The following is a 57,671-nucleotide window of genomic DNA, read 5'->3' on the forward strand; positions in this document are numbered from 1 at the left end:
CAATCATCGGGGGAATGTCAACTGTGCGAATAGGCGAAGTATGCTTGTTGATATAGTCGTTCAGCCCATCTACCTCTTCGAATCCGTCCCCGATCTCACGGCGCGTCCCTTCTTTCATACTGTCAATACCGCTATCCCATCCTAGCATGACGGACTTTCTACCCGGTACAAATACGAATTTCCGTCCTTGCCAATCCAGCAAGGCCGTTTCGCTCTCGACGCCATACGCAGAGAATATCTTCATTCCCGCTAAATCAAAAGGAACATTATGTTCGGACAGCAGCCTTACGATCCTTTCTTTTTTGCTATCGGCCAACAGCCCTTCCCACTCATCCGCATATAGTCCGTCCAATCTCATCCTTTCACTCCTTTATGTATCACTTCACAAACCTCTTTCTGCCGACAACGCGAATTCAGAGCATCAGGTCCAAACAGCCCCTTCGTCAACGACCAACTTTCAGAAGATCCGCCGCCAGGTTGCCAAAGGTTCTAATATCGTCCAAATAATTGTAGCCCTCCGGATTGCTCAGTTGATTGTACATACGGACGATGACCGCATCATATTCCGGTGCGACGATACATACGCAGCCCGTAACGCCCAATATCAGATAGGACCCATCCGGCAGCCGCTCCCCAAGCTGATTCTGCGGCGTATCATGCTGCAGCCACCAAATAAACCCGTTGCGCGGCTCGTCCCATGGTACAGTATCCGGCGTGTGACGTGTTACCACTCTCTCAAATACACTTGCCGGAATCAGCCCTCTGCCGTCCAAGCTTCCCTTGCGCAAGTGGAGATGTCCCCATCTCGCCAAGTCTCTGGTGCTGACAAACAGATTGCTCTGATCCCCTGCATCGCTGTCATGCGCCCCTGTCCATAAATGCGGATCGCTATAGTAGTTGTAGATCAGCTCCTCGGAATAATCTGTTTCCCATCCTGTCTCCCTCAATCCGTACGGGTCAAATACACGTTCCTTCAGGAACGAGCTTAAAGTCTGTCCGGTTAATCGGACCACCAACAGAGTCAGCATACGGATTCCTGTATTCCGATAAGCCCAGCCGCAGCCCGGCTCAAACTCCCTTATCAGCTGACCATCACGTTCCATTAAACCGTGCGTGTGGGTCAATAGATGACGCAGCTTCACCCCTTCGGCAGTCTCTGAAAATTCGTCCAAATAATGTCCGATCTCATCGTCTACGCTAAGGATGCGCCCATCCTCCATCAACAGACTGATAGCCAGCCCAAGATAGGTTTTGCGAATGGAAGCGACATTGAACCGAGTTTGCGCATCTACAGCGCGGAACGTAGTGTCGGCTCCTTGTCTGCCGGAGTACCCTTCATTCACAACAACATCATTTTGAATCAGATAGACCGCCGCCGCTGTTACGCCAATCTCCTGCTGCACCTGATAGACGTAATCATTTAACACTTGATATGGCTCACTCAAAGCCCCCGCTCCCTCCGGTTGCACCGCATTGCTATTAAACAACGTTCGACAAAAGCCAAGGGTTTCCTTTTTCTTGGAAGAACCGGGATTGTTCTTTTCAAAAACAAAAGAGGCTGCGCATGTCACCAGACGATGCCGCAGCCTTTACACTTATATATATCGCAATCGACACTGTGATCATACACATAAACATTCCGCTTAGAAATATGCGACCAACGCTAAGCAACACCGCGAGTGCATTCGTACATTCAAGCTATTGGCGTTCCATTCGGAACCGGGGTATCCGGCTGCAGCAGCACAACGTCGTCTTCCTCCGGAATGCCGCCCAGCACCAGCACCTCCGACTTGAACCCGGCAATCCGGCGCACGGGAAAGTTCACAACAGCTGCGACCTGGCGGCCAATCAGCCTCTCCGGTTCATACCTCCGAGTAATCTGAGCCGATGACCCCTTGATGCCCAGCGGCCCAAAATCGATGCTCAGCTTAATCGCCGGTTTCCGCGCCTCCGGGAACGGCACTGCCTCAACAATCGTGCCAACCCGAATATCCAGCTTCATGAAATCTTCTATCTCCGCCATAATCGTAACCTCCCATATTCAGGTTAACCGCCGCTCCGACTTATTTTCTGGACAATGAGCCTTGGTGGAATCGGGCTTGAAGCAGCTTTTGCGGACTGAGCCTAATGTTGCCCGACAAGAATAATCCCGTCACTACAAACAGCGTCGCCACCATATCAAAGGCCGTAATCTGCTCATGCAGCAGGACCGCTGCCAGCATGTAGCCGAAGATCGGCGTCATGAACAGCCAGTTGTTCGCCTTCACCGCATCCCGCTTTAGCATGTAGAACCAAAGCAGCATGCTCCCGATGGAAATAACGAACACAAGCCAGATCATCGAACCGATCAAATTAGCATCCAGGTTCAAGAAGAACCGGTCTTTTTCGATAAAATAAGCCAGCGGAACGGATACGACTCCGCCGATCGAAAGCTGCCACGCATTAATGAAGATGCCAGGCAGCTGCAAATCCGCCTTTTTGAAGTATACACTCCCGAGCGCCATCGAAGCCATGCCGACTCCAAGCAGCAGGAAGCCGATCAGCCCTCCCTCCGCGCTCGCAAATGCGGGCCACACTGCAATAAAGAGACCCGCCGCGGCAACACTCATACCTGTCCATTCCTTGATAGAGATTTTGCGCTTCAGCCACATGTAGGACAGAAAAGCAACGAGGAACGGATTAACCGCAACAAATAAATTAAACAAGCCAGCAGGAACATAGCTCAGCGACCACAAGGTTGCACCGATATATATCGTCGTATTAAGCAGCCCCAGTACAATGAGCGGTCCGAATTGCTTACGGGTTGGCAAAGGATATTTGCGGCTAATGCCATAGACAAATATCATCATCAGCGCACCTGCCAGGATGAACCGAATCGACGCCAGCGCAAGCGGTGTCGTAGAATGCAGTCCGAACTTGATCGCAATCGCCGCAGACGACCATAACAATGTAAATAATAATCCCAGTATCGTTTCCATGTCTTGCTCCTTCGCATCCAGATCCAATGATCGCTGCCGCTTCACAGGCAGCGTCTCCTGCATATAAAAAATAACCGTGGCTCTTGCCTCACAGTTATCCAAGAGATTCCCGGCGAACCGGGATCTATATCATTGTATCCCCCTGCAAAAATCGGTTTTGACCGATTGCCGGACACTTTTTACCGAATGTCGCCTGGTTAAATTGAAGCGCATAAGAAAAGCCCGCCTGCCGATTAGGACAAACGAGCATGATTTATTTTTCGGAATTGGCTTGGCGTGACCCGTTCATACTGCTGGAACAATCTTGTCAGCGAGGATTGATGCTCCAGGCCGACCTGCACTGCGATATTCAAGATCGACAGATTCGTATCCCGCAGCAGCTCCTTCGCTTTACTCAGGCGCACTTCCTGAATATAAGCCGAGGGCGTCTTGCCCGTCTCCTTCAGGAACCAGTCGGAATAATACGACCGGTTGTAATGCTCCATCTCGGCAAGCTTCTGCACCGTAAGCGGCTCATCGTAATGCTCATGAATATATTGGATGGACTTTGGCATCTGCTCCTGGACCAAGCAATGCGAGATATACGGGAACAGCTCCTTAAGCGCAGCCCCATGCTCCGGTCCCCGCTCCAGCTCGTTCAGAATGAGATAGCGGATGCCCTTCCACTGATTGTTCACCGGACAAGCGATTCCACGGTCCCCAAGCTCAATGGAGGACAGCATGAAATGCGGAATATCCAGTACCAAAAATTCATTACGGACGACGGAATGATACGTATGCTCGCATGAGGGCGGCACGTATAGCAGCGTCTCCGTGTTCATCATCAAGCTTTTGGGACCGGCCGTAATCTCAAGCTCCCCCTGGAGCGGAATAATCAGCTGCCCGTAGCCATGGCTATGTGTATGTTTGTTAGCGGTATAGGTACGCCGTTCGGCGATAATGTCTCTAAAGGTGTCCATCTCATCTTGCTCCCCTGCTCTTCTCCCTATGATCATAACAAATTATACACCGGCTTGAAACCCGGAATATAGAACCGGAAGCAGGGAGGTTTTGAGGGCAGGTGGACCTGCCGGTCCGCTTGCCCCTATTGAGCTGTCCTCACTAGATCCGCACCGATTCGGCTGACCCCATGCAATCAGTACTTCACGGCCCTTCTCTATAATCGCGACCAGTAAATATGATGATCCTGCCCAATTCCTCTCCATGCCATTAACGTGCCATCAGATGCCGCCGCCAAACCTGGTCCCGTTAAGGTTCCCACATCCGGCACCCTAATCTGGCCGCCGAATTCCGTGTCTCTCAGAATGCTGTAATAGATGCCGCTGTCGCCTTCAATGCCTTTCCAGGCAAGCAGAATGCTGTCTCCATGGCGAGCCGCCGCAATTCCGCCGGAAGTCCCGATGGAATGCGCCACACCGCCAGCTGTCTGATACGAATAATATTCGATGCGGCGTTGCGGACGCCAGATCGGATCCCTCCCGAAATCAAAGACGGACCAGTAGGCGCCGGAATCTCCTTGAATCCCTTTCCAGAACATGTATAGCCGATTGCCCGATCCGACAAGCGCAGGTGAATCTGTCGTTCCGATGCCAGGGATACGCTGCTGCGCCGACCAAGCTCCGGAAGCAGCGTCAAAGGTCGACCAATAGATGCCGCTGTCGTTCTGGATACCCTTCCATGCCATGCACACCCTGCCCGCTGCGCTGGCAATCGACGGCCTGGTGCTGGAGCCGACGCCGCTTATTCGTCTTTGCGCTTCCCAGCCTCCTCCATTGTCACGTGACCAATACAGCCCCTGGTCGTTTCCAACCCCCTTCCAGGCCATAAACAGTCCCGTTCGCGGCACATCGCCGGGTACCGCAATTTCCGCGAGAGCAGGGCTATGCGAGGAGCCAATGCCCGATATTCGCCTTTGCGAAGACCAGTTGCCGGATTGAAGCTCCGACTCATAGATGCCGCTGTCGCCGCTTAATCCTTTCCATACCATGCGAGGGCTTTCGATCCGGCCGGAGAAATTCGAGACACTGGCGACAGCTAGAGCTACCCGGTCACTGGTCCCTCGGTCACCCAGACGCTTCTGGCTAGACCACCCGTACATCAAATTGAGCGCTTCCTGTGATTCCGCATCGATGGCGAATGTAGATGAATCGTACGGATACATCGTGCCGCCAGGCTTGCTGGAGTGTGTAAGGCCCAGTGCATGGCCGATTTCATGGATGGCTACGGATAGTAGGCTTTGCGTCCCATTGATGCCGCGCTCCGACCAAGACTCGGTGGAGTCGAACCACATGCTCCCTTCTTCGGGATAGGCGGCGAAGGCTAGTACGCCGCCTTGCGTTCCCAATCGCGAGTCTACGCTGCCGTCACCGAATCGGATACGAATGTCCGCCGCGCTTCCGGCGGGGACGATCGTAAATCTGAAGTAATTGGAGGCGGCTTGCCACTGATTGAAGGCATTGCCGATCACTTGGGCAGGAGTAAGTGACGCTCCCGGCGCATTGACGAAGCTGCAGCCCGATGTGTCGATGGATACACGGAGCGCACCCTTGCGCCAGCGCCCTCCCTGGGCTCCAAATGCTTGCGGAGTAATACCACCCTGGCCGCTTCGCTCCGGCACGCCGCAATACCGCCTCTTCAGCTTGCCGGCAATCAGGTCTTCAATATCCTTCGCACGGATAGGCTGATCGAGCTTCCAATCGCGCCCTCCCGCTTTTTGAATCGCTTCTCTCAAGGCAGGAGTCAGATCCGAGACGCTGCGTATGTCCCGGTGATCTTCCTTCTGTAAGAAGCCATTTTTGGTCAGCGCCTGCTGCAAGCTTAGCCATTCCTTATTTGTCGGCAATTCGAACCACTCCTTATCGGACGAATCTGCCTACATTTTACTCCCGGGCTGCTGTAGAAGACTGTAGAATCCTGTGCTGCTTTCATATAATTTTTCTAAACCTCATAAAGTGCTATGGCTTCATATGCCTCGCATGGCCTATTCGGGAATGAATGTTTTAAAGCATACTCAGCCTTGAATGCTAGTGGGATATAATACCATCCTATTGGTAGAGGGATTGCATCCAAGTGCTGCCGGACTATCTAAACTAACCATTACCAAAGGAGTGATAGTGTTTGATAAAGAATGATTGCGATTCACAGCTAAGCCCGCAAGATTGGAAAGTCCATCTACGACCCGTTGATCAATCCAACTGGTATGATTGTGCCGGGCTGAAAGTTACCGAAGAACAGCGGAACGTATTCCCCGTTCCAGCTGTCTATTGGCTGGCAGAGTCCGCTTATTGCGGCTTTACGCCACTCTCTCTCTATCACTCGGAGCAGCTTGTCGGCTTGGCGATCTATGCTGTTGATCCGGAGGACGGAATGTATTGGATTATGGCTTATCTGATTGATCATCAGCATCAGCGTAAGGGGTACGGGCTCTTGGGCATGAAGGCGCTGATTCGCTATATCCGCGAAAAGCATGGCTGCGACACCATCGTACTGGGCCACCGCGTTGAGAACAAGCAAGCTGCCAAGCTTTATGATTCGGTAGGATTTGTGGAGGTAAGCCGGGACGAGCATGAAGTGCGCCGGGAGCTGCAACTGGAGAGAGAATAAATCGAGAAAGCGGCTGTAACAAAAGGAAAGCAACGGATAAGTCAGTCCAAACGTAGACTGAATAAGCCTTCAAAACCACGGTTACAGTGGGTTTGAAGGCTTCCGGTCTTGCTTTAGATCTTGTCAAAAGCAGGGGCTGCAAATTCATAAAATGAACTTTGAAGCAGCTCTTATTTTTATGAGGCGGCAGCTATGAGGGACTCCTCTTCACCTGATAATACCCTCGGTAGAATACAGGATGAGCAATGAGTTGATGATGTCGGAGGAAGAGATGATGAGATTGATCCAGCCAATTAGGAATAGGAGCTGCTTCCATTCGCCGGATACCCACAAGGAAGCGATCAATGGCACAAGGGATAGAACGATGAAGGGCAGGCTCATAAAAACCCAAAATCTGCGCTTGGACAGCACAGCATCGCTATTCAGCCAGAAGAAAATGCCTTTGAACGTCAAGCTGATGTCACCCTGACGGTGTATGACGATGATGTGAAGCAGCTCATGCATGATAAACAGAGGAATGATAATCAACAATAGCGGGAAGTCCTCGACATGAGAGAATCCTCCGTTATACCAGACAGGAACGGCAAAGATACCCGCCATAAGCACATAGACAAACTTCATATAATGTCTTCGGAACCAATCATTCCGAATAAAAGGTGACCACTGGGATATATCCGACCTGATTGGCGGAAGCTCTTCGAACCATTCCATCACCTTAACTATGATCCTCAATCCGCAAAATTTTGCCATCCTCAATCTGGAACACAGACTTTCCGGCCAGCTCCATCTGCTCCCCGCTTTTCAGTCCATTCGGCAAATCAACGGCCAGTACCGCATCATAATGAATGTCCACGACGATCTCGCCATTCTCGGAACGATAGCCCGTAATCGTTTGGCAACGGCTGGCAAACAGGGTTGCTGACTTTTCCGCAAGCTCTCTAAATTCGCCGATGCCGTTCGTCGCAAGCTCCAGCTTGCCGCCGGAATAATTATGGAAGACAATATCATCATGCAGAAGCGCCAGCATGCCATCGATATGGAAGGCATTATAAGCCTCAATATATCGCCCGATAATGGATCGACTCGTATCATCACTCATCATTAACGCTCCTTTAACATTGGATATCCTCTATTGTAAAATAAAACCATATCTTACTTGCTAGAATAAAGGCACGGCGTATATTTCGCAACCATTTCCTGCTATTTTAAAGAAAAGACTGTGACCACCGCCAGAAGACAGCCGCTCACAGTCTCTATAATCTAGCTGCGTTTGTTCACCAGGAACAAATCGCCGAATGCTCTCTCGTCCTTATAGCCAATGCCGCTGTTGTATTCCATCCAGCCCTTGCGGCCTTGACCGTCGTTATCATTCACCAGCAGCGAAAACTTCAACTGCAAGCCTTCGGAAGGCTCCTTCACCCCAAGCTCGCTCCATGGTAGTGCGATCTCGTATACCGTCTGCTCCCCGGAGCGGCTAATGCCAGCCTTCATTCCAGGTATATCACCCGGCTTGAAGGGTGGCGGCGCAAGCCAGCGGAAGGTGGACGGCGAGCCGCCTTTACGAAGTGCTGCCCCGAACTCGTGTACGCCTTGCGGCGCGCCAGATTTCTCGTCCATCCGGAAGGAGAACTGCACACTGTCTCCCAAGTAAATGCCGAAGCCCGATTCCTGCTGCACATGCTGGTCATCCTTCATCTCCAGGGCCAAGTATACATAGTCCTCATCCCATGTAACATATCCCAGACCGCTAAGATCATCGGCGCCTCCATACTCCTGCATAAGCACTTGGGATTCGCGGTTCAGCGGGAACGTGTTGCCGCGCTTCCAATCCTCTAGCGAGCCGTCAATGACTAGCGGCTTATTGCTCTTCTCGGCTGCAAATACATGGGTTCTGAATGGAGTCTCCTGAAGCGTAGCGCCAAACAGATTCTCGTAATAGATCGTCGGCGGATCATCCGAATAAAACGGCAGAGTCAGCTCTCTCTGCTCGCCGGACTGCAGTGTCCCCAGGTCGTACACTTCGTCTTGGGTGCCCTTCGCATTCAGATAACGCAGGACAACCTTTCCTTGCAACGGCCTCGGATGCTTGTTGTCGATGGCAAGGCGTGTGTGGATTTGTTGTTCATCCGTATTGTAATAGACTGTTCGCTCAAGGCTTAGCCGGTCCCTCACCTTCATATATAGCGCTATTGGCAATTCAGCCTTGCCGCTATCTTGATCCGTCCACATTAAGACAGGATAAAGCCCCGAAGCCGTATCCTCCGGTATGGTGATGGCTACATCAGTATCTGCACCTGCGGAGTAAACGGTTGGGCCTGACAGCCCCCACCCATCTGGAAGCTTCGCCCGTATGCTGCCCGCAGCTTCCGTAGAAGCTGCTTGTCTCCACAGCGTCAGCTTGGCTTCATCTCCAGCGGACACAGCCAGCTCCGTCTCAGCCGGCAAAAAGATCTGTTGCGGAGAGGAAATAGCATTTCTTAGAAAATAGACAGTAGACTGGACCACCTGCCCCCATACTCTCGGATCTTGATAGCTATGCCCGCCGCCTTCCATGGTGATGAACTGGCGATAGACATGGGCGGCTTCCAGCATGTTGAACAGCACTACGCTCTCCTGATAGGGCACCATCGCATCCTCCGTACCATGAATGATGAGCGTAGATGGATACCCTTCCTGGATCTCGCCTCTGAAGAGCGGACCATAAATATCAATGACGGCGAATAGTCCAGGTTCATCCTCTCTGGCTGCAGCCTCATACCGGCTGGCAAAGGTAACCGCAAGCTGCCCGCCTGCGGAATCGCCGCCCACAGCAGTCAAGCGCGTATCGATGCGGTAAGTCTCCTTATTCTGCTGAAGCCATGACAGGGCATCTCCCAAGTCTTCTATCGCATCGGCGATGGTTCCTTTCATATCTGCCTGAGGGTTGTTACGCAAGCGATAGTTAGCCGATGCCACCACATATCCTCGGCTGGTCCATTCCTTTGCTATCGCCTCCGCATCCCGCTTATCGCCTGAGTTGAAGCCGCCGCCATGAATGAACAGAATTAACGGCCGCGCCTCCGGCTCCGCTTGATCCGGCTCATACAGATCAAGCGCCAATGCTTCTTGCTTGCCAAGCTGGTTCTCTTTGGTCGCATATACCAAATCTCTGTGCATCTTTACTTGATAGATAGGATCCAGCAGCCAGTTTTCCTCATGTTTGGCAATGCCAAGCGTTCCCGATTCCTGCGGCTTCATTGCCCCGTCCCCTCCATCTCCACGATCGCTTCTTTCCAGCCAGCCTAATCCTGCAGCTAAGATAATGACCACCGAAAGCCCTAATACAACCAATAAGACTCTTTTATCCCGCAACGCTCATCACTCCCCAACCTTCTTTATAGAATGCTGACGCTCTTATTATTTCAAAAGCGGAAAAGTGAATGAAGTTGTTAAACTATGCAAGTTATGCCCGTTATTACCTTCTTCTAAAGAGTTGATTTCTACAGCTTCCTCTCAGCTGTTGGCTCTAAAAAGGCTGCTGCCATCACTTGTCGTGATCAGCAGCAGCCCTCAAACTCTTATTATTCCCAGTAAGGTATACCTGTAAATAGAAAGCGTTCCCCGTCTACATAATGCCGAAGCTCCCTCTGAGCCAGCTTATCGATATGGTCCGGCAGCCATTCGGAGGCATCCGGCAGCCCGAGCCAGAAGTTCATAGTCTCCAGCTGCGCGGCAACAAGAAAACCTTCCAGGCTCTCCACATGATGCTCCGGCAGCGGAAATTGTTCGGCATACGCCTCAAGCAAGCTCGCTCTAAGCGCAGGGTGAGTATACGAGAATGTCCATCCGAGATCGAGCAAATAATAGCCGTATCCGCAAGCCCCGAAGTCAATCGGCCGGCACTCTCCCTCACCGAACAGAAGGTTGCTTGGAATCACATCCGCATGAATAAGGCCCCAATGCGCAGGTGTTCGATCGAGTGAATGCATCATCGTAAGCACGCGTTGCCCCGCTACTTCCAGCAGCTCTACGTTCTCTTCCAGAATGCGCCCATCCTTGGACCACGACCGGACTTTGCCAAGAGCTTGTTCAATTCGCGAACCATCAAAGGCTGGTCTGGTGAAGGAATCCGGAGCACTCCATACAGAGGCCTGCCGATGCAATCTGCCCATCATGCGGCCGATCTGCCTTGCCTCTTCCGCCGTAGCAATAAACGGCTTCTGTTCCCCTTCCACCCATCCAAGCAGTGTCCATCTCTTGCCGCCTGTCTCTGTCACATACTCCCCGCTGCTGTTCCTGCGCGGCACAGGCACGACCACATCCGTCTCGCCGGATAACGCCTCCAGCCACGCAAGCTCAGATGAGATCACGCGAGACGCAAGCCATATCGGATCCATGCTCTCGCTTTTGGAAGCATGAAGACGCAGGCTATATCGGCTCTGCTGCACATCCGTCACTTTAAACACCATATGGGCGCTCTGCCCTATAAGTTCCACCGTAACCGGCTGAATGGCATAATGCTTCAAAGCTTCCATTGCCATGGACAAATCTTCTTCGTTCATCGGCACTCCCTCCGTTTTGCAATCCTGTATCTACCATTGTACTGGATTGCGCCACGTCCATCTGGGAAAGTATGGATATATCTATTCTTTGCAGGAAGACTGGCTTAAATTTAACGGCTTTCTCTCAGAAGGGCAGGCAACAGCTCTAACAGCCTCTCGCTTGACACGGCGTCTCCGATGTTCCACTTCCCTTCCTCTACGAGATAAGCGCGCCCTTCTCGAACGGCTGTGAGGCTATTCCATAACGGGCTGCCCCATAACGCTTCCGTCTCTTCTCTTGCCTTTGAATCCGTAGGCAAAATCAAAAAAATACGGTTGCCTGCGTAATCCTTGATTTGAGCTTTGGTAATCTCATGATAAGCCCGGCGCTGGTTACGAAGCATTTGAATGCGTTTGGTCGGCCTGAAGCCATGCGGGTGGTACAGCATCTCGGTCAACCCGATCATTCCCATGACGAATAGGCGGTCACCACGATGGTAGGTGAAGACGGATGCAGTCTCTTCTTGCCGGATAACCGGCTTAAGCGACCCCCACATCTCCTCTGCATGCTGTTCAAAACGGTGCAGCCACATCTCCGCTTCACGGCGTTTGCCGAACCAATGGCCAAGGGTATGCATGCGCTCCTTTAACGATTGATAGCTGTCGAAAGTAACCGTCGGCGCAATCTTTGCGATTTTCTTATACTGCTTTTCATCTGCATTGGCGTAAATGATAAGATCCGGGTCCAGCTTCTCGACCGTATCGAGCTCCAGCGGAGTGCCTATATCCACAATGGTGTGCCGCTCTTCTTCACACCAGGCTTCTTGCAAGCCGTAATTGCAGCCGACAGGCTTGACGCCAAGGGGCAGCAGATCGCCAACGGTCTCCCCATAGAAGACGATGCGCTTGGGGTGTGCGGGAATATGCACCTCATGGCCGGTCCAATCGCGAACGGATATCTTCTTCCTCATCGCTGCGACATATTGCCTTGGCGCTAGCCCCGTCGATTGCCGGAATCGCCGGCTAAAATAATATTCATCCACATATCCCGTCTGGCTGGCGATTTCCCTCAGCGGCGCATTCGTTCGCAGCAGCATCTCCTTGGCCCGCGCCATGCGCAGCTCCGCGATGTAATCGTTCGGCTTCTTGCCCGTCAGCTCCTTGAAGATGGAGGAGTATTGCCAATACGGCACCTCCGACCGGTCCGCCAGCTCTCTAACGGTAAGCGCGTCCGTGTAATGCTCTTCTATATATTGAATAGACGAAGTCACAGCATGAATAGGAGAATCCGTCTCCTCCGATTGATGCTGCTGTTCCAGCAGAAAACCGATCAGCTCTTGAAATAATTGATTTCGCTTGAATTGCTCTATACCGTCCTTGTCAGCTGCACTCTCTGCCAGCTGCTCTGCAATTTGCAGAATTCGAGTGAAAGGAAATGCTCGAAGCGGACCTTGGCCCGGCCATAGAGGACCCGCGTACCGCCCCATGCTTCCGTCTTCCGACTGAATCACGCGAAAGGAGAGCTGGAAGTACTGCAGTCCTAATCTGCCCTTATGTTCAACACTGTACTTCATTCCAGGAAGCACGCAATACGATTGTTTCGCCTGAATAGGGTACAATTCGTCACCAATGATCAGCTGCGCTTCCCCTTTCAGAAATACGAGCAGAAGATAGGTATCCGATATGCTCCGCTCAGTTCTCTCCAGATTTGAGCACCTGTTAAGAGTCCCGTCTATCAACTGGAATAATAACGAACCGATCGGTATTGTTGAATGACTAGCTCTCATGTCCCTCTCACCCGCCGTCAATGATAATCATTATCACTATAACGAAAAAAAAGAAGCTTTTCAACGTTAGTCGAAAGCTTCTTTGCTTTATTTCTAGTAAAATGCGAGGTCTATTACGACTTCGCCATCAGCTTCGGCAGTTCCCCCACCAGCCATTCACGCGAAGTGGCGTCGCTTGACGCTTTGTTAATTGGCAATTCATAGACATAACCGTTCTTCACCGCCGGAAGCCCGCTCCAAAGCGCGCTATCCAGCAATGCTTTCGTATCCGCCTGCGCTTCCTCCGACTCCGGCGTCAACACGAATATGCGGTCCCCTGCAAATTCGGCAAGCTTCTCCATCGAAATTTCGACGAATCCGACGCCCTCGCTCATAGCGCTGCTTATTGGTTCAGTCATTTTGAAGCCGCCTTCGCTGTAGAGCAGCTGCGGCAATCCGGCGGCTAACATAACAAATAGCCGATTGCCTGGATAGAACGTAATGACCGAAGCCGTCTCCTCTCCTCCTACGCCGATCTCGTGAAGAGACTTCCACATACCCGTCTCCTGCTGCTTGTAGTTATCCAGCCATTCTTGCGCTTCCTTCTCTTTGCCCAGCAGCTTGCCAAGCGTAGTCAGACGCTCAGGCAGCGGAGCGAACGAATCGAAGGTCACTGTCGGAGCAACCTTGGACAGCTGCTCGTATTGCGCTTCGTCGCTGTTGGCAAAGATGATGAGATCGGTATTCAGCTCCAATGCTTTCTCTACGTTAATCGGGAATCCCACATCTTCTGCATTCGCCATTCTATCCTCGAAAGAAGAGCCTTTAATGCTCTGTCCCAAAATGCCAACAGGCATAACATCAAGCGCCAGCAAATCTCCGGTTGTCTCCGAATGGAAGATGATGCGCTCCGGATTGCTAGGCACCTCGACGTCATGTCCGGTCCAATCCTTGAACATGCGAACTTTAGAAGCCTCTTCTGTACCCACGACTTTTTCCCCGTCAGTCGTAACTGGCGTTGCAGAAGGCTTATTCACCGAGTTTGTATTCGCTGTGTTGCCGCATGCGCTTAATGCAAGCGCCGCGAGAGCCGCCATCATCATGAGCTTCCATGGCTGCAAGCGGCGGTTATCCTGCTGATTCATATCAAATCCCCTTTTCCCTTATTCATAGTAATGATAATCATTATCACTATGCCAGTATAGGCGGGGATGCTTGTTTCAACAATGGACATTTTGAAAAGGCCTATTTGGTTTTGGATAAATGAATTTTAAATATGCGCAGTCCTTTCCGGTAGTATACATCCATATGAAGGGTTCCCCCGGGAAGAGCTGCAGCGCAGGTTAGTTTGATGGTTACTAAAAATTATACTTGTTACTCTAAAGAGTCACGCTAACGGCGAACCGGATGCTCGTTCGATAGAACGAAGGTCCGGTTTTTTGTTGCCCAAACCACCCCATGCATTGTACGCAAGCTATCAATTACATAGCCAATTTTGTATTGGATTGGTTGATTTATCACTGGTACAGTAGTAGCAATATGCAACATATCTTAGTGGAATAGTATGAATTTTGCGAAAGGAGTGGATCTAACGTTGCATGAAGGTACTCCCATTTTGTCGTTTGAAGGCGTCACTGTAGCATTCAAAAGTCCCGGTCACTCCGCAGATCGTCCCGTCTTGAGCCGGCTGAAGCTGACCGTGGATGAGGGAGAATTTATATGCCTGCTCGGCCCCAGCGGCTGCGGGAAGACGACTCTTCTTAATTGCGTAGCCGGATTCCAGCCTTATGAAGGCAACATCTATTACAACGGTGCCCGGATCGAGAAGCCCGGCAAGGAGCGCGGCGTTGTGTTCCAGGAATATGCCCTGTTTCCCTGGTTTACTGTAGAACAGAATGTGGAGTTCGGCCTGCGAGTGAACGGCGTCCAAGCTTCGGAGCGCAAGGAACGCGCCCGCCATTATATTGAGATGGTCGGACTGGCCGGCTTCGAGAAGCATTATCCCGGCAAGCTGTCCGGCGGTATGAAGCAGCGGGCGGGGCTTGCAAGAGTGCTTGCCAATGAGCCTGGCATATTGCTTATGGATGAGCCTTTCGCCGCGCTTGACGAGCAGACGCGCGAGAAGCTGCAAGCCGAGCTGCTTGGCCTGTGGGAGCAACAGCGCAAAACCTGCCTGTTCGTCACCCATAGCATTCAAGAGGCCGTCTACCTCGCCGACCGGGTCATTGTCCTGCAGCCGAATCCTGCCCGCATCGCGCTCGATCTTCGCATCGATCTGCCAAGATTGCGCAATCGCCATGACGAGAGGCTGCTTCAGTTCCAGTCCCGCATTAGTGATGCTTTGCGAGAAGGAGAGCGCCCGTATGGAGAACACCTATCCGTCATTACCGCATAAGGGTGTACGGCCTTCCTTAAGAAAACGGCTGCTGCCGATTGGAAGGAGAGCTTGGACACGGCTGCTCATCAAGCTGTCTGGGCTGGCTGTGCTGCTGCTTGCTTGGGGGCTCATTACCGGACTAGGCTATGTCGCTCCTTCCCAACTCCCCAGCCCGATTGCTACGCTTCAGACGATGTCGCACATGCTGGGGGACGGCTCGCTCGTCGTTCATGCGCTGTCCAGCCTGAAGCGCGTATTCCTCGGCTTCGCCGTTGCCTTCGCCATTGCGCTCCCGCTGGGGCTTATGCTTGGCTCCTCCCGTCTTTTGCGGGATGCGATCAATCCCATTGTCGAGCTGCTGCGGCCCATTCCGCCGCTTGCCTTCATCTCTCTTGCCATCCTGTGGCTTGGCATCGATGAATGGTCGAAAATATCCATTATTATATACGGCGCCTTCTTCCCCCTACTGCTCAATATTACGGGCGGGATCAGTCAGGTCGACCCCGTGCATATCCGCGCTGCGCAATCGCTAGGTGCCGGCAAGCTGCATATCTTCTGGCATGTTACGCTGCGCGCCGCCATCCCGAATATGATGATCGGTATCCGCTCGGGAATGGGCATGGCTTTTATATGCTTGGTTGGCTCCGAGCTGATTGCGGCGAACGAAGGGCTGGGCTTCCTTATCCAGGAAGGGCGTTACATGTTCAAAACCGATCAGGTGCTGGTCGGCATGATTACCATCGGCATTATCGGCTATTTCATTAACTTGCTGCTGACCACGCTGGAGAAGCTTCTGCTGCGTTGGAAATAAACTACTTTGGAGGCTATTGCTATGTTTAAGAAACGTCAATCGAACTTATCCTTTCTTATCCTGCTATTCGTTGCATTTACGGTACTGCTCGCCGCATGCGGAAGCAGCACCAAGCCGGCTCCATCGGCATCGACGCAGCCGTCCGTATCTCCTTCTCCTTCGGCTCCTGCCGCTACTACTGAGCCGTCCGAGCCGCCTGCGCCAGCTCTGGAAACGACCAGTCTCTCAATCGGCACGGCGCGCGATACGCAATTGTCTCCGCTCATTGTAATCGCAAGCGAAGAAGGTTACTTCAAGGAGGAAGGCCTGGAGGTCAAAATCGAGTTGTTCGCTGCCGGTCCCGATGTTACTGCCGCATTAGGCTCGAAGAGCATCCAGCTCGGATCTTCCGGCGACATTCCGCCGATTATTGCCAAGGCTTCCGGCCTGCCGATCGAGATTATCGCCCAGCAGGCAGACATATCCGGCGTGCAGACGTTGGTCGTCAATCCGGATAAAATCAAAACGCCCGCTGACTTGAACGGCAAGAAAGTTGCCTATGTCCCAGGTACAGTATCCGAAGCCTTCTTCCTCCGTATCGTGGAGAAATATGGCGTTGACGCCACATCGATCGAGCCGTTCAAGATCGGTCCGACCGAGCTGGTGCCCGCCTTCCAGGCAGGCAATATCGATGCCTTCGTCATCTGGCAGCCTGTAGCTCTGAATGGCGTCAAGAGCGGCGGCGTTGCGCTCCTGACCGGCAAGGAATCTCATGTGCCAGGCGAGGAAGGACCTCAGCAGCTGATCCACTCGTATTCCGTCCTGATCGGCCATAGCGACTTTGCAGACAAACACCCCGAGACAGTCAAAGCCGTGCTGCGCGCGCTGAACAAGTCTGTCGGCTTTATTCAATCGAATCCAGATGAGGCAGCTGCACATATCGCAAAAACACTGGGGCAGGATGCTGCCGATATTAAAACCTTGATTGCGCTGAATCACTATGCGCTTGATCTGACACCTGAGCTGACCGGTGCGCTGGAGACCATCTCAAAGTTCCTGCTGGATAACGAGAAAATTAAGGAAGTGCCGGACTTCAACACGTTTATCGATACCTCCTATTTGAAGGCTGTTGATCCCGGACTTGTTACAATCCCGTAATCGACTGCAAACTGGACATCATCATATGAGATGAACAAAAAAACCGTTCCTTTCGTAAATGGCGAGTCACACTGCCATCTGCGAAGGAACGGTTTCTCTTTGTTCAGTTATTTATTCCGGATTGACGACCTCTGGCGATACGCCTGCAAAGGTGTAGAAGCTGGCATCAAACGGCGTCGGTCCGCCTGTCGTCACGAATCTGGCCGCACCTTCGCCGGTGTATAGATTGCGAGTACCGTGGAAGATACCCTGCGGCACATAAAGCAGATCGCCCGCCTCGAACGGATGCCATTCCCCATTCAAGTGGATTTCGCCCTTACCCTCCACGCCGATGAACAGCTCACTGGAATGCGGATGCTGGTGAACGGCAAAGCTTTGGCCCGGCTCCTGGATGCCGCAATGCAGCGACAGCCTGGCGCTGCCGGTGCCCGGCCAGAACAGGAAGTTCATATTGGCCGGATTGGTGATGGTTTGCGACGGATCGTTGCCTGTGAATCCTTTCAGTTGAGTCTCGTCGTTATACAGATGATTGAACAGCCTTGGCTTCGATGCCGCCAGCGACCCTGCTGGCAACTCCGTCTGCCAAATGTACAGCGTGATCTCCTCCCCTTGATCCGCCTTCACCTCATAATCGGTACCAGACGGCGCATACAAGGCGGAAGACGCCTCTAAAGAGCTTGTTGCCTCGCCTACGCGCGCGCTGCCTTTGCCCCTCCATATAACGCCCACGACTTCCTGGGCTTTCCCCTTCTCGCAGCTGCTCCAGGTGCCGCCCGGCTTAATGCGGACGACCAGCCCCTTGACCAGCGCCGCACCCTTCTCTTCATTCACTGGAATCGCGACCAGCAATTCGCCCCGATCCTCCCAATTCAATTCCGACCACCTAATGACTGCGCCGGATGTTAACGGTTTTGCTGCTGTTGTCATCATTATTCCTCCTTCAAAATGGATAGTTTGGGCAAGCAAGCAAAGATTCTCTGGCTTGCCGCACTGTCTTGTGTCCTCCCATAAAGCTTAAGCCAACACGCGATAAGGACTTCCCGCCGTACGTCCGAAGGCATCAGGAAGCTCCCGCCGAAGAGGGATTCGCTCTCCGATTTCCTCGCCGAACTGCCCTCTGTCGTATACCACATGCCCCCTGACAATTGTCACTAACGCTTCTCCTTCCAGCTCCAATCCTTCATAAGCCGACCAGCCGCTTCCTGACAGCACGCGCTCAGTGGTCACCGTCCACTTCTTCTCGTCGTCCACAATCAGGAGATCGGCATCCAGTCCCGCTTCAATGCTGCCTTTCTGATGATCGAGGCCAAAGCGGAGAGCAGGTCCTGCCGCAAGCAGTCTTGCTGCCGTTAGCAGCCGCTCTTCTCTGGTCAAAGCGGGAAGATTCCGCTTCAGTCCAGTCAACAAAGCGGGCAGAAGCTCTTGAACGCCGGGCAGACCCGGCGGCGCATCGTGGAAGGCGAAGCTCTTTTCCGCTATCGAATGCGGCGCATGGTCGCTGCCAACCGACGTCAGCGTACCGTGAGCGATGGACTGCCATAACCTTTCCCGATCTCTCGGCTCCCTGATGGCGGGACTCAGCTTTGCCCTTGTCCCTAGCGGTTCAGCGCTTGCGTGATCGAACCATAATTGATGCGCGGTCGTCTCGTACGTGACGGGGTAGCCTGCCGCTGCTGCCGCGTCCAGCAAATCCGCTTCTTCAGCCGACGATACATGCAGCACGTGGACGGAAGTGCTATGCTTGCGGACAAGCCGAAGCGTCCGCGCGACAGCAGCAATGGCACCTATACGCGGATATGCCGCCTCGTAATTCGTCAAGCCGGACGGCTCGTAGCGAGTCTGGCGGAACAGCCGCAGCACAAAGTCATCCTCTGCATGCAGCGTCAGCAGAATGCCTTTGTCTGCAGCCAGCCGGAATATATAATCCAGCTCCACCTCGTCGTCAATAATGTGCTTCGCTGTGTGATGCCCGGTCAGAAACAGCTTTATGCTTGCCGCTTCCCCGCGGGACAGCGCCTGCAGCGCTCCCGCCTTGCCTGGTGCGACTCCAATGTGGAAGCCGTAGTCGACATACGACTGGCCGTGCACAAGGGCCGCCTTCTGCCGCAGCCTGTCCACCGTATCGGTATACGGGTTCGTATTGGGCATATCCAGCACCGTAGTCACACCTCCCGCTGCCGCCGCCTTTGAAGCCGAATGCCAATTCTCCTTATGCTCATAGCCCGGCGTTCGGAAGTGCACATGCGAATCGATAAGTCCCGGCAGCACGTATCTCTCTTCCACATCGATCGTGCGGTTCGCTGCTGCCTCTTCATCCTGCTTCAGCAGCTTCGCGATTTTCCCGTCCCGGACAGCGATTCCGCCATGAAGGATGCGGTCGCGATAGACGATGCGGGCATTCGTTACGATCAGATCATACACGGTCCCGCTCATGAGATTAGCTCCCTTCCGATAATTTCCCGGGCGAGCCGGTTCACCGGCCCCATGAGCGAGACGGCTCTGGCATCGCGCAGCAGGCGCTCGATTTTTTTCCCGCGCACATAACCGGAGCCTCCAATAATCTGCTGGGCTTCGCGGACGATTCTTTCGCTGGACTCGGAAGCGAAGATTTTGGACTGGTAGGCAATCTGGCTAAGCCGGTCGCCCCCTTCCTTCGCCGCAACCTTCTCCACCAGCGCGCGGACCGCTTCGAGCTGCATATGCAGGTCAGACAGGGCCGATTGCAGCAGAGGATTGGCTTGCTGGCCTCTCGCGAGCACTTGCTCCAGCGCCAGAGCATAAGCCGCTTCACTAATGCCAAGCGACACCGAACCCAGCGTCAGCCCGCACTCGCGAATGCCGTTAATGACTCTTGGCGCTCCTCCCAGCGGTCCAATCAACTGCTCGCTTGCTACCTCGCAATGATGCAAATGGATGAAGCCGGTGGAGGAGCCTCTCATGCCGGACAAATTCGTATCCGCATCGGCGGAAATCCCCTGCGTCGTCTCGATCAGGAAAAACGATTGTCCCGAATTGCCGTACAGCGACCCAGAGTCTCCTGTTCCCGTCTGAACCAGCACCAGGTACAGATCCGCAAGTCCGGCCCCGGTCGTAAATGATTTGACGCCTCCGATGATCCAGCTGCCGTCCCCTTTCCGCTCCGCTATTGTCGCAATATTCTGTTTATTTGCTCCAGCACCAGTCTCTGACCAAGCCGATGCAGCTAGCCATTGCCCATTCGCAAGCTTAGGCAAGTAGTCCGTTCGCTGCTTCACGCTGCCCCATTCCAGTATTCGGGATACGACGGAGAAATGCTGGAATACGATAATGGCGATCGACGGATCAATGGATGCAATAGAAGCGATGAGTCTGCCAGCAAATAGAGAGTCTTGGCCGAGCCCTCCATACTCCTCCGGAACGAGGCTGCCCAGAAATCCGGATGCCTTCAGCGCATCAAGCGATTCTTGCTGCGTATGGCCAGTCTCGTCAGCCAAAGCGGCGTAGCGTTCCAGCTCTTCCAGCAATGATTCTATGCGTACACCTTGCGTTGCAACTCCCATTCGTACGTTGCTCCTTTCTTAAACGGTAGCGCTCCAAGCAGGCGCACGTTTTTTTCAGAAATGCTGCTATATAGCAAATAATCCGTCAGCTTGCCACCCGTCGTAGCGGTCGAGATATAAGTGCTTCCGCCTTTCGTGCTTACTCTTAGCCGATAGCCTGCCGCACTCGCGCTTCCAATCAGCCGCTGCACAACCGTGCCCTCAATAGCGGCAGCCGCTCCAATGCAAGCCGCTCCGGTAAGCGCAATCGTCGGATGCCAGGTCGGGATGGAGATCGCCCTGAACGAGATCGTGTCCGGTTCATAGCTGGCGATAGCCGCCACCTTCGGAAAGACGCCATCCGGATTCCAGCCCAGCAGCTGCGCCGCTGATCTGCGAATCGCATTAAGACGATCCAGCGTATCGCCTCCCGTCTCGAACAGCTCCCCCTCCGACTGAATGCCAAGATCCGCAGCTTGTACGAACACATAAGGATTGCCGGAGGATACAATCGATGCCTCATAATCACCGAACGGTGTAGCGAGCCGGTTCGTCAGAGCGCCGGATGGCAGCAGGCTGGCGAGCGACGTGCCGTCATCCGCGATGAAGTGCGCCGTGCAGTTCATGCCGGAGCGTACCGCATGATCAACCTCACAGACCAGGGAATCGCCGACGTTCTCTACAAAGACGCGAACCCTCAGCCCCGGGCTGGCGCTTGGCAGCCAGCCCCACTTCATCGCGACTTGAATGGCAGCCAGAATGGAATGCCCGCAGCTGCCGGAATAATCGAATGAGACGGGATTGCCCGGCACAAGCTGGAAAAACAGATAGTTCAAATCGTACATAGGATGCTTGGACGGCCGGATTACCACAAATTTGGAGATGAATCCGTATGGCCGCTCCTCATGGTCCAGATCGTCATGAATGTCCTTAAGAATCGGAATAATGGCATCAGGCGAAGCAGGCAACTCTATTCCATCAATAACGATGGATGAAGACACGCTTCCCTCGGCATGAGCCAGATACGTCTGCATGTGAATCACCCCTCAAACTGATATTGTTTGGAAGCACCGATATGAACGTGATATTGATTAATCCATAGCTGAAAGATAACGAGCGACCATAGTGTAAGCGCTATCTTGCCGTCGGGCTGAGTTGCCTGCTTGCGCAGCAGCTTCTCTACCGCTGCTGGGCTGAATAAGTTCTGTCTCCGAAGAGTATCCCTATCGAGTACGCGCTCCACTGCTTCATAGAGCGGGAGCCCTTTGCGCATCATGGCGTCTATCGGAAGCGTAAAGGGCTGCTTCTTGCGGTTCAGAATCGCATCAGGCAGCTGACCTTCCGCGGCACGGTACAGGAGCCTTTTCACTTTCCCTTCCCCGATCCGCCAATCAACGGGCAGCTTGCCCGCCAGGTTCAGTATGCGCGGCTGGCAATAAGGGACCCTGACTTCTACGGAATGCGCCATGCTGAGATGATCGACGCGTCTTAAATGATAGGAAGGCAGCCGGTACTCCCGCTCGAACTCCAGAATGGCGTCCAGCCGCCCTTTCCGGTGGTTCGCCGCGCGCAGGCTGTCGGCAATCTGATCGCCGATTGAGCCGTTATCTTGAATAAAGGCGCGATAATCGTCGCTATACAGTTCCTTGCGCAGCTCTGGGGAGGCGACACCCAGCGCGTCCACATAAGGCTTGATCCAATTATCCCCCGCCACGGACGCTTCCAGGAACCGGTCGTAGCCCGCGAACATTTCGTCCGCTCCGTCGCCGGATATCGTTACCTTGAAGCCTGCTTCATGAATCGCTTCGAATAAGGCGTAGCTGCTGAGCGTAATGGGATCAGCATTGGGCTGTCCCAGACGCTCTGCCACAAGCGGCAGCAGCTTCTCGAAGTCACGCGGATCGACGAGCACCTCATGATGCGTCGTGCCGTAACGCCTCGATACTTCTCTGGCATAGATCTTCTCGTCCAGCGGCCAATCACCCACGTAGGAAAGGTTGAAGGAATGAATGCCCGCTTGCCTCTTGCTCGCCAGCGCGGTCACCAGGCTGGAATCCAGCCCTCCGCTATTAATGGTGGAGACGGGCACATCAGCAAGCAGCAGCGCTGCAACCTCACGGTCAAGCTGCCCGCGCAGCGATTGAGAAGCGCCTGACGGTTCCCCACCGAGCGGGTCTGATTCCAGCAGCGTCTTCCACCGTCGAAGAGCTGGACGCTCACCCAATCGTGCTTGCAGCAACGAAGAAGGAGGAAGCGCATAAACTCCGTCGAACAGCGTCCGCTCGCCGAACACCACCTTCGTCGTCAAGTAGAAGTCAACGCCCGGCAGCCACAGGCTAGAAGGCACACTGCCGAAGGCCAGCAAGGAAGGCAGCTCTGAGGAGAAGTAGAGGGTCTCATTCCGTTCATCCCAGTAATAGTACAAGGATTTGATCCCAGCCGGATCCGTCGCCAAGGTCAGCGTTACCCGTTCCCGCAAATCAATGACCGCAATGGCGAACATCCCATCCAGATACCGGACAAAATCCTGTCCATACTCTGCATACAGCGCAGGCAGGATGGAGCCGTCGCAATGATCCTCGAAGGTATAGCCCTTCGCCTCCAGCTTGCCTCTTAGCTCGCGATGGTTGTAAATCTCTCCATTGAGTACAATCCGTATGGAATCGCCAAGGCTGTAAGGCTGCTGGCCGCCATCGAGTCCGACAATCGCAAGCCGGTTGTTGCCAATCGCCCAGTTTCTCTCCGCCAATACCGACTGCTGATCCGGTCCGCCTGCCAGCTGCAAATCGGAGACTGCCTTCAATCGACCGGGATCAACGTAATCATTACCGATATACCCGAATATTCGGCACATCATTTACCACTCCCTATCAGCTATATTTATCCCAGCCAATTGATTCAGGCTTCATCCCTCCTTCCGACATAAAGTTTCACATAATGTTAAAAATTAGGCGTTGTTTCTGGAAGGTTTTACAATTAGACTGTACTCTCCCCCCTCCTATACCGTCCAATATAACTTATCAAATCAATCGCATTAACCGAAGGCTATCGTTCCGACATTAATTGACATGAAACGACGGATCGTCCGCCTTGTACGTAACCGACGAAGCCTCTCCCTCGAACAAGCGGACAACGATAAATTGCGGCTGCTCCGCCAAGCGGAAAGCATGCGGCCTGCGAGCAGGCACAACCACCACATCGCCAGCCACTGCCGTCAGCTCAAAATATCCTGTCCCGTCTTCTCTCTTAATCGTAAAAACGCCCCCGCCGCCAAGTACAATCCGCACTTCATCGTCCAGATGATAGTGCAGCGAGCCGAACTTCTGAAGCATGTCTGGCGTCTGGTCCGACAGGATGACAATGTCCCATTGCTTATAGCCTCTTCTCTTCGCGAAGTCGGCAATCCGATGCTCATAAATGCGCAGCAGCTCCGCCTTCTCCTCCTCCGTCAGCAGCAGCCGATCGTCATAGGCGAAAGGGGTGTGATTCCCCTCCCATCGTTCATAGTAGACTCCCTGCTCCTCCAAAAATATACCGATGGCAGAACCCTCAACGGGCTCTGCCGTACCACGAATACGTAATTTAGCCATCTAATTCCTCCTATTCCAATTTGAATTGTCACTTATCATAAATGGGATTCATTGATCCTGTCAATGAAAAATATAACCGATAGGCTGGGGGCAATAGGTTCATAATTGGCAGGCTATGAAACCCATTATGAATTTGGTATTGGAAGTTTTTATTGCCCGAACGTATGATACTAATTAACCCGGAGAAGTTGGTTTTATTTGGGATTAATCTGGATGTGGAGCGTGTGAGAAATGAGTAAAAATGTGCTGTTCATTAGCGGAAGCCCTCGTGCCGGAGCCAATACCAAAGCTGTCATCAATGTTGTATACCGCTTGCTAAGAGATAAGCAGGGCAACTCCCAGCTGCTGGACCTTCACCGTCATGTACTTCCCCTGTTCAATGGCGATCCCGCCCAGCAGGAGCTGGATACCGTCGTGCAGCTAAAGAAGCTTGCGCAGGAAGCCGACGCCTTCTTCATCGTGACGCCGGAATACCACAACGGCATCAGCGGCGCGCTGAAGAACGCGCTGGACTTCCTGAATGGCGACCACTTCCGCGGCAAGCCGGTAGCCATCGCAGCTGCAGCCGGCGGCGGCAAAGGCGGCATCAACGCGCTGAACAATCTGCGTCTCGTGCTGCGCGGCCTCCAGGCGAATGTGCTGTCCTCTCAATATGTCGCTGATCCCGGACAGATCGACCAGCACGGCATCTTCATCGACGAAGCCGGCGTCCAGGCGCTTCAGTCGCTAGTGCAAGAGCTCGCATCCGAACTGAAGACGGAAGCGAGCGTATGACGGCTGCCCGGCGCCGCATGAAGGAGCGTGCGGTCCTTGAGAACGCTGCTTGATTCCCTGCAATGGACCTTCTTTCTGCTGACGGGCGGGCTGGTCGCACCGATCGTTGTCGCGGCGGCATTCCAGCTCTCGGATGCGGATACGATCAGCCTGCTGCAGCGAACGCTGGTCGTCATCGGGATATCCTCTCTGCTGCAAGTGACGCTTGGGCATAAGCTTCCGATCCTGGAAGGCCCCGCCGGCGTATGGTGGGGCGTCTTCATCCTGCTTGCGGCGAATCTGGCGCCCGGCTCATCCGGCACCGAGCTGTTGCGCCAGATGGAGATGGGCTTGCTGGTTGGCGGGACCATCATTCTGCTTCTGAGCGCCTTTCACCTGATTCGTTATTTAAAGCAGCTGTTCACCCCAGTCGTAACCGGCACTTACTTGCTGCTGCTTATCTTCCAATTCAGCTCTCCTATCGTGAAGGGCATTCTTGGGGTGGGCTATAAGGATGCCTACATTCATGCCAGCATCGCAGCGCCGGCGATTGCAACTCTTCTGCTTACCTTCCTGTGCGGCAGAGGCAAGACCGCCTGGCTTCGCAACTATTCGGCACTGATCGGAATCGCGGCCGGATACGGCCTCTTCCTGCTCTTCGGTCATATTCCATCCTTGCCCAAGCTGCCGGATACGGCTGTGCTCTTCCCCCGGTTGTTCGCATGGGGAACGCCTCTCTTCGACCCGGGCATTGCGCTTACGACGCTGGTCATTACTCTACCGCTGCTGATCAACATGATTGCCGCTATCGTCGTCATGGAGAAGACGATCGGAATTGCGCCTGCGGACCGCTACCGGAGATCGGGTATTGTAATGGGCGTCAATCAGCTGCTGTCCGGCTCTTTCTCTGCTGTCGGCTGCGTATCCAACTCCCATTCCGCCGGATTTGTAGCCTCTACGCGCATGACGAAGCGGCTGCCGTTCATCATCGGCTGCCTGCTGCTAATCGTTTCCGGCTTTTTCCCGTATCTCACCGCCGTACTTGCGTCCGTGCCTGTACCGGTTGCCTTTGCCGTCATCTTTACGTCCTTTGCACATTTGCTCTCGGCAGGGCTGAAGGAGCTGGGCTCGGTGCTGCATGACGAGAAGAAGCTGACGATTACAGCCATTTCCTTGTTCGCCGGAGTTGGCAGCATGTTCATTCCCGCAGCCAGCCTTGCAGGACTGCCAGATGTGCTCAAGCCGATTCTGAACAATGGACTGGTAGTCGGCGTACTGGTGTCGATTGTACTGGAGCAGACCTGGCAGTGGAAGGATTCTCTCTCCTCCGGCTCCGGATTCGGACGTTGGAGACGCAATCCATCCTCTATTGAAAGGAGCACCGGCCATGCCGTTAACGATCAAAGTGTACTCTGATTATGTCTGTCCCTTCTGCTTGCTGGCCGATGGCCAGCTGAGGGCGGCGGCAGCGGAGCGAGATGTAACCATCGAGCATCTGCCCTTCGAGCTGAGGCCTTATCCGACGCCGACTCTCCGCCCTGAGGACGGGTATATGCAAAGGAGCTGGAGCGAGAAGGTCTACCCTATCGCAGAACAGCTAGGCGTTCCTATCCGCATGCCAGAGATCTCCCCGCAGCCGTATACGCATCTGGCCTTTGAAGGCTATCAATTCGCCAAGCAAGCAGGCATCGGCGAAGCCTATCATTCACGCGTGTACAAGGCCTTCTTCCAGGATGGCCTTCATATCGGAGATATCGATGTGCTGACCCGGCTGGCCGAGGAGCTGGGTCTGGACGGCCCGTCATACCGTGAGGCGCTGGAGAATGGCACCTATCGGGAGACGCACCGGCAAGCGCTGCATCATGCGCTGTACGAAGCCGATATTACGGCTGCGCCAACCTATGTAATCGGCAATACGGCGTACAAGTGGCTTCTATATAAAGAGCAGTTTCTGGAAGCCATTGATGCCGAATTCAAGAAGCAGCGACTGGAGCGGCTGGAGCAATGGAGCATGGGCATAAGCTGCACCATTGACGGCTGTTCCTAATCTGTCCGAGAGGAGCTACTATTCATGGCTTTGAAACTGCAAGTGTATTCCGATTTTGTATGCCCTTATTGCATCCTTGCCGAAGGCGAGCTGGAGGCGGCCGCCGCCGAGAAAGGAATCGAGGTCGAATATTTGCCATTCGAGCTTCGCCCTTATCCGACGCCTACCCTTCGCCCCGAGGGCGAATACATTACGAGGGATTGGAGAGAGCGGGTCTATCCCATCGCAGCCGAGCTGGGCATTCCGATCGTGAAGCCACCCTTCTCTCCTCAGCCGTATACGCATCTGGCCTTCGAGGGATATCAGTTCGCCATCGAGCACGGCAAGGCGAAGGAATACAACAAACGGATGTACGAAGCCTTCTTCCTGGAGAGCAAAAATATCGGGGAGATCGATGTTCTCACCGAACTGGCTGGAGAGATTGGCCTCGAACGCGCCGCTTACCGCAAGGCGCTGGAGGATCGCACCTACCGCGAGAAACACCGCGAAGCGCTGCATCACGCTTATTACGTCGCCAACATCAACTCGGCCCCAACCTTCGTCATCGGCGATACGGTCATTCGCGGCATGGCGTTCAAGCATCAATTCCTGGAAGTGATTGAGCGCGAGCAGCAGCGGGAGTTGAAGTCCGCCGCAGGGCAGTGAGCCAGCGGTATGCCAGCTTAACCCCAACCTCACCAAAGTAAAAAAGCAGGAAGCGCGCATGATGCCCGCTTCCTGCTTTGATCTTGGTGCAAACAAACATCTCTGCCCGGCCCCTATGCACGCTTCCGCTTCGAGCGCACCAGCGTCCCTATCACTTGCTGCGGCTGCTGAAGCAGATTTAAGATCGGGCAGGCCAGCTCGACAGCTTCATGCAGCTCCTCCAGTTCCTTCGCAGTCGCGCTGGATTCGATGCGCAGCGTATACGCAATATTATGAAGGTACACCGGAACATCCTCATAGCCCGGCTTGCCCGCCAGAGGATGCATCTCTCCCGTCACCTCTACTTCCACCGATTCCAGCGGCACTCCCCGCTCTGCCGCCTGAATCAGCGTAATGTGCGACAGGCAGCTGCCGAGGACACCAAGCTGAAGCTCGGGCGAGCTTGGACCGAGACTGTATCCTGCAAGCTCGGGTCCGCTGTCGCTGATGACCTGGAAGTCGCGAATGCGAATTTCGCGCACGCCGCTTCGTCCCGCAACCCGAATGCCCGCCTTCAGCTTATTCGGAACAACTTCATCCGTCTTCGCCAAGCTTAGCTTGCGCGCATCCAAAGCCGATTTTTTGTCCTGCAAATATTCATTTAACGTGCTCATTCTTTCCACTCCTTCTCTGGCGCATTACCGGTTAAACCTCATGGCCGTACGGGCGGTTGACCCGCTTCTCCATGGCGCTTTGAATATAGCCATATACAATAGCAGCCAGCCAATACAGTATGGCAGCCGCCAGGAACGATTCCAGAAACTTATAGGTATCGGCAGCCATCAGCTTAGCCTGTGCCATCGTCTCGGTTAAGCCCAGGGTGAAGCCCAGCGACGTCTCCTTCACGACAGTCACGAACTGGTTCCCGAAAGAAGGTAGCGCGATGCGAAGCGCCTGCGGCAGGATAACCCGCCGCATGCTCTGCCAGCGGGTCATGCCGATCGATTGGCATGCCTCCCACTGCCCGTAATCAATCGAGCGGATTGCCGCCCGAATATTCTCCGCAAGATACGCCGCGCAGTTCAAGCTAATGCCGATTACGGTCGCCCAATAGGCATTGATCTCGCCGAAAGCCGGTATCACCTGCGGAACCCCATAATACAAGATAAACAATTGCACCAGCAGAGGCGTCGCCCGGAAGAAAGAGATGTACACCTTCGAGAAAGGGGACAACAGGAATACCTTGCGTCTGATCGCCGTCTCCAGCAGCAGCCCGAGCACCAGTCCGAACAGCATCGAGAGCACAGCGATTGTCACAGTCAAATACATAAATTGCAGCAGCCGGGGAAGCGCCGACAGCAAATATAACAAATCAAACATAAGTGGCCTTCGCCCCTTCCAACGCGCTATCTGAGTCAGTTATCCGGATTGGTCAAATCCTGCGTGAACCATTTGGTCGAAATCTCGGCCAGCTTTCCGTTCTCCCGAAGCTGCTTCAGGGCATCATTCACCCCGTCGATCAATTCCTTATTCTCTTCCTTGTTCAGGAATGGATTGGCTGCCGGTATCGTCGTCAGTTGCTTGCCCCCAAGCTGAAGAGGCAGCTTGGTCTTCTGAATCGTACCGAGCGCGGAAGCCTTCGTCGCGAAGGTTGCGTCGATCCTGCCGATCGCCACGTCCTGAAAGCCAGCCTCCGCCGACTCGTAATTGACGATTTCAATTTCGCCGTTTTTATCGAAATCCTTAACCAGATTGGCGAAGTTCGTGCCGAGCTGGATACCGATCTTCTTGCCCTTCAAGTCCTCCAGGGACTGGATAGCGTCATTCCCTTCCTTCACAACGAGCTGCGCGCCGGAGAACACATAAGGCTCGCTGAACAGATATTTCTTCTTCCGCTCCTCCGTTACAGCGATGGAATTGGCGATCGTATCGATTTTCCCGGTATCCAGCAGTCCGAACAAGCCGCTAAATTCCGATGTCTGCCACTCCACCTCATAGCCGGTCAGTTTGGCGATTTCACCCCAGAGATCCACCTCGAAGCCTTCCAGCTTATTCGTGTCGCTGTTCTGGAAGACGTAAGGATAAAAGCCGCCCGTTGAACCGATCACCAGCTTCTTGGCCGGAGCCTCTGTCGGTTCCTTCGACGGTACTGCTGCCCCCACCTTTCCCGTATTCTCGCCGCATGCCGTCAGCAGCAAGACGAAAGCAAGCATTGCCAACGTTACGGTTTTGTGAGTCCCTCTTGTCTTTTTGTTCATGTCCGTACACTCCCTTACCCTCATTTTGTCTCCTTATCCGCCCAGCCGCCCGGTTCTCGTCTCCCCCGACACGCCCTTTGAAGATAAGGAACCCTCTATTTTCACAGTTAACCTATGAATTTAATGGGTTTTATGACTGCAAAATGATTATAAGGTTGCTCTTCATTCCCTATCCAATACCAAAATCGATATTATTTTAATCGTTCCAATCCTATAATGGAGCGCGGATGCTCTCCCCCTGGAGAAGCGGCGCTTGCCAGTCTCTGCTGAAGCTTATGAAAATATTCAATCACGTAAATACGGAAGCGTTCAAAGCTGGGCGACAGCTCTTGCCGCTCCAACCAGGTCAAGCTTATCGTCCGGAAGCAGTTCGGATCGGCGATCCGTACAGCTACAGTGGCCGGGTCCGTATTGTCCATATCCCATAGCGCGGGAATAAAGGCGATGCCGATGCCTGCCCGGACAAGCTTATGAAGCAGTGCAGGATCCTCCACCTCAAAAATAACATTAGGCGTAAACCCCGCTTTCCGGCAAAACTCATCCGTCGCATCCCGCAGCCCGAAGCCGGCTTTGAGCCCGATAAAAGCTTCCTTCTCTACCTCGATCAGATGCACGGATTCCCGCGAAGCCAGACGATGACTGACAGGCAGCAGCAGACGCAGCTCCTCGGACAACAGCGGTATGCTTGTCGTATTCGGCAATTCAATGGGCGGTGCGGATAGGCATAGGTCAATCTCTCTATCCTTCAGCAGTTGCTTCATAGAATTGTAGCAGCCCTGCTGGAACCGGAATCTCGTCTCCGGATGCTTCGCGACGAACGAAGCCAGCATCTCGGATACGAACGGCAAGTGAATGGAGGCCACCGTAATGACTTCTTCATACTTGCCCGTTATCCGGACGGCTTCCCGTTTGCCCTTCTCCAGCTCGCTGAAGGCGCGCTCGACATGCTGCAAGAAAATTCTGCCTGCCTCGTTCAGCCGGATATTGCGGCCTAATCGGTCGAATAACGTCACACCCAGGTCATCCTCCAGCCGCGCAATCGTCTGGCTCAACGATGGCTGCGCGATATTCAGCTCTTTGGCCGCTTGGGTAATATGCTCCCGGCGGGCCACCGTTTGAAAATATTTGAGCTGCAACAGGTCCATTCTCCTTCTCCTCTCTCTCTTGAAATCGCCGCTAAGGACAAAAAAAGCCGAAGCGGAATGCTTCAGCCTACAGTTGTCTGTTCGACTTGAAATCTGGAATCAATTGTATGATTTCTACCATTAATCCCATTCTATTCCCGATGACAAGGTTGGTCAATACAATCTCCTTTGGCCTCTTAGCTCTCGCCGGACAACAGGCATGACTTCCTTAGCCAGCAGCTCAATGGAACGGGCGACTTTGGCGTAAGGGACGCCTCCGATATCCAATTGAAGGATATAGCGACTATGCCCAATCAGCTCATGCTGATACATAATTTTCTCCACAATTTGCTCGGGACCTCCGACAGCAAGCGCATAGGCAGCTCCTGTAGACCGTTCGAACTCCTCGCGGGACATGCGGTCGGCCGGATTGCGCTTTTGCATAATATGCTCGAAGTAATTGGCATGGTACGGATAATATTCATCCAGAGCTTGGCGTGAAGTCGGCGCAATATAACCATGGCCGCATACGGCGACCGGAAGCTGCTCAGGCCTATACCCGGCGGCCTTGCCAGCGGCACGATAAGCATCAGCCAGCGGCTTCAGCCGGCTCGGATCGCCGCTTAGCTGCGCGAACGCCAGACCCGCCCCCAGTCTTCCTGCCCGCTCTGCGCTCTCCGGCGTACGGCCTACGCCGATCCATAGAGGAAGCTTGCCGCCAAGCGGCCTCGGCGCTACACCCGCCTCAAGCAGCTCGGGACGGAATCGCCCTTTCCAAGACACACTCTCCTCGTGGTTGATTTGAAGCAGCAGGTTGATCTTCTCTTCAAACAGCGCATCATAATCCGTTAGCCCATAGCCGAACAATCGGTACGTATCCAGAAACGCCATCGCGCCGCGCCCTGCGATAATCTCCGCTCTGCCGTCCGACAAGAGGTCCAGCGTCGCAAAGTCCTCGTACAGACGCACGGGGTCAACTGTGCTTAATACAGTTGTAGCGCTTGTCAGCTTGATGCGCTTCGTATGTCTGGCAACCGCAGCCAAGACGACCGGTGGCGCCGTCACTGCAAAGTTCGGTGTATGATGTTCGCCTACTCCGAATACATCAAGCCCGGCTTCCTCGGCAAGCCTCGCCGCCGCAATAATCTCCTCCAGCCGCTGCTTCGCGCTAACCGCTCTTCCGCTATGCGGATCACGTGTCAAATCGCCGAACGTATACACTCCAAATTCAAAGCTCAAGCGTTGTTCCTCCCTATCGGCTGCCATAATGACAGGCGGCTTATTCATCCCCTACATCTTAACGGGAGGCTCCGCGCCAACTCCAATATCAAATTTCATATCGAATTGATAGGCTGGGCCAATGAAAGCGATAGCGAACTTCATATTGGATTTGCAAGAGGATTTGCCTATATAATAACGACCATAAACCAATTAAACCTATCAGAATAAAAGGAAAGGAGCTTTTGCATGACCGTTTCTTTGCATTCGCCCGGCCGAATCAACAAGCTCCAACTGAAGAACAGACTCGTCCTAGCCCCCATGCAGCAGCATAGAGGCACGCCGGACGGGTATGCGACGGAGTATCATGCCCGGCATTACGGTAGGCGCTCAGCCGATGTCGGACTGGTCATCGTCGAATCCACTGCCGTATCGCAAGGGGGCCGTCTGTATCAAGATGATATAGGCATCTATACAGATTCCCACATTAAGCCACTTAGAGAGGTCGTTAAAGCCGTTCATGCAAGAGACGGCCGCGCCTTTATTCAGCTATCGCATGGCGGACGCAAGTCGCATCTGCTTCCCGGAGAGAGGCTGCTGGCGCCAAGCCCGATTGCATTCAATGATGAATACGGACAGCCCCTCGAGGCCAGCAACGAGCAATTGGAGCAGCTTGTGGAGCAATATCGCAAGGCGGCTCTTCGCAGCCGGGAAGCCGGCTTCGATGGAATCGAACTGCATGCTGCACATGGCTATCTTCTGCATCAGTTTCTGTCGCCTATATCCAATCTGCGCACAGACTCTTATGGCGGCAGTTCGAACCGCAGACTGCAGTTCATCCTGCAAGTTGCCATAGCCGTACGTGAAGCGGTCGGACCGGACTATCCGGTTCAGATCCGGGTTTCTGCTTCGGATTACGATCCGGGCGGCTTGATTCCGCAGCACGTAGCGGACATCGTCAAGCGGCTGGAGCCGCTGCTCGATGCCGTTCATGTCAGCTCTGGCGGCATTACGCCCGTCCGTCCTCACAATGTTCATCCCGGCTATCAGATTCCGTATGCCGCCGTTCTGAAATCGGAGACGACCCTCCCTGTCATCGCCGTTGGCGGCATCCATCAGCGAGCGCTGGCGGAGCGTGTCGTCGCAGAAGAACTCGCCGATTTCGTCGCCATCGGACGGCCTATGCAAGACGAGCCGGACTTCGCGGGACAGCTGCTCGGCAAGCAGCCTCTGCCCGCCCGGAGCGGATCATAATCCGGCTACAACCACTCTAAGATAAAGGCGGTAATGCAATTGTCTATAATGAAGAGAAGCAAAAATAAATGGCACATATTCAGAAGAACGCTAGCAGGTGCCTTATTGGCGCTTGCCGCCGTTTCGCAGCTAGCCGCATGCGGGAGCGGCGGGGAGAAAGCTGTCTCTGGAGATGCCAAGGATCAAAAAATCGTGCGGATCGGAACAAACGGCGCCTTCTATCCCTACTCCTTCAAAAACACGGAGAACGGTGACAAGCTGGAAGGCTATGAAATTGAAATATGGGAGAAGCTTGCGGAGAAGCTGGACTTCAAAATCGAATACCAGCTGACCGACTTCGCCAGCTTATTCGGAGCGCTGGAGTCCAAAAAGATCGATACGATCGTCAACTCCATCGCGCTATCCGAAGAACGGAAAGCGAAATACCTCTTCACCGATCCCTATGTCTATTCCGGCGCGCAGCTTGTTGTGAAGGAAGAAAATACAACGGTAAATTCGCTGGAGGATTTGAAGGGCAAAAAAATCGGCCTTGTCGCCGGCAATAAAATTATGCTGAACTACATTAAAGAGGCTGACCCCGAAGGCAAAATCGAAGTCGTCACGTACGAGACCGGCGAAGGCGCCTTCCGCGACGTGCTGCTCGGGAGGCTGGATGCCACCTTCTCCACCAAAGCGGCCGCGCTTGCCCAGATCAAAAAAACCGGCCAGCCGATTCGTCTGGCGGGCAGCCAGTTCGTCGTCATCCCTGCCGGAAGCCCCTTCCTCATCAACGACGAGAACAAGGCTTTCGTGGAAGAGGTGAATGCCGCTCTGAAGGAGCTGCGCGATGACGGCACCATCAAGCTAATTGCAGAAAAGTGGTACGGCGAAGACATTAGCAAGCCGGCGGAGTAAGGCGATGAACTTTGACCTGTCTTATCTGATAAGAAGCCTGCCGCAGCTGCTGAGCTATTTGCCCATTACGATGATGCTGTCTGTCCTCTCTATGATATTTTCCGTCATGCTCGGCATTATCATTGAATCGATGATTCGTTCGCGTCTTAAGGTTGTTCATGGAGCGGCGAACGCTTATATCTTATTCTTCCGTTCTACGCCGCTGCTCGTTCAGCTCTTTCTGCTTTATTACGGACTGCCGCAGATTTTCCCGGCACTGAGTGCAATGAATGCGTTCCAGGCCACGGTAATCGGGATCAGCCTGAATAACGGAGCTTATCTGGCGGAGATATTCCGCGCGGCAATCGACTCGGTGGATCGCGGTCAATCGGAGGCCGCGCAATCCGTCGGCATGACCCGGCTCCAGACCTTCCGCCGCATCGTCTTCCCGCAGGCCTACCGGATTGCTCTGCCTTCGCTCGGCAATACCTTTCTCGTCATCATCAAGGAGACATCGCTCGGCTTTACGTTAGGCTTGACGGAAATGATGGGCCAAGCGAAGCTGATGGCCGCCGACACGCTGAAAGTAATGGAAGCCTTCCTCTCCGTCAGCCTGCTCTATCTGGTCGTCGCGCTCTTCTTCGGCAAGCTGCAGGGCTTGCTGGAGAAGAAGGTCGGCAAGCCTTATGTGCAGTAGCGCATAACCTGGCCAAGAAGGGCTTGCGCATTGCGTAAGCCCTTCTCTTATTACGCCCCATACCCGTGCGCATATTGAATTATGGATAAGAGATTTCTTCGGTCCCCCTGCACAGCTCTAACATAGATCCGGCAACGCATACACAATCCTCGAATCCCAAATTCCCGGAATGCGCCATCAGAATGGAATACTCCCCATTCCGCGGCTTCGCTCTCATATCGAATATGTAGTGATGGCCGCTGCCATCCATCGCAAATGATACCGTCCCCGGCATATACGCCGGAAATTCATAGGCCAAGTTCATAGCCCTAAATTCAGCGGTCCCAAAAAACTGAAAGTGACGAGCGCCCGTCTGAAACTCTCCACCATTGGAGTACCGCAGCAGCTCTCCGTAACTCTCTGGCAATTCCCGTTTTGGAAAATCCCATGTCTCTGGAACCAATGGCTTATAAAGCGCATAATACGGTGACGTGACGGGAAACGGATTCACCTGCCGCTTCTTAATCTCCTCTATCTCCAGCTCCGATAACGGCTCATTCCATTGCGCCTGCAGCGCAAGCCACTCCTCCTGTGGAGCCCCCGGCAGCTTAGCCCACTCCCGCTCGAATACTCCATCCCACATCTCCACCGCTCCTTGCCAGAATAAAATTAGGCGTCCAGCGAGCTTATCCTAATCTTAATCTGCTTCATGTAACTATTGCCTCGAACTTCTTATGAGCCAAGTACCTCAACTGATAATGAAACCGCAGTGTAACCCGTTAATTTATGATTCGAAAAGGTGCACCTGTGCTCCAAGCATTCTCCTCTCAAGATAGCTGGCAAATAGTAAGGGATCATCTCGCCTATTCCGAGATTGCGCTCCGACAAGATCCAGTCGATAGCCTTCCAATCCAGGATGCCTTCGCTGATCTTAAGCGGGGTCGGATAGACGTAGTCCTCAGGAAGCTCGGCAACAAAGACGTACATGCCGCCTCTGGATATGCCGTCCGACTCCCAGCTCACCACGCCTCTGTAATGGGCGTCAGCCAGCTTTATGCCCGTTTCTTCGAACGTTTCGCGCAATACGCAGGCAAGCGGCGATTCACCAGGCTCGAACTTCCCCCCGACGCCGTTCCACAGCCCTTTCGTCGGGGCTTTCTCTCTATTTAATAGCAACAGATTATGGCCTCGTTTAATAAAGCAGATGGTATATGGATACACTTCAAGTCACTTCCCGCTATTGTCCTATTCCCTTATCATACTACAAAGGGGAGATTGTTCTCATCCTCGAGACAGCCTCTCAGCCTTCTTGCAAGGTGTCCTTACTCTCCCATGAAACAAATGCCGCCTAGTAGAGAGCGTCCCGCAACGGATACGCTCGAGTAACCCGGAAACCATAAAAGCTGTACGTTAGAGTCAACTGCTCCAACTTGTCATTATCCCGCTCCAAAAGAACTCCATAATGAATCGGTGTTCCCTCTTGCTTCTTAATGACTTCGGATCATGACTTTATGAATCGGACCGACTTGTAACGACCGTCAACTCTTCTTGGATCTCTTATACCAGCTGCGAGCCGCCGAGATAAGGAGATAGACAATGACCATATTCAAAAACAAGCTCAATAGATTAAGGCTTAACGATGCTAGCAGATTAGTCCGCCAATTGCTATAGATCGTCAGGAATCGAATGGGGAACCCCACTTCTATCCATCCGTCTTTGACTGTTCGAAAGGGATAAACATAGGCTAATATAATGACTAGCCATGCAGATGCATTGAATACCCTCGTATTGATTGGCTCGAAGTATTTCAGCATTCGATTGGGTCGCACCTCCCATACAGAGTAGAGCCGCTTATCACCTAGATGGAACTGAATGCAAACATGATTTCCGCTTCGCACACCAGTTCGCCGTTCACCGTGGCTACGCCTTTGCCCCTGACTATCTGGCCCTTGACCCGCGTTACATCGAAGGCGAGCTGGAGCTGATCTCCCGGTTTGACCTGCCGCTTGAAGCGGCATTGGTCTATCCCCGTAAGAAAGCCGATTTTATTCCCGCTCCCGCTTCCACTTCCATCGTCCGACATCGCGATGCCTCCAACCTGCGCCAGCGCTTCTACGATCAGTACGCCCGGCATGACCGGATAGCCTGGAAAATGTCCTGTAAAATACGGCTCATTGATCGTCACGTTTTTCGTGCCGACAGCTCTCTTCCCTTCATCGAGCTCTACAATCCGATCAACTAGCAAAAAGGGATATCTATGTGGAATCCGCTTTTGAATTTGTTCCGAGTTAAGCATGAGTGCCTCCTTGAATGAATTTATGTTTATATTAACGTTATTTGGAAGAAATGACCACACTTTGCAGCCATCAAAAAAGCCGGCAGCCGCTCTAAGAGCGCAACTGCCAGCCAGCTTATGAACGAGACTTCGTGATGCCATCGCCTGCGCTCATCGCTTCATGCGAATTTCCTCTTGGATATGATCTGCAAGCTCCCGGACATCTCTCGATCCGAGATCGCCCTCTCCCCGCTTCCTTACCGATACGGTAGAAGAGCTCAGCTCATTCTCGCCCAGCACGATCATATAAGGAACTTTCTTCAGCTGTGCCTCACGGATTTTGTAGCCCAGCTTCTCGCTGCGGCTGTCGATAGCAACGCGTATGCCCGCTTCCTCGAGCACATCCTTCACTTGCAGGGCATAATCGATATACTTATCGGATACCGGCAGCAGCCTCGCCTGCACGGGGGCGAGCCATACCGGGAACGCCCCGGCATAATGCTCAGTCAGGATGCCGATGAAGCGGTCGACCGAACCATACACCGCGCGGTGAATAACGACCGGACGATGCTTGCGGCTGTCCTCTCCGACATAGGAGAGGTCGAATTTCTCAGGCATTTGGAAATCCAGCTGAATTGTGCCGCACTGCCAGCTTCGCCCAAGCGCATCAAGAATATGAAAGTCGATCTTAGGACCGTAGAACGCTCCGTCCCCTTCATTCAGCCGGTACGCGACACCGCGGCTCTCCAGCACATTTTGCAGCGCCCGCTCCGCTTCGTTCCACAGCTCATCGGACCCCATCGAATCCTCCGGCCTTGTCGACAGCTCGATGCGATAATCAAAGCCGAACATGCGATAGACCTGATCGATCAGCTCCATGACCTGCCCGATTTCTTCCTCGATCTGCTCCCGCATCACGAACAAATGGGCATCATCCTGGCAAAATGTCCGAACCCGCATCATGCCGCTCAGCGCACCGGAATATTCATGGCGATGCACCTGCCCGTACTCGAACATGCGGATCGGAAGCTCGCGGTAGGAGTGCAGGCTATTGCTATAGATCAGCATGTGGCCCGGACAATTCATCGGCTTGAGCGCATGCTTCGCCTCATCGACCTGGGCGAAATACATGTTGTCCTTATAATGCTCCCAGTGACCGGAATTCTCCCATAGCTGCTGGTTCATCATAAGCGGCGTGCGAACCTCTACATAACCGCGCTTAAGCTGCAGCTCCCGGGAGAAGTTCTCGAGCTCCGTGCGAATCGTCATCCCATTGGGCAAATAAAACGGCATCCCCGGAGCTTCTTCAGAGAACATGAACAGCTCCAGCTCCTTGCCCAGCTTGCGGTGGTCACGCTGCTTCGCTTCTTCCAGCAGCCGCAGGTGCTCATCCAGCTCCGCTTTCTTAGGGAAGGCTGTGCCGTAGACACGCTGCAGCATCTTGTTGCTCGCATCGCCGCGCCAATAAGCGCCTGCGACGCTAAGCAGCTTGAAGGCTTTGATGCGGCCAGTAGAGGGAAGATGCGGGCCGCGGCATAAATCCACGAATTCTCCCTGCTCGTAGACGCTAATCTCCGCATCCTCTGGCAAATCGCGAATCAGCTCCAGCTTCAGCGGCTCATTCCATCCCTCGAATAAGCGAAGCGCCTCATCCCTGCTGACCGCCTTGCGCACTATAGGGAGATTCTCGCTCACAATCCGCTCCATCTCCTGCTCGATCGCTTGCAAGTCCTCGCTGGACAATGGCTTCTCGATATCCATGTCGTAGTAGAATCCGTCTGCAATGACAGGTCCGATCCCAAGCTTCACCTTCTGATCGCCAAAAATCCGCTTGATCGCCTGCGCCATCACATGCGCCGTGCTATGCCGATATACTTCCAGCCCTTCCGGGCTATCCAGTGTTATAATTTCCACGAGGCTGTCATGTTCGATCGCGTGACTTAGATCGACAAGCCTGCCGTTTACGATTCCAGCGACGGCATTCTTCTTCAGTCCCGTACTGATCGATTCAGCCAATTGCATGACGGTGGTGCCTTGCTCACACCTCCTGACTGTCTGATCGGTCAACGTAACTTTGATCTCCATGATCCTTGCCTCCATTTCCAATATTATTATGAACGCAAAAAAACACACTATCCCGTAAGGGACGAGTGCGTTCAGCTCGTGGTTCCACCCTAGTTCAACCTGCATATGATCATCTGCGGCTGTTCTCCGCAGCCAGATGCAAGGTCCTCTGGTATCCGGTAACGGGGATAAGACGGTGTTCGCTTACTGCCTATGAAGAACAGATTCATAAGGTTCAACGACACAGCTACAAAGCGGTAATCTCTCGTCCGTGGCAGAAGAAGCTTTCAGCAATCGCTTCTCTCTCTGGGCAACCCGTGAAGGAAATCTTGTCTTTGATCAATGCCATGTATGAAGTTATGCCCTTGATAGTACATAATTGCGATGGCAAAGTCAATATGGCTTTCAAAAATGGGTTATGAGTATACATCTCACCAATACAATTCCCCTTCTCATTCCTTAAGCCCAGTTTTAGCACAACAACAAACAGGGAGCCCAAGGGCTCCCTGTTTGTATCTGTTTGTATCTCTTTCATCATTTTCTAACAGCTAATTCGTTAAGGAGAGAATCATAGTGAAATACCAATTCGCTAGACGGCTTAATACTTAGCTCTTTGGCCAGCAAACGAACATAACGGGTGTACTGTGCTGTCAGCGCTTTTTTGTCAGCTGCAAGCACATGGCCCTTCATGAGCAGCCGAACGGCGGATTCGTCCAGCGGATTTCGATCATGCAGCTTGAGCAACAGCTTCATAGCACCAACAATATCCATAGTGCCCAACATCGCATCCGCCAGCTTTAACGCAAATGAAGTGTAAAGCTCCGCTAGCCGCTCTGTCTCACGAATTGCCCATACGTAAGCCCGGTCCCCAAACAGCTCCCCCGTATACATACGCTCTATATGCTGTGCCTCTACTAAGTTGGTTGCATCTATAACCTTGATTCGTTCTGCCTGGCAGGCGAACCTCTCATAGTCAATGACCACATCGTTCAGCTCAAGCGCATAGCCGTCATTCTCGGAGAGGACGGCTTTACGCAACTGAAGCGGCTCCAACGATTTGCGAAGCTGGTACACGGTTGTATTCAGATAGTTCTCCGCACTTGCCGGTGTCATGCCGCCAAATATATCTGCCAGCAGACGCGAACGGGGAACCCGCCTCCCTTTGTACAGCAGCAAATACGCGAATAACTCAGCGCTTTTGCGAGAAATCCACTTCACGCGGCCTTCTCCGCTTTGCACGAAGACGTCCCCCAGCACAGTGACGACAGCCGCAGCGAGCTTCTCTTCCTTCTGGTGCACGCGAGGCGCTTGCGGCAATTCCTGGCGCCCGGCCAGCACGCGGTTTACCGTCCGCTCCAGCCGTTCTTGCGATACCGGCTTGACTAGATAATCGATAACCGATAGTTCGTACGCTTGCAGGGCATAATCTTTGTGCGAGGTGACGAAGACAATCTGCGCTGTGAATTCGCCAGCTTCAGCCCTGGCAGCAAACGCCATTCCATCTTCATCGGGCATGGATATATCGACAAATGCAAGGTCAATATCACGATGCTCCCGCAAGAAAGCTGCAGCCGATTGTGTGTCTGTGAACGATGCGGACACTTCGACACCGGGCAGCTTATTAAGCATCCTCCGCATGATCAAATGCATGGCTGATTCATCATCCACCAATATTACCTTCATCCGTCTCCCCCCAAGGTTACGAATTCGCTCTGGCAATTATCGTAGCTATCATTTTGCCTATCTTGTAATAACTACACATTGTCCATCGTATCACCGATATTAAAGCCCGACAATATCATCAGCTTGATCGCCAGAGCCCCTCTTTTCATAAAAGCTTGACTTGTCTTGGACTGCGATGTGCCTGCTCTGATGAGCGTATGGCTTTAATTGCTTCCGTCCTCAGACATGGTTTTGTCCATTGAAGAATAACGTCAACTATTACTCTACCGGGGGCGAATAAATGAATTATGAAAAAGAGTTTCGTAAAATCTCAAAAACCCGCTCTGCACAAGGCATCACGGGCTGTTAGAAGATTTATATTTTTTCTTCGTGCTTCAGATACTCTATCTCCCGCTGTCCTCCAACTGAGCCGGGTGAGCGGGGTAAAGTAAAGAAGAATGTTGTTCCCATGCCGGGAATACTGTCAAACCACAATCTGCCGCCTTGAATACGAACAAACTCGCGAGTCAGCACCAGCCCGAATCTTGTATCACCAGTGTCATCCCCATTCGCTTTCACCTTAAAGAACGGCTCCTCCAAACGCAGCAGATCTGCCGTTTGCTTATCGATTCCCGTCCCATTATCGCTTACGTTCACAATTACTGAGTCACCCTCCAACATGGCGCCGATTCTGATTTCTCCGCCGATGCCCGTATGCTTGATCGCGTTCGAGAGTAAATTTCGCAATATAAGATCCAGCATCTCTTTGTCCGCCACAATCGTCAGTTCATCACTCACCTGCTCGGACAGTCGGATCTGCTTCATGCCTGCTCTCGTACTTGCAAGCGCCACAGCCTGATGGACAACCTGCTGCAAGTTCCAGCCTACCGGGCGAAACGCAACTCTTCCCTTCTGGCTCCGGTACCAGTCCAACAGATTATCGACAAGGTAGAAAGTGCTCTGCACCTGCCCTCTCAGCTCCCGCAGCAGCTCCGCATGCTCGATATCCGCAGCTGTCAGCTCATCTCCAAGAAGCTCGGTTAGACTGACCAGGAGTGCGATCGGATCTCGGATTTCATGCGCCATAACGGTAAACAGCTTATCCTTGAACGCATTGAGCTCCGACAACTGCCGAGCGTTCTCACGCAGCCTTGCCTCGTTTTCCTTCATTTCCGTAATATCGCTGAACATCAGAATTTTCCCGATCGGCACCTTGCCTGCATCGTAGATAAAGGATAAGCTGCAATGATAATAACTGGTTCCGCCGTTATGCTGCCTTTCGAACGGAAAACGATCATCGATTGTTCCGGCCGCTTCAATACGGGCCAGCAGTTCTGGATGATCAGGCAGAACCTCAGCCACCAGCGAGGGGTAACGTCCCGCTATTCCAAGCTCGGGCAGCACCCTCTCGGCCGCGCCATTGTAACTCACGACCCGATTCTCGTAGTCAAGCAGAACGATTCCGTCCCGAATCGTCTCGAATACCTTGGCAAGCGCGAGCGGCGTTAACCGCAGCAGATTAAATCGCAGAATGCCCCACAGATACGCTAAACCCGAAATGACGAACCCGAATGGCGTAAGGTCTACCTTAACTCCTAGCCAAAAACAAAGATTGAGCAGCATCGGCGCTATTGCACCTAGCAACAGGATTGCGATCTGCTTGCGAACCATCGGCAATGCGCGAAGAAACATCTGCACGGATAACCAAATTCCGCCGAGTAGCACAGCATAGTTGTATATGGTATGAAGCTTATACCAAGGTCCTTTGACCGTTAAATATAAAGGAATTTGACCAGTAGTATTGAGGACATAACGCTCGTAGAGGAGATGATGCCAATCATTCGTCAGATGAACGATGAAGATAGAGCAGGGTATGATAAACAGCGTAAGCGTAAGCTGTTTCCGGTAACGTGTCGCCGTTCCGGTGAATTGAATGATCTGAAGAAGCCAGAGTGTGGTTACAAAAGGAATGCCAATATATTGGATATGCAGGGACAGCTTAACTTCACTCAAGCTCCGGCTCAACAGTTCTATTGCATAGCCGGAGGCATAGCAGGCCGCTCCCAACATAATCAGAATCATAGTTTTGGCAACTGGCAGATGCCGTTTTCGATATGATAAACAAGCAACTACTACCATCAGACCTGCCGATAGAAATAGCATGATCGACATCCATTGTCTTGTATCCACGCCTGTGGCCTCCTGTACGCATGATAAGCGGCTCCTGTCGACTCCTTTCGACAAGCTTCCCACAAAATCATAGCATCTTCGCGATGTTGTTGCTAGATAATAACACTCTTCCGCTGTCTCATTGGGATGGGCTTCATCCATTCGGCACACCACTCCCCAGTGCCAGTGCTTCTCGAAAAATAAGCAATTTTCCGCCCGTTAATTTCTCTTTTTCCAAAGCAGCCGCCCCCTTATGATAGGGAATGAACAAAGCATTCAAAATCAATGTGCGGGGTGAACACCCAATGAGAGCTGTTATTCAACTATTGCATTTTGGCTATCATCAGGCGATGAGCTGCATCTTTCCTGTTGCGATCTTCGGGACCTTGGCGGTATCCACCGTCATAGATATTCCTTTCCTTCATCGCTATGATGCCATACTGTTTTTTTTGCTTGGCGTGCAGTACCTTATGTACCGCAGCGGGCTGGAGACGCTGGATGAGATCAAGGTCATCTGTCTGTTCCACGTTATCGGGCTGGCGCTGGAGCTGTATAAAGTCCATATGGGGTCTTGGGCCTATCCGGACCCTGGAATTACGAAGCTGTTCGGAGTCCCGTTATATAGCGGATTTATGTATGCGAGCGTTGCGAGCTTTATGTGCCAAATCTGGCGGAGGCTGCGGATGGACATGACAGGCTGGCCCGGATTGACGCCTTCGATGCTGCTCGGCGGTGCCATTTATCTGAACTTTTTCACCCATCACTTTATTCCTGATTTTCGTTGGTGGCTGACGGGACTGGTATTCATCGTGTTCTGGAAAACGTGGATTATATACAGGGTGCGAGATGCGACTTATCGCATGCCTCTGTCGATCGCTTTTATCATTGTGGGCTTCTTCATCTGGCTTGCCGAAAATATCGCCACCTTCTTCAATGCCTGGAAATATCCCGACCAGCATGACACCTGGCGGCTCGTCAGCTTCAGCAAGATCAGCTCCTGGTTCCTTCTCGTTATCATTAGCGTCATCATCGTGGCGCAGCTCAAGTATGTGAAGGCCAACCGTAGGAAGAATGCAGGATAACCAAAAACTCGGAGTACAGGTTGTACTCCGAGTTTTTTTAACCCTCTTGCTTAAATAATCCCCGGCCGATTACATTGGCGGACACTGGCCTTAACCCAAGCTCTCTTGCCCAGATGGACAGCTGGCCCATATGATGAATTTCATGCGCGATCACATGTCTCACAATTTCCCCTTTAGTATATTGCCCGGTTGCCCATGGAACCTTTGCAGCTTCGTGGTCGAGGCTGCTCGTCCATGCTTCCAGGTAAGGCTCCAGCTCAGCCCTCCATGTATCAGAAAGCTCCTGCAGCTGCTGAATAGACTTGTAATCTTCGAATTCGACCTGTATATCCGGCTTCTCCTGAATGCCCCGAAGCCAGCTGTATTCCACATCAAGGATATGGAACAGCGTGTACAGAATACTCCCCGCTCCGCCGATCCGCTCACGCAATAGCTCGTCAGTTGGAATTTGTCTGCACAATTGGAACCATTCATCTCTTACCATCCAGTTGTAGCGGAATAACTGAAGCATCTTTTGCCTCCTTATTTGTCGGTCTCAGCCACTTATCATGGCGCCACTCATCATGCCATTTCCTTCTCCAAGCAATCGACGTCCTTCCCTCTCCAGGTACTGGTCTTGAATGGGCGGAAGCCGAGTGACGTCCAGAAGGCCAGCGCCTTAACATTGCTCCGCAGCACGCCAATCCGAAGCTTGGGATATTGGTGCATGACGAATTGTTCCTCGAACGAGGCATAGGCCTTTCTTCCATAGCCCGCGGCATGATAATCGCCGTGAATCATTAGCAGCCCAAGCCATGGACAGCCGTCATTGGGATTGTTCCGCAGAAAATCAATAACCCCAATCCGCTTGCTGCCATCGGTAATAAAGTAACTCTCGCTCTCCCCGTTCAGAAATTCACTCTCAACCTCCCCCAATGTTCTGGCGGGATGGTCGTTCTCCATTGTATTATAGACCGGATTGGAATTGACAATATCCAATACAGCATCTAGCGTATTGGCCGTCACACGTTCAAATTTCAATGAAATAGTCTCCTTAACAATCATCTAGATTGTATTTGGTGCCTCGAGTGGCATCCGCTTTCTTTTACCAGTATACTTGGTGTGTATTCTCTACCATTTTATAGCTAGCTTTGGGAAACGACTATGTATAAATCTATTATATTCAAATACGAGGTGAGCGATCATGAGTGAAATCTGGCATGCTTCTATACAAGGCGTCCCCTGGGATGCAGCGAAAATGATACATGCGGTGAAGCATCTTCGCAACCGGGCTACTGTCAGCTTCAGAGTGGGCGCAGACACGCTGGAGGATCTAGTTGAACTCGATGCGCGGGTGTTCGCCAAGCGGCCCGATCTTATTCTATTCCTATCGACGGCGGACGAGAAGACCGGATATTCAGAGGAGCTTCTAGCGACGCTTGCGTCCTTGAAGCATGTTGCCGCTCTGCAACTGAATCTCCGCGAGCCGCATGACTTGTCCATGCTGGGTTCCATGACGCAATTGCAATTTCTCAATATCAGCTCGCCTAAGAAACCGTTAGAACTGGCCTTTATCCAAAGCTGCAAGCAGCTAAACTATCTAGAGCTGCACGGCAAATTCAAGGATCTGGAGCCGATTGCTGAATGCATTCGCCTGGAGACGCTTGTTCTTAACTGCTCCATAGAGAAATTAGATTTCGTTAACGAGCTTCCGCTTATCAAGTATCTGTCCATCGACAGCTGCGATCTGAAAGGTCCGATCGAGGTGCTTGCCCATTCCAATGTGAGCATACTGAAGCTGTCCTCTGTACGTAATATGACCAATATTGATCCGCTTGGCCAACTGACCAACTTGGAGTTCCTGCGTCTATCGCTGCCCAAAGTCGAGAGCTTATGCGACTTCTCCAAGCTGGATAAACTCAGGCAGCTGGAGCTTGATTATATGAAAGCTCTGCGCGACATTCAGAATCTCTGGACAGCCAAGCGGCTGGAGGCTCTAGAGCTGAAGGAGATTAATACAGCGGTTAAAGCTGACGCCCTCGATCCATTGAAGGATATGGAGCGGCTGCGGCAGATCGACTTCCGCTTCATCGATACGGGCAAGCGGCGCAATACCGCCATGCGCGAGCAATTCGAGCATGCAGGCAAAGCCCATCTGCTATACGACAATATCCCGGAAGCCAAGCGAATACGCTCCATGGCGATTGAGCATTTGACCCCGATTTTGACGTAAAAAACAAACCGGCCATTCCCTGCAACGAGCAGTGAGAGCAGCCGGTTTTTTTAATGAGTTCCCCGTATTCCGTCCTTCTATTATTCCTTCACTTGCTTCAGATGGCGGACGGCATGAATGGCAACCCGGATAAGCAAAACAGCGCTGATCAAGATGCCCGTATAACCAAACATGGACACCATATTCAATGCATCATCCGAGTAACGCCCGCCTATGCTGAGGAGTCCGATGGATATTCCGCCGAACGCCGTCCCGACAAAAGCAAGCAGCGCTTGCGAAATCCATTTGGTCACAAAGGACGTATTCGCCTTATCGGAGAAAAAGCCTACCTTGACGGAAAACTCGCCTTTCTCTAGCATCGAGCCAAGATGATCGAGCCGCCGCGGCAGCCTGCGTATGACAGGCAGCAGCTCCAGCAGTTCGTTCGCCGCCGTCTCCTTCAAGTCCGAGGAGGAGTTAATCGGAAGGAATTGCTCCGCATGTTCTATTGCAAACCGCCGCGCTTCCTCCATCAGGCTAAAGGAAGGATTCAGCTGCATCATCGTTCCTTCAAGGGTGATCAGCGAGCGGAAAGCTCCTGCCACATTGGGATAGAAGGACAGCCCAAACTCCCCAATCATGCGAAACAAACCCTGAATGAAAGCGTCCGAGCCCCCCGCCTCGTCATAAGCGGTCTGAACGAGCAGTTGGCTGAGCGCTTGCTCCAGATCATCCTGATCTATGTCCTGATTCGTCTCGACCAGCTGCAGCAGCGCGTCCTTGATCATATAAGGGCTTCGCTTCTCAAAACCGATCAGCAATCGCTTCAGCGCATCAAGCTGCAAAGTTCCGAGCCGCCCGACAGAGCCGAAGTCCAGCAGCGCCGGAGTTCCGTCGTTCAGAATATAGACATTGCCGGGATGAGGGTCCGCATGAAAGATGCCTTTGAGGAAAATTTGCTCCAGCATGCAATCGAAGATTCGCCGCTGAACCTCCAAGCGGTCGATGCCGCGTTCATCCAGAATGGCCGTGCCGCTCTTGACGCTCGCCCCCTCCATATATTCAATGACAAGCACTTTGGCATTGCTGTACTCTCGATACACATGCGGAATTTTGACTTTAGATGGGCTTTGCAGGAGCGACGCTGTTACTTGCGCAAAATTACGGGCCTCAATCCGAAAATCCGTCTCTTCCTTCATCGCTGCGGAGAAGCCTTTAGCCAGATCGAGAAAGCCGATATTCCTGGCCCAGGCGGATTTGCCCGACGCCCAAGCCGCGAAGCGCACCAGAATATCCAGATCGCGCTGCAGCTTGGAGGAAATATCCGGACGAAGCAGCTTGACGACAACCTGCTTCCCGCCACCCAGCAAAGTAGCGCGATGAACTTGACCAATGGATGCAGCGGCGAGCGGTTCCATCTCGAACGTCTTGAAAATATCCTCCTGGGGCTGATTCAGCTCCTTGGCAAGTATTTCTTCCACCTGAGCCGTCGTCAGACGCACAACATTCTCTTGCAAGTGCGACAGCTCTTCGACAATAGCCGGAGGCAAGAGATCCGATCGCGTCGACAGCACCTGGCCGAACTTGATGAAAAATCCGCCGCAAGCCTCCAATGTCTTGCGCAGCGATACGGCGAGCTTTTGATCCGAGACTGGCGTGCGTTTGAGCGCCAGATTTTTGCCTACGCCATACCGGATCGCGATGACAAGCACCTGAATGTATCTGCGCTGGCGGTTCCACCAAGCGGATAAGCGCTTGAACGGATTTTTGGTATCGGTAAGCCGCTCGCCCCTCTCGCCGATCGGAATCGGATCGAACATCTCGAAGAACAAATAGAAGAGCAGCGATACAATCACCATACTGAGCAGCCACAGCCACCCCGCTAATCCGAACTCATCGGACTTGTCATATTGCAAATAGCCGTAATAGTATACGGCAGATGTCACGATGACACTGAGCAGCGATGCCATCACTTGCTTCATAAAGCTGATCCTGCTCCCGATCAGCCGGCCGATGATGAAAATCATTACAACCGCTAATAAAATGAACTGAGAATACATCCATACTCTCCTCTCAGCAAAGGATTGCCTGTAAAAAGATACGTAACGTTGGTATCGGCAGCATGGATCAAGATGTGAAGTGTTGCCTCTATTCCCCGCTTCATCTAGCATACTACAGAACCTTCCATATCAAAAACTGCAGCTCCGAATTCGCGCCAAGCCCCGTTCGAAGTGCAGTTTCTGTTATTGACCTTATGACAGCCGCTCTTACTCAGTCTTTTTACAAATGTCTCATGCTCATCGGCTTCCGCGACATCAGCCACGCTGCTCCGAGCAAGGCCAGCGCCACCAGTATTCCCGATTCGCCGGTCCAGAGCAGCGCATTCTCGCCTTTGGAGAAAGCATCGAAGACATCTTGAGTAACGGCATTCCATGACGCATGCAGGAAGATTGCTGGCCATACGCTGCCGGTAGTAAGACGAAGACGGCTAAGGATGTAGCTGAAGGAGGTAACCGAGAACATAAATAAGAGGATCGATAGAGCAAGATTAGGGCCGGAGTAGTACGCTCCTAATATCATCACGGGAAGATGCCATACCCCCCATATAATTCCGCTGGTGAGCATTGGCTTTGGCACGCGGGCATCAACCATGCGGGTAATCATGTATCCTCGCCAGCCGATTTCCTCCCCGGCAGCGCCGAACAGGCCGGCTAGTGTGCCGACAGTCAATTGCATAAGCAAAATGCCAATAAAGACAACGGCAGGCGGAGCATCAAATGAGTCATCAGGCACAGCGAACTGCGCAAGTCCTGTCAGCCAGGCTATGCCATAGGCAAACAACCCGATCGCAACGGGGAACAACAAAATCATAGGCACCGTCTTCAGCGTCCTTTTCCCGCCGATCTTAAGCGAAATATCCTTAAAGCCTTCACGCCGAACCAATCGGGTCAGAATAGCGGCCAGTCCCGGCGCCCACATCAGCAACAGAACGAAAGTTTCGTCGATAGTCAAGGCAAGCGCATAGCCTAATACAGTAAGCGGAACAAGCATGGCGAAGAATACGAGAAGCCCTCGCTTGGCCAAGCGAATGCGTTCCTTCTCCCCGTCCATTCCCGCGACAGCGGTATTGCTTAAATCAGTTCTCATGATAGTAGTCCCTTCGTTTCTAGTATGTATTGCCATGTAGAATTATAGCAACGGCCGCCGCTGGACCAGAACAAACCGAAGCCTAGTATTCCTCCCGTCCATATGCCCAGTAGACATTAGACTAAAGGACAGGTGCTGAGCATAAAAAAAGCCAGCCGAACTGTTAAAGTCCGGCTGGCGCAATGGCCTGGCGCGATGTAAATTCAACTTCTGTATTAGATATCCATATCTATCTGCCCGCCGACTACAACGAAGGTGTGATCAGCGGGCTAAGCTCGCATAGGAAACTAATACTGCACGCTGCTATAACTAGTCTGGTACCAGTTCCACCAGTCGGTCTCGCCTAGCGCCGGGCGTGTGATATGCTCATTCTCCCGCAGCTTCAGCAGTTCCTTGGTCGGACCGGTTACAATCAGGCCATAGCTTCTGGCGCCATGCTCGCTCACATATTCGATCCGCTCCTGAAGCTTGGGATTGGCGTGAACGATCTTGCGCACCCACCGTTCATTCTTCTGCAGCTCCTGAAGGCCCCGCAGGAACGCCTGCTCCTTGGCTGGTCCATCGCCCCATACCTCCAGTCCGCTGCTGTAATTGGCATATCGCAGCATCAAGTCGCTGCTCATGCCCCATAGCTCCCCGCTCCAGCCGCTCAAGAAGTTGCCCTGCCTTGCGCTAGCCTGCTCAAGTCCGGTATCGAATGCATACCAGACAATATCCATGTCATAATGCTGGAACATGGCATAGATCTCCTCCAGCGAATAAGTCGCATCCAGTGAGACGGCAAGTTCGGATACCGTGCCTTCTGGCAGCATCTCGAGCGCCTTCCATACTTCGCTATCTCTCTCCTGCTCGTATTGACGGTCCTCATCCGTGAGCGATCCCGAAGTCTCTGGATATGCAAAATAGAGATTGCTCTGATAGCCGCCGCCGAACCACTCCCGCTTCACATTCAGCAGATTGAACCGCATATCTCCGTGCAGGATGCCATACAGCTCTTGCTGTCTACCGATCTGCTTGCTCATTTTGTAATCCATGGAAAGGTTGAAGTAGAAACCCGTGCTGACCCCTCCGCTGTTCACATTCAAATTGGGCACTGTCATGCCGACCGCCGTGCCCAATACCTTGGGCAGCCGCTCGCTGGTGCTGGACGATCCGCCCAAGCCATAGAGCAATCCGGTCGTAATGCCGGAGAGAATGGACAGCAAGATGAAGGCGGAAAACAGATTAAACGCTGTGCTCACGCGGTTCCTCCACTTGGCTCTTCTCATCCAGCGCTGCTGCTTGCCTGTTGACGGGATTGACTCCTCAGACGGTGTAGATGGAACCAGAGGCGCCTGAGCAGCCATAGCCCCGTCCAGTCTTTCCTGGCAGGCCGGACATTGCTCCAGATGCGCTTCGGCCTGGCGTTCTTCCTCCGGCGTGCATTCTCCTCTCAGGTAGCGCTCCCAGAGCGGCTCCATCTCTTTGCATATTGGATTGGTCATAGGTCATCCCCTCCTCCATAAGCTTGCTTGATTAGACGCCGCAGTTCCTCGCGTCCGCGGTGAATGTTTATTTTGACGCTGGAGATCGACATGCCCGTAATATCGGCAATCTCCTGGTAAGATAGCTGATAATGGTCGCGAAGCAGCACGACATGCCGCTTATTGATCGTGAGCTTGCCCAGAAGACTAAGCCAGCTCTCAGCCGCTTCGCGAGCCAGCGCCTCTTGCTCCGCGCTTCGTGCCGTATCGCCTGAGGCAACAGTCTGCTCCATCCATGCAGGCTCATAAGGAGTACTTCGCCGCTCCTTCCGCTGCCAGTCGATAAAGGCATGATAGGCAACCTTGAACAGCCAGGCCTTAATCCGTTCATTGTCGTAGCTCTCCAGATAGACATAAGCTTTGCAAAACGTATCCTGCATCAGATCCTCGGCAACCTGGGGGCTGGCCGCTAGGGAATACAGGTAACGGTACAAGTCCTGTCCGTATTGGCGATAAATATGATCCAGTGCGTGTGTATCGACCGTGCATCCCCCTTTTCTGCGAGCTCATGGCGCCATGCTCTGTTATATTCACGTCTCAGGAACCAGAAAGTTACACTTCATTCCATAGAAAACCGCATTTCCATAACTTCAAATCCGCGATGCTCCGTCTTTCTGGTTTCACTCATGAGAAAAACCCCTTCGAGCAAACTTTAGCGCTCTTCTTAAGCGCTTGTCTACTCAAAGGGGAAACTAGTCATTATATCGGTTATATTCTTGCCTTCACGAAAAAGGCCCTGCCTCCGGCTCTTTATTCCTTTATTCGCAATAACACTACCGCTGCTTCCGCTCTTGTCACCGCCGCATTCGGAGCAAAGCTGTTGCCGTTCCGCCCTTCAACAATGCCCAATTCTCGCAGAGTGTGTACAGCTTGCTGAGCCCAAGCCGGAATATCCTGCTCATCTGCGAACGGGATCGTCTCCCCTGGGGAAAACAGCTTCAGCGCCCTGGCGATCATGGCTGCCATCTCTGCTCGCTTGATCTGCGCTTGGGGACGGAAGCTGCTATCCCCATTGCCGTTCACGATACCAAGCTGCGCAGCTTGAGCTATGGAGGCTTTCGCCCATGTCCCAATCGATGCCTCATCCGCAAAAGTCAGATTCAAAGCAGCGGTCGCATCCTCCTTCTGCAGCAAATTCATGAGCATATGAACAAACTCCGCACGAGTGACAGCTCGATCCGGGCGAAAGGTGCCGTCCGGATATCCGCTTACGATCCGCTGCGCAATCGCTCGCTGAATGGAAGAGGCAGCCCAGTGCCCGGCAATATCCGTAGGCGTGAACGTATCTGTGTGGTTCCCATTGCCTTGTTCAGCCCCCTCTTCCTCTTTATTCCCTGTTTCTTCTCCGGTACTTTCTGGCTCGTTATCATCAGTCGGATTCGGATCAGGACGGACCACGACCGGGGCTTGTACGGTCACGACCGTTTCCCCGTATAACCCTGTCAGAGCATTCAAGGCGCGAACCTTTACCTTGCCCGCTTTCAGAGCTGTTATTTCGCCCGCTTCATTCACCGTCGCAATTGCAGAATCATCACTGCTCCATATTAGCCCAATGTCTGTTGCATGGGCCGGTGCGAAGAAGGCTTGCAATACAGAGCTTTGACCAATCGATAGATTTATTTGCTCTGGTTCTATATTGATTTCAGTGATAGGAGTCAGCTCGAATCTGGCCGCATCTGCCCGCAGAGGGCGGTCATGAGCCGGATTAGCATCCTCCAGCATCACATAGCTGTCGGATCCAGCTGGCAAGTGATAAATGCCAAGTACCTGCCATGATCCTTGGAGCGAGAATTGATTCAGCTCTACCTGATCGATCAACTCATTGTTCGTGTAAATCGAATATTTGGCTGCCGTCGTTGTATATGCCGGTGATACCGGATTGCCTGGCAAATACACAGAAATCCGATAATCGCCCGCCTGCGTCAGCTCAGGAGCCCATTTGGCAGATGCGCCTGTCGGGTGGGTAACAGCCCGCGATATGCCGCCATGGTAACCTTTCAATACCGTAGAAGTAACCCAGTTATTCGTTGGTGTGCCCAAGCTGCCATTTTGCTCCGAATACCCTGCAGTATTGAAGTGGCTGTCTATTGTGACTGGAGGAATAATGGGATGATCGACCACTTTAACGACTGCTTCAGCCGACTTGCCTGTTGCGGGATGGACAACCAGAATTGTCGCCTCGCCAGATTGAAGCGCTTTCAATTTTCCTGCAGCATCAATGGCAGCTACTTCTGGATGGGAGCTTGTCCACACAACATCCCTATTCGTTGCATCAACAGGAGTGAATACCGGCAAGAAGCTATATTCGTCACCAGCTTGAATAGTAAGAGACTGTATCTCCAGTTCAATGTCTGTTGCCGGAATTAATTCAAGCTTTAACGCATCCGCACGTAACGGTCTGTCATGCAGCGCACTGCTGTCTTCTAGAACAATATAGCTGTTTGCTCCCCGTGGCATATTATAAATGCCAAGCTCCAGCCACTTCCCTTGTTCTTGAAACTGATTGATCTCGACTTCATCTACCTTCACGTCATTCACATAGATCGAATACATAGCTTGTTGAGTCGTATGTGCAGGAGCAGCCGGATTGCCTGGCAAATAAGCAGATATCCGATAAGGGCCAGGCACGGAGATGGCAGGCAGCCACTTCACAGAAGCGCCGGTTGGATGTGTAATGGCCCTCGAACCGCGACCGTCATACCCTTTCAAGACAGAAGAAGTGACCCATTTATTAGTATTTGTGCCTAGCGTGCCATTCGTCTCTGCGTAACCGCCGTCATAGAAGCCGTAAAGCAAGGAAACAGGTTCTTCAATTTCAGGCACCACGTCATTGATCTCCGTCACTTGCCCCTTCACATAGAGAGGGTCCTGTGTTAGAGAAAGCGTAATTACGCCATCCTCCGGCTCCGCTTGTATACTGTTCCCCATCATATCCGTTACTTGAATTGCTTCTGTCGTATGCAGCTCTACCGCTGTCCCTGAAGGAGAGTACATGACGCGAACATCGTCAGTGCCGTTATTGAACTTGTACACGTATGCGATGCCAGGGGCAACATCCTCGATTTCAACAAACTGCGCATCCGACAATTGTCTAATGATCGAGGCGTACGCAGCAAATGACGGCTTGGGCACATAAGCGCCCTTCGCATCATTGGGGTGGCGAACCATGCCGAAGGAGCCTTCAAAGTCATTCGGGACTGTGGATCGATTTTGCAAGTTATAAATGTTGATGGATTTAATGCCTTGCGTCAGAGCGGTCGCCACTCTGCGAGCCGTATAATTGGCTTGAACATATTCATCGAAATTATAATTGGTGAATCCGGTTTCCGATAAATTCATGGGAATCAGCTCATCATTATTGTACTGCTTCATCAAGTTTTTGTGGTTCTCAATTTCAGCTATAATCTCCTCGGGGATTCGAACGTAAGAATGAAAGGAATACTCGTCCATATACTGAAGCGAGCCTCTCTCATATAACTCCTCCAGAAAGTGACCCGTGCCGAACTCAGCGACATCAATGCCGGAGATCGTGACATCCGGGAACAACGCTTTCAGCTCTTCATAGGTTGTCTTCAACAGGTTAAAATAAAAGTCCGCTCTTTCTTCATCCGTTGTCAAGCCTTTGCTGAAGGATGCAATATCCGGCTCATTCCATACCTCAACCCATTTTACCTCAGGGTAATTAAGCACCAGCTCCTTGGCATAGTTGGCGAATGCCAGTCTAGCTTCCTCACTGGTAGGCGACAAGCCGTTGTCATAGAGCGTATTGTACAAAGCCAAAGTCATAAAAGGCTTAATTCCATAAGCATCTAGCAACTGGAGATAATTGTCGTGGAAATCTTGAAACTCCAGCTCGTTTTTCGTCAGCTCCACGTCTTCCCAGCGGAAGGAATCACGCAAATATTTCACGCCCAGCTTAGCCGCGATTGGAACAAGAGCCGCTGAGCTTTGAGCAATGATGTCGGTGCGCGCTGCATGCGTTTGAACTGAAAATGGCGATGCTTCGATCGCGCTTCCATCAAACGGAGCCACGACCGCAAATGACGTTTCCTTGCTCGTCAGCACAGTGCCGTCTTGCTTGGATGTAACGATCAGTCGAAACCAGCCGTTGCGTGCCGGCTCAACCGTCAGATCAGCCGTTCCACCGCTAACCGCCAGCTGGCCGTCCTCCACCTTGACTCCCCAGTAGTCATAGTAAACCCAATCTATTTCATCTCCTGAGGTGTTGATTTCGAAGCTTTTCACATCCGTGCTGTAAAAAATATTGCCCGTCACCTTCTGAACAATTTGCAAGGAATCAGCATGCGCTACATTCCCTGTCGCAACGATTCCCCAGCTCTCGAATCCAAACAGCAAGCATACGGCGAGCACTACAGAGACCATCTTCCGTTTCACCATTGCTTATCTTCCTCCTTAGCTCATTTTGCGTTGCTTCTGACCTTATCACTTCTCCCTGGCCCCGCACTCACCCCCTTGATTAAAGTCCGGCTTGATATTGTTAGTGCAAGATGGCGCCGCGCTTCAACAGCTCTTCCTGGACAAGCCCTGCCTTCACTTCACCCGGGGACAAAGATTGCTTGACGGATAAAGCGGCGGTAGTGCCGGCTGCCTCGCCCAGCGCTATCGATATGGACATGACCCGCAGGGAACTGAACGCTTCATGCGTAGCGGAAATGCATCTGCCTGCAGTGATCAAATTGCTGACCTTATCCTGCAGCAAGCAGCGGAGCGGAATATCGTAGGAGGTTCCCTTGCTGAGCTCTACATAATGAGTCCCTTGGCCCCTCGGATCATGAATATCGATCATATAATGCGCTTGAGCTATCACATCGTCGAATTGCTTCAGCCGAACCACATCTATCTCGGTTAAGGTGTAGCTCCCTCTTATTCTGCGGCTTTCGCGAATGCCTACCTGTGTCGCAACTCTTAACAAATAGCTTTGTTCAAAGCCAGGGATGTATGCCTTCAGAAACTTTACGCATTCTTCAATTTGATAGCGCCCTTCAATTTCGGCCCGCGTCAGGTCATCCGTCTTCGTGCCGTTCACCCCTTGGATGCGAGTCATATTCAGATAGACCACATCCGGTCTGCCAGGCAGCGTCCAAGCGATGGCAATCGATTGCCGCGGCACATTGAACAGGAAGCCTTCGGCCTTCGCCTTTGCCACTCTCTCCTCCTGGCCGCCAAAAATAACATGATTCATGCCTAAGATATGACCATCAAAAGGCGCGCCTTCAATTTGCTCAATCTCGCGAATGAGACGGTCCGCATTCACGCCTCCGACGGCAAACATCAAGGAGACCGGCTGCATTAAGCCGTCCGAAGCTCTGCCGATATCAAAGGGAACACCCGCGCGCGCACACACATCCGCATCGCCCGTCGCATCAATATAAGTCGTGGCTCGGATGGCTTGCCGCCCCGATTTGCTCTCTATAATAAGCGCCTCTACACGGTCGCCCTTCATCACCACATCCGCAACCCAGCTATGAAGCATGAGCTCTACACCGGCATCCAGCAAGGATTTCATATAATAAAAAGCCAGCGCCTCGGGATCGAACGGCTCATAATTATTCGTTTTAACTAACGATCCTTGCTGATACAGCTTCTCTCTCATCTCCTGATAGAGTCCGCCGATAATCATACGCTCCCCATCATGAAACCCGCTGGAAAACCCGGAGACAAGGCTGTTCGTGCCCACCCCGCCCAAGTAACCGTAGCGCTCAATCAGCAGCGTCTTGGCCCCGCTTCTGGCTGCCGCCAAGGCGGCGGCGTACCCGGCAGGTCCGCCCCCTGCAACTACAACCTCCGCTTCTCTTATCACTTCAATGGATTGCTCTGGAATTCTAATGAACATAAGTTGCACACTCCTTCGGAAAATTTATTTCAAACCGGTATTCGAGATGCCTTCCACAAACCACTTTTGGAAGAAGGCGACGATCACAATGAGCGGAACCAGCGCCGATACGGAAGCCGCCATCATCAAGGTATAATCTGTTCCGTTCTCATCCACAAAGCTCGTCAGCCCGAGCGGCAAAGTGTACAAGCTTGTATCGCGCAGAAATATAAGCGGATTCTCGTACTCATTCCATGTCCAGGTGAACGTTAATATCAACAGGGACACCAGTGCCGGCTTTGCGAGCGGAATAAAGATCTGCCAGTAGATTCGCCAATATCCCGCCCCGTCCACCTTGCCTGCTTCCAGCAACTCGCCAGGAATGGTCATAAAAAATTGCCTCATCAGAAAGGTGCCAATAACCGAAAAGATACCCGGTAAAATAATCGACATATGTGTATTTACGAGACCCACATAGTCAAATACGATAAAGCGCGGAACCAGCAAAATTTGCGATGGAATAATCATCGTAGCCAGGTAAAGCAGGAACAAGATATCTCTGCCTTTGAATTTCAGCTTGGCAAAAGCAAAGCCCGCA

The 57,671-nt window shown here is 52.7% G+C and carries 50 protein-coding genes and 1 pseudogene (2 of these 51 running past the window's edge); 13 read left to right on the forward strand and 38 right to left on the reverse strand.

All coding sequences use genetic code 11. The features are described from left to right. From D3P09_RS10730 to D3P09_RS10755, 6 genes are all read right to left on the reverse strand, one after another. Positions 1-358 carry the 5' end (the start) of a hypothetical protein gene (locus tag D3P09_RS10730; protein WP_120109670.1) on the reverse strand. Its footprint begins 632 nt before the window's first position, so only the first 358 of its 990 coding nucleotides appear in the window; the start codon lies at positions 356-358; the stop codon falls past the left edge of the window. An 85-nt stretch (positions 359-443) separates the two neighbouring features. After that, complete coding sequence (locus D3P09_RS10735; RefSeq protein ID WP_120109672.1) at positions 444-1,445, reverse strand: serine hydrolase domain-containing protein; 1,002 nt, start codon at positions 1,443-1,445, stop codon at positions 444-446. Positions 1,446-1,693: 248 nt separating this feature from the next. Next, positions 1,694-2,023: a chaperone CsaA gene (csaA, locus tag D3P09_RS10740; RefSeq protein ID WP_120109674.1), complete on the reverse strand. Its 330-nt coding sequence runs from the start codon at positions 2,021-2,023 to the stop codon at positions 1,694-1,696. Between the two features lie 40 nt (positions 2,024-2,063). Beyond that, positions 2,064-3,023: a DMT family transporter gene (locus D3P09_RS10745; protein ID WP_243644067.1), complete on the reverse strand. Its 960-nt coding sequence runs from the start codon at positions 3,021-3,023 to the stop codon at positions 2,064-2,066. A gap of 188 nt (positions 3,024-3,211) precedes the next feature. Continuing rightward, on the reverse strand, positions 3,212-3,937 hold the full coding sequence (locus D3P09_RS10750) for a helix-turn-helix transcriptional regulator (protein WP_120109676.1): 726 nt from the start codon (positions 3,935-3,937) through the stop codon (positions 3,212-3,214). 197 nt (positions 3,938-4,134) lie between these two features. Beyond that, entirely contained in the window at positions 4,135-5,820 is a 1,686-nt protein-coding gene (locus tag D3P09_RS10755; RefSeq protein WP_120109677.1) for a matrixin family metalloprotease, read from the reverse strand. Between the two features lie 275 nt (positions 5,821-6,095). Here D3P09_RS10755 and D3P09_RS10760 point away from each other — a divergent pair, with 275 nt between their 5' ends. Further along, complete coding sequence (locus D3P09_RS10760; protein WP_120109679.1) at positions 6,096-6,581, forward strand: GNAT family N-acetyltransferase; 486 nt, start codon at positions 6,096-6,098, stop codon at positions 6,579-6,581. A 190-nt stretch (positions 6,582-6,771) separates the two neighbouring features. Here the strand turns inward: D3P09_RS10760 and D3P09_RS10765 are convergent. The 6 genes and pseudogenes from D3P09_RS10765 to D3P09_RS10790 form a co-directional block, all read right to left on the reverse strand. Beyond that, positions 6,772-7,292 (reverse strand): annotated as a pseudogene (locus D3P09_RS10765) (DUF3267 domain-containing protein). A gap of 4 nt (positions 7,293-7,296) precedes the next feature. Then, on the reverse strand, positions 7,297-7,680 hold the full coding sequence (locus D3P09_RS10770; protein ID WP_120109680.1) for a nuclear transport factor 2 family protein: 384 nt from the start codon (positions 7,678-7,680) through the stop codon (positions 7,297-7,299). Between the two features lie 161 nt (positions 7,681-7,841). After that, the gene (locus tag D3P09_RS10775; protein WP_133304989.1) at positions 7,842-9,932 is read right to left on the reverse strand and encodes an alpha/beta hydrolase fold domain-containing protein; all 2,091 of its coding nucleotides are present in this window, start codon (positions 9,930-9,932) and stop codon (positions 7,842-7,844) included. 209 nt (positions 9,933-10,141) lie between these two features. Next, positions 10,142-11,122, reverse strand: a complete 981-nt coding sequence (locus D3P09_RS10780; protein ID WP_120109683.1) for a phosphotransferase enzyme family protein — start codon at positions 11,120-11,122, stop codon at positions 10,142-10,144. A gap of 110 nt (positions 11,123-11,232) precedes the next feature. Beyond that, on the reverse strand, positions 11,233-12,888 hold the full coding sequence (locus D3P09_RS10785) for an AraC family transcriptional regulator (RefSeq protein ID WP_120109685.1): 1,656 nt from the start codon (positions 12,886-12,888) through the stop codon (positions 11,233-11,235). Between the two features lie 113 nt (positions 12,889-13,001). Further along, on the reverse strand, positions 13,002-14,012 hold the full coding sequence (locus D3P09_RS10790; RefSeq protein WP_243644069.1) for an ABC transporter substrate-binding protein: 1,011 nt from the start codon (positions 14,010-14,012) through the stop codon (positions 13,002-13,004). Between the two features lie 449 nt (positions 14,013-14,461). Here D3P09_RS10790 and D3P09_RS10795 point away from each other — a divergent pair, with 449 nt between their 5' ends. The 3 genes from D3P09_RS10795 to D3P09_RS10805 are packed head-to-tail and all read left to right on the forward strand — an operon-like array spanning position 14,462 to position 17,192. Further along, positions 14,462-15,262: an ABC transporter ATP-binding protein gene (locus D3P09_RS10795; protein ID WP_165867385.1), complete on the forward strand. Its 801-nt coding sequence runs from the start codon at positions 14,462-14,464 to the stop codon at positions 15,260-15,262. After that, positions 15,231-16,055, forward strand: a complete 825-nt coding sequence (locus D3P09_RS10800; protein WP_165867386.1) for an ABC transporter permease — start codon at positions 15,231-15,233, stop codon at positions 16,053-16,055. Before D3P09_RS10795 ends, D3P09_RS10800 begins: the two co-directional genes overlap by 32 nt. Before the next feature lie 21 nt (positions 16,056-16,076). Continuing rightward, the gene (locus D3P09_RS10805) at positions 16,077-17,192 is read left to right on the forward strand and encodes an ABC transporter substrate-binding protein (RefSeq protein WP_120109690.1); all 1,116 of its coding nucleotides are present in this window, start codon (positions 16,077-16,079) and stop codon (positions 17,190-17,192) included. A 111-nt stretch (positions 17,193-17,303) separates the two neighbouring features. Here the strand turns inward: D3P09_RS10805 and D3P09_RS10810 are convergent, their stop codons facing one another. The 6 genes from D3P09_RS10810 to D3P09_RS10835 all read right to left on the reverse strand — a co-directional run bounded on the left by D3P09_RS10810 (position 17,304) and on the right by D3P09_RS10835 (position 24,300). Then, positions 17,304-18,122 (reverse strand): cupin domain-containing protein, encoded by an 819-nt coding sequence (locus tag D3P09_RS10810; protein ID WP_120109691.1) that lies wholly within the window; start codon positions 18,120-18,122, stop codon positions 17,304-17,306. An 84-nt stretch (positions 18,123-18,206) separates the two neighbouring features. Continuing rightward, positions 18,207-19,625: a dihydroorotase gene (locus tag D3P09_RS10815; RefSeq protein ID WP_120109693.1), complete on the reverse strand. Its 1,419-nt coding sequence runs from the start codon at positions 19,623-19,625 to the stop codon at positions 18,207-18,209. Then, a complete protein-coding gene (locus D3P09_RS10820; protein WP_207892473.1) occupies positions 19,622-20,731 on the reverse strand; it encodes an acyl-CoA dehydrogenase family protein in 1,110 nt (369 codons plus the stop codon). Before D3P09_RS10820 ends, D3P09_RS10815 begins: the two co-directional genes overlap by 4 nt. Continuing rightward, on the reverse strand, positions 20,701-21,744 hold the full coding sequence (locus tag D3P09_RS10825; RefSeq protein WP_120109694.1) for a PrpF domain-containing protein: 1,044 nt from the start codon (positions 21,742-21,744) through the stop codon (positions 20,701-20,703). The genes D3P09_RS10820 and D3P09_RS10825 overlap by 31 nt, the downstream gene beginning before the upstream one ends. Before the next feature lie 5 nt (positions 21,745-21,749). After that, on the reverse strand, positions 21,750-23,567 hold the full coding sequence (asnB, locus tag D3P09_RS10830; protein ID WP_207892474.1) for an asparagine synthase (glutamine-hydrolyzing): 1,818 nt from the start codon (positions 23,565-23,567) through the stop codon (positions 21,750-21,752). Positions 23,568-23,769: 202 nt separating this feature from the next. Next, entirely contained in the window at positions 23,770-24,300 is a 531-nt protein-coding gene (locus tag D3P09_RS10835) for a cupin domain-containing protein (RefSeq protein WP_120109697.1), read from the reverse strand. A gap of 231 nt (positions 24,301-24,531) precedes the next feature. Between D3P09_RS10835 and D3P09_RS10840 the strand changes: the two genes are divergently transcribed. Genes D3P09_RS10840 through D3P09_RS10855 form a run of 4 tightly spaced genes read left to right on the forward strand, consistent with a single transcriptional unit; the run spans position 24,532 to position 27,745 of the window. Then, entirely contained in the window at positions 24,532-25,074 is a 543-nt protein-coding gene (locus D3P09_RS10840) for an NADPH-dependent FMN reductase (RefSeq protein ID WP_120109699.1), read from the forward strand. 36 nt (positions 25,075-25,110) lie between these two features. Beyond that, the gene (locus tag D3P09_RS10845) at positions 25,111-26,469 is read left to right on the forward strand and encodes a purine/pyrimidine permease (RefSeq protein WP_165867387.1); all 1,359 of its coding nucleotides are present in this window, start codon (positions 25,111-25,113) and stop codon (positions 26,467-26,469) included. After that, complete coding sequence (locus tag D3P09_RS10850) at positions 26,441-27,100, forward strand: DsbA family oxidoreductase (protein WP_120109703.1); 660 nt, start codon at positions 26,441-26,443, stop codon at positions 27,098-27,100. The genes D3P09_RS10845 and D3P09_RS10850 overlap by 29 nt, the downstream gene beginning before the upstream one ends. A 24-nt stretch (positions 27,101-27,124) precedes the next feature. Then, entirely contained in the window at positions 27,125-27,745 is a 621-nt protein-coding gene (locus tag D3P09_RS10855) for a DsbA family oxidoreductase (RefSeq protein ID WP_120109705.1), read from the forward strand. 113 nt (positions 27,746-27,858) lie between these two features. Here the strand turns inward: D3P09_RS10855 and D3P09_RS10860 are convergent, their stop codons facing one another. The 5 genes from D3P09_RS10860 to D3P09_RS10880 all read right to left on the reverse strand — a co-directional run bounded on the left by D3P09_RS10860 (position 27,859) and on the right by D3P09_RS10880 (position 32,372). After that, a complete protein-coding gene (locus D3P09_RS10860) occupies positions 27,859-28,398 on the reverse strand; it encodes an OsmC family protein (protein ID WP_120109707.1) in 540 nt (179 codons plus the stop codon). 31 nt (positions 28,399-28,429) lie between these two features. Further along, positions 28,430-29,104, reverse strand: coding sequence for an amino acid ABC transporter permease (locus D3P09_RS10865; RefSeq protein WP_120109709.1), 675 nt, complete (start codon positions 29,102-29,104; stop codon positions 28,430-28,432). Between the two features lie 35 nt (positions 29,105-29,139). Further along, positions 29,140-29,982 carry an amino acid ABC transporter substrate-binding protein gene (locus D3P09_RS10870; protein WP_165867388.1) on the reverse strand — a complete coding sequence of 281 codons (843 nt, stop codon included), beginning with the start codon at positions 29,980-29,982 and terminating at the stop codon, positions 29,140-29,142. Between the two features lie 191 nt (positions 29,983-30,173). Continuing rightward, positions 30,174-31,127 (reverse strand): LysR family transcriptional regulator, encoded by a 954-nt coding sequence (locus D3P09_RS10875; protein ID WP_120109711.1) that lies wholly within the window; start codon positions 31,125-31,127, stop codon positions 30,174-30,176. Between the two features lie 153 nt (positions 31,128-31,280). After that, entirely contained in the window at positions 31,281-32,372 is a 1,092-nt protein-coding gene (locus D3P09_RS10880) for an LLM class flavin-dependent oxidoreductase (protein ID WP_120110749.1), read from the reverse strand. 201 nt (positions 32,373-32,573) lie between these two features. On the opposite strand from D3P09_RS10880, the gene D3P09_RS10885 reads away from it, so the two are divergent. The 3 genes from D3P09_RS10885 to D3P09_RS10895 are packed head-to-tail and all read left to right on the forward strand — an operon-like array spanning position 32,574 to position 35,148. Beyond that, a complete protein-coding gene (locus D3P09_RS10885) occupies positions 32,574-33,578 on the forward strand; it encodes an oxidoreductase (RefSeq protein ID WP_120109712.1) in 1,005 nt (334 codons plus the stop codon). Between the two features lie 48 nt (positions 33,579-33,626). Next, a complete protein-coding gene (locus D3P09_RS10890; protein ID WP_243644135.1) occupies positions 33,627-34,472 on the forward strand; it encodes a transporter substrate-binding domain-containing protein in 846 nt (281 codons plus the stop codon). A 4-nt stretch (positions 34,473-34,476) separates the two neighbouring features. Then, the gene (locus D3P09_RS10895) at positions 34,477-35,148 is read left to right on the forward strand and encodes an amino acid ABC transporter permease (protein ID WP_120109715.1); all 672 of its coding nucleotides are present in this window, start codon (positions 34,477-34,479) and stop codon (positions 35,146-35,148) included. Positions 35,149-35,227: 79 nt separating this feature from the next. On the opposite strand, the gene D3P09_RS10900 is transcribed toward D3P09_RS10895, so the two are convergent. The 6 genes from D3P09_RS10900 to D3P09_RS10935 form a co-directional block, all read right to left on the reverse strand. Further along, entirely contained in the window at positions 35,228-35,770 is a 543-nt protein-coding gene (locus tag D3P09_RS10900) for an SMI1/KNR4 family protein (RefSeq protein ID WP_120109717.1), read from the reverse strand. An 89-nt stretch (positions 35,771-35,859) separates the two neighbouring features. After that, positions 35,860-36,348 carry an NUDIX hydrolase gene (locus D3P09_RS10905; RefSeq protein ID WP_120109718.1) on the reverse strand — a complete coding sequence of 163 codons (489 nt, stop codon included), beginning with the start codon at positions 36,346-36,348 and terminating at the stop codon, positions 35,860-35,862. Positions 36,349-36,985: 637 nt separating this feature from the next. After that, a complete protein-coding gene (gene fabZ / locus D3P09_RS10915) occupies positions 36,986-37,423 on the reverse strand; it encodes a 3-hydroxyacyl-ACP dehydratase FabZ (protein WP_120109722.1) in 438 nt (145 codons plus the stop codon). A 150-nt stretch (positions 37,424-37,573) separates the two neighbouring features. Beyond that, positions 37,574-39,487 carry a threonine--tRNA ligase gene (thrS, locus tag D3P09_RS10920; RefSeq protein ID WP_120109724.1) on the reverse strand — a complete coding sequence of 638 codons (1,914 nt, stop codon included), beginning with the start codon at positions 39,485-39,487 and terminating at the stop codon, positions 37,574-37,576. 513 nt (positions 39,488-40,000) lie between these two features. After that, positions 40,001-41,149, reverse strand: coding sequence for a response regulator (locus D3P09_RS10930; RefSeq protein WP_120109727.1), 1,149 nt, complete (start codon positions 41,147-41,149; stop codon positions 40,001-40,003). 354 nt (positions 41,150-41,503) lie between these two features. After that, complete coding sequence (locus tag D3P09_RS10935) at positions 41,504-43,318, reverse strand: sensor histidine kinase (protein ID WP_165867390.1); 1,815 nt, start codon at positions 43,316-43,318, stop codon at positions 41,504-41,506. Positions 43,319-43,602: 284 nt separating this feature from the next. On the opposite strand from D3P09_RS10935, the gene D3P09_RS10940 reads away from it, so the two are divergent. Further along, positions 43,603-44,379 (forward strand): DUF817 domain-containing protein, encoded by a 777-nt coding sequence (locus D3P09_RS10940; protein ID WP_120109730.1) that lies wholly within the window; start codon positions 43,603-43,605, stop codon positions 44,377-44,379. A 37-nt stretch (positions 44,380-44,416) separates the two neighbouring features. Here D3P09_RS10940 and D3P09_RS10945 read toward each other — a convergent pair whose 3' ends face one another. Both D3P09_RS10945 and D3P09_RS10950 read right to left on the reverse strand, forming a co-directional pair. Further along, positions 44,417-44,890 carry a DinB family protein gene (locus D3P09_RS10945; RefSeq protein WP_120109732.1) on the reverse strand — a complete coding sequence of 158 codons (474 nt, stop codon included), beginning with the start codon at positions 44,888-44,890 and terminating at the stop codon, positions 44,417-44,419. Positions 44,891-44,940: 50 nt separating this feature from the next. After that, the gene (locus D3P09_RS10950; protein ID WP_165867391.1) at positions 44,941-45,399 is read right to left on the reverse strand and encodes a GNAT family N-acetyltransferase; all 459 of its coding nucleotides are present in this window, start codon (positions 45,397-45,399) and stop codon (positions 44,941-44,943) included. A 163-nt stretch (positions 45,400-45,562) separates the two neighbouring features. Here D3P09_RS10950 and D3P09_RS10955 point away from each other — a divergent pair, with 163 nt between their 5' ends. Further along, the gene (locus tag D3P09_RS10955; RefSeq protein WP_120109735.1) at positions 45,563-46,591 is read left to right on the forward strand and encodes a leucine-rich repeat domain-containing protein; all 1,029 of its coding nucleotides are present in this window, start codon (positions 45,563-45,565) and stop codon (positions 46,589-46,591) included. 80 nt (positions 46,592-46,671) lie between these two features. Here the strand turns inward: D3P09_RS10955 and D3P09_RS10960 are convergent, their stop codons facing one another. The 7 genes from D3P09_RS10960 to D3P09_RS10990 all read right to left on the reverse strand — a co-directional run. After that, a complete protein-coding gene (locus D3P09_RS10960; protein WP_120109736.1) occupies positions 46,672-48,630 on the reverse strand; it encodes an ABC1 kinase family protein in 1,959 nt (652 codons plus the stop codon). A 220-nt stretch (positions 48,631-48,850) separates the two neighbouring features. Further along, a complete protein-coding gene (locus tag D3P09_RS10965) occupies positions 48,851-49,717 on the reverse strand; it encodes a type II CAAX endopeptidase family protein (RefSeq protein ID WP_165867392.1) in 867 nt (288 codons plus the stop codon). A 287-nt stretch (positions 49,718-50,004) separates the two neighbouring features. Beyond that, a complete protein-coding gene (locus tag D3P09_RS10970; RefSeq protein WP_120109740.1) occupies positions 50,005-51,201 on the reverse strand; it encodes an anti sigma factor C-terminal domain-containing protein in 1,197 nt (398 codons plus the stop codon). Then, positions 51,198-51,707: a sigma-70 family RNA polymerase sigma factor gene (locus D3P09_RS10975; RefSeq protein WP_120109741.1), complete on the reverse strand. Its 510-nt coding sequence runs from the start codon at positions 51,705-51,707 to the stop codon at positions 51,198-51,200. The genes D3P09_RS10970 and D3P09_RS10975 overlap by 4 nt, the downstream gene beginning before the upstream one ends. A gap of 283 nt (positions 51,708-51,990) precedes the next feature. Beyond that, the gene (locus D3P09_RS10980) at positions 51,991-55,638 is read right to left on the reverse strand and encodes an S-layer homology domain-containing protein (protein ID WP_120109743.1); all 3,648 of its coding nucleotides are present in this window, start codon (positions 55,636-55,638) and stop codon (positions 51,991-51,993) included. A 100-nt stretch (positions 55,639-55,738) separates the two neighbouring features. After that, positions 55,739-57,094 (reverse strand): FAD-dependent oxidoreductase, encoded by a 1,356-nt coding sequence (locus tag D3P09_RS10985; protein WP_120109744.1) that lies wholly within the window; start codon positions 57,092-57,094, stop codon positions 55,739-55,741. Positions 57,095-57,118: 24 nt separating this feature from the next. Beyond that, positions 57,119-57,671, reverse strand: the 3' portion of a protein-coding gene (locus D3P09_RS10990; RefSeq protein ID WP_120109746.1) for a carbohydrate ABC transporter permease. Its footprint extends 284 nt past the window's final position; 553 of the gene's 837 nt are visible here — the last part of the coding sequence; the start codon falls outside the window, past its right edge; it ends in the stop codon at positions 57,119-57,121.

Source organism: Paenibacillus pinisoli (genome assembly GCF_003605435.1).
GTDB classification, from domain to species: Bacteria; Bacillota; Bacilli; order Paenibacillales; family Paenibacillaceae; genus Pristimantibacillus; species Pristimantibacillus pinisoli.

Bases quoted from the DNA above. Each gene is read 5' to 3' on its own strand.
- csaA (WP_120109674.1), bottom strand. From the start codon at position 2,023: ATGGCGGAGATAGAAGATTTCATGAAGCTGGATATTCGGGTTGGCACG.
- D3P09_RS10750 (WP_120109676.1), bottom strand. From the start codon at position 3,937: ATGGACACCTTTAGAGACATTATCGCCGAACGGCGTACCTATACCGCT.
- D3P09_RS10770 (WP_120109680.1), bottom strand. From the start codon at position 7,680: ATGAGTGATGATACGAGTCGATCCATTATCGGGCGATATATTGAGGCT.
- D3P09_RS10780 (WP_120109683.1), bottom strand. From the start codon at position 11,122: ATGAACGAAGAAGATTTGTCCATGGCAATGGAAGCTTTGAAGCATTAT.
- D3P09_RS10785 (WP_120109685.1), bottom strand. From the start codon at position 12,888: ATGAGAGCTAGTCATTCAACAATACCGATCGGTTCGTTATTATTCCAG.
- D3P09_RS10790 (WP_243644069.1), bottom strand. From the start codon at position 14,012: ATGAATCAGCAGGATAACCGCCGCTTGCAGCCATGGAAGCTCATGATG.
- D3P09_RS10800 (WP_165867386.1), top strand. From the start codon at position 15,231: ATGGAGAACACCTATCCGTCATTACCGCATAAGGGTGTACGGCCTTCC.
- D3P09_RS10805 (WP_120109690.1), top strand. From the start codon at position 16,077: ATGTTTAAGAAACGTCAATCGAACTTATCCTTTCTTATCCTGCTATTC.
- D3P09_RS10810 (WP_120109691.1), bottom strand. From the start codon at position 18,122: ATGATGACAACAGCAGCAAAACCGTTAACATCCGGCGCAGTCATTAGG.
- D3P09_RS10815 (WP_120109693.1), bottom strand. From the start codon at position 19,625: ATGAGCGGGACCGTGTATGATCTGATCGTAACGAATGCCCGCATCGTC.
- D3P09_RS10820 (WP_207892473.1), bottom strand. From the start codon at position 20,731: ATGGGAGTTGCAACGCAAGGTGTACGCATAGAATCATTGCTGGAAGAG.
- D3P09_RS10825 (WP_120109694.1), bottom strand. From the start codon at position 21,744: ATGCAGACGTATCTGGCTCATGCCGAGGGAAGCGTGTCTTCATCCATC.
- asnB (WP_207892474.1), bottom strand. From the start codon at position 23,567: ATGATGTGCCGAATATTCGGGTATATCGGTAATGATTACGTTGATCCC.
- D3P09_RS10835 (WP_120109697.1), bottom strand. From the start codon at position 24,300: ATGGCTAAATTACGTATTCGTGGTACGGCAGAGCCCGTTGAGGGTTCT.
- D3P09_RS10840 (WP_120109699.1), top strand. From the start codon at position 24,532: ATGAGTAAAAATGTGCTGTTCATTAGCGGAAGCCCTCGTGCCGGAGCC.
- D3P09_RS10850 (WP_120109703.1), top strand. From the start codon at position 26,441: ATGCCGTTAACGATCAAAGTGTACTCTGATTATGTCTGTCCCTTCTGC.
- D3P09_RS10855 (WP_120109705.1), top strand. From the start codon at position 27,125: ATGGCTTTGAAACTGCAAGTGTATTCCGATTTTGTATGCCCTTATTGC.
- D3P09_RS10860 (WP_120109707.1), bottom strand. From the start codon at position 28,398: ATGAGCACGTTAAATGAATATTTGCAGGACAAAAAATCGGCTTTGGAT.
- D3P09_RS10865 (WP_120109709.1), bottom strand. From the start codon at position 29,104: ATGTTTGATTTGTTATATTTGCTGTCGGCGCTTCCCCGGCTGCTGCAA.
- D3P09_RS10870 (WP_165867388.1), bottom strand. From the start codon at position 29,982: ATGAACAAAAAGACAAGAGGGACTCACAAAACCGTAACGTTGGCAATG.
- D3P09_RS10875 (WP_120109711.1), bottom strand. From the start codon at position 31,127: ATGGACCTGTTGCAGCTCAAATATTTTCAAACGGTGGCCCGCCGGGAG.
- D3P09_RS10880 (WP_120110749.1), bottom strand. From the start codon at position 32,372: ATGGCAGCCGATAGGGAGGAACAACGCTTGAGCTTTGAATTTGGAGTG.
- D3P09_RS10885 (WP_120109712.1), top strand. From the start codon at position 32,574: ATGACCGTTTCTTTGCATTCGCCCGGCCGAATCAACAAGCTCCAACTG.
- D3P09_RS10890 (WP_243644135.1), top strand. From the start codon at position 33,627: ATGAAGAGAAGCAAAAATAAATGGCACATATTCAGAAGAACGCTAGCA.
- D3P09_RS10895 (WP_120109715.1), top strand. From the start codon at position 34,477: ATGAACTTTGACCTGTCTTATCTGATAAGAAGCCTGCCGCAGCTGCTG.
- D3P09_RS10900 (WP_120109717.1), bottom strand. From the start codon at position 35,770: ATGTGGGATGGAGTATTCGAGCGGGAGTGGGCTAAGCTGCCGGGGGCT.
- fabZ (WP_120109722.1), bottom strand. From the start codon at position 37,423: ATGCTTAACTCGGAACAAATTCAAAAGCGGATTCCACATAGATATCCC.
- thrS (WP_120109724.1), bottom strand. From the start codon at position 39,487: ATGGAGATCAAAGTTACGTTGACCGATCAGACAGTCAGGAGGTGTGAG.
- D3P09_RS10930 (WP_120109727.1), bottom strand. From the start codon at position 41,149: ATGAAGGTAATATTGGTGGATGATGAATCAGCCATGCATTTGATCATG.
- D3P09_RS10940 (WP_120109730.1), top strand. From the start codon at position 43,603: ATGAGAGCTGTTATTCAACTATTGCATTTTGGCTATCATCAGGCGATG.
- D3P09_RS10945 (WP_120109732.1), bottom strand. From the start codon at position 44,890: ATGCTTCAGTTATTCCGCTACAACTGGATGGTAAGAGATGAATGGTTC.
- D3P09_RS10955 (WP_120109735.1), top strand. From the start codon at position 45,563: ATGAGTGAAATCTGGCATGCTTCTATACAAGGCGTCCCCTGGGATGCA.
- D3P09_RS10960 (WP_120109736.1), bottom strand. From the start codon at position 48,630: ATGTATTCTCAGTTCATTTTATTAGCGGTTGTAATGATTTTCATCATC.
- D3P09_RS10965 (WP_165867392.1), bottom strand. From the start codon at position 49,717: ATGAGAACTGATTTAAGCAATACCGCTGTCGCGGGAATGGACGGGGAG.
- D3P09_RS10970 (WP_120109740.1), bottom strand. From the start codon at position 51,201: ATGACCAATCCAATATGCAAAGAGATGGAGCCGCTCTGGGAGCGCTAC.
- D3P09_RS10980 (WP_120109743.1), bottom strand. From the start codon at position 55,638: ATGGTGAAACGGAAGATGGTCTCTGTAGTGCTCGCCGTATGCTTGCTG.
- D3P09_RS10985 (WP_120109744.1), bottom strand. From the start codon at position 57,094: ATGTTCATTAGAATTCCAGAGCAATCCATTGAAGTGATAAGAGAAGCG.